Here is a 56,146-nt window from a genome sequence, read left to right as displayed (position 1 = left end):
CCAGCCGGGCAGGCGGCCCAGGGCGAAGAGCACGGTGAACATCTTCTCCGGGAAGCCCATGGCCTTGTAGATCACGCCGGTGTAGAAGTCCACGTTCGGGTACAGACGACGCTCCACGAAGTAGTCGTCCGCCAGGGCCTTCTCCTCCAGGCGGCGGGCGATGTCCAGCAGTTCGTCATTGCCGCCGAGCTTGTTGAGGATGTCCTCCGCGGTGGACTTGATGATCTTGGCCCGGGGATCGTAGTTCTTGTAGACGCGGTGGCCGAAGCCCATGAGCTTGACCCCGTCCTCCTTGTTCTTCACCTTCTCCATGAACTCCTCGGGCTTGATGCCCTCAGCCTGGATCTTGCGCAGCATGTTCAGCACGGCCTCGTTGGCACCGCCGTGCAGCGGGCCGTAGAGGGCGTTGATGCCCGCGGAGATGGAGGCGAACATGTTGGCCTGGGAGGAGCCGACCAGGCGCACGGTGGAGGTGGAGCAGTTCTGCTCGTGGTCCGCGTGCAGCATCAGCAGCAGATCCAGGGCCTTGACCACGTCCGGGTCCAGCTCGTACGGCTCGGCCGGGACGCCGAAGGACAGGCGCAGGAAGTTCTCCACCAGGTTCAGGGAGTTGTCCGGGTAGAGCATGGGCTGGCCCAGGGACTTCTTGAACGCGTAGGAGGCGATCACCGGCAGCTTGGCCAGCAGGCGGATGGTGGAGATGTGGACCTGCTCCTCATCGAAGGGGTCCAGGGAGTCGGCGTAGAAGGTGGACAGCGCCGAGACCGCCGAGGAGAGCACCGGCATGGGGTGCGCGTCCCGCGGGAAGCCGGAGAAGAAGCCCTTCAGGTCCTCATGCAGCATGGTGTGCATGCGGATGTTCTGGTCCCAGTCCTCCAGCTGATCGCCGGTGGGCAGCTCGCCGTAGATCAGCAGGTAGGCGACCTCGAGGAACGAGGAGTGCTCGGCCAGCTGCTCGATGGGGTAGCCGCGGTAGCGCAGGATGCCCTCATCACCGTCGATGTAGGTGATCGCCGACTTGGTGTTCGCGGTGTTCATGAACCCCGGGTCGTAGGTGACCAGACCGGTGTCCTTCAGCAGCGGGCCGATGTTCAGGCCGTCGTTGCCGACGACGGCGTTCTCCCGCCCCAGCTCGACGGTCTTGCCGTCCACCGACAGCTGGGCTGACGTGTTCTCGGTCATGGGTTCTCCCTCATGAGTAGCTCGTGATGGCACCGGGCGCCGATGGGCGCACAGCATGTGCAGTCACCCCCTACGCTACCAAGCAGTTCTCCACGGGGCGGAATCCGTGACGTCGCTCACGGCCCGCTTCAGGATTCCCGACGACGGCCCGCCAGCGCCGCGTGCAGGCGTTCCTCCGCGTCCTCTCCCGGCTCGATCCCCCGGGGGATGCGGAACAGGAACACGATGCCCAGCAGCCACCACAGCCCGCACAGCAGGTAGGAGACCGGGTGGATGGAGGCCGGCATGCCCGGGATGTACAGCGAGAGCAGGCCCAGGGTCAGCACCACGCCGGCGATCCCGATGACCTTGCCCAGGGTGGGGCCGCCGCTGCGGAACGGCCGGGCCATCTCCGGTTCGCGCCGGCGCAGGATCAGGAACACCACACACACCAGCATGTAGGTCAGCACGATGCTCGGGGAGCCGGAGTCCACCAGCCAGCCCAGGGCGTCCTCCCCCAGGAACGGGGCCAGCACGGAGAGCCCGCCGATGAACAGCACCGCGTTGGAGGGGGTGCGGTACTTCGGGTGCAGCTGGGCGAACCAGCGCGGCAGCATCCCGGACTGGGCCAGGGCGTACATCAGGCGGGAGGCGCCGATCAGCATGGCGATCCAGGAGGTGATGATGCCCGCGGCACCGCCGGCGATCAGCAGGTTGGCCATGAAGGTGCTGTTGTACAGGGCCCCCGTGGCATCGGCCGTGGCCAGGTTCGAGGCCAGCAGCTCGTTGAGCGGCATGGAGGAGGCGGTGGTCAGGGCGGTCATGATGTACCAGACGGTGGCCATGGCCACGGAGATCACGATCAGTCGGCCGATCCTGCGCGGCTCCATCCGCAGCTCCTCGGCGCTCTGCGGGATCACGTCGAACCCGACGAACAGGAACGGGACCACGATCAGCACCGTGAACAGGCCGGTGGCGTTGGTGAAGAAGGGCTCCATGTTCTCCACGGAGCCGTTGGTGAAGGAGCCGAAGACCAGCATCAGGCCCACGAGCACCAGGAAGATCACCACGAAGGTCTGCACGATCCCGGCGACCTTCACGCCCACGTAGTTGATGACGGTGACGATGACGGCGGCGGCGGCCCCGATCAGGGCCCACCACAGGGCCACGTCCGAACCGAAGATCGTGTACATCTTCTGTTCGCTGATCTGGGGGAACACGTACTCCACCGTGCGCGGCAGGGCCACGGCCTCGAACGCCACGATGGTGATGTATCCGCCGGTGATGCCCCAGGAGCCGATGAACGCCCAGCGGGCACCCATGCCGCGCATCAGGTACTGGTGCTCGCCGCCCACCTTGGGGATGGCCGAGGTCAGCTCGGCGTAGACGAAGCTGACCACCATCATGATCAGTCCACCGGTGGTCAGCGCGATCACGGCGCCCAGGGTTCCGGCGCCCTCGAGCCAGCCGCCGGTCAGCACCACCCAGCCGAAGCCGATCATGGCGCCGAAGCCGATGGCGTAGCCGTCCAGTTCGTTCAGTGTCTTCTTCAGCTCCGGCGCGTGACCGGTGCCCCCAGGTGCAGTGCTCATGCGAGGTAGGGTACGCCCTCGGGGCACCTCACCTGCGCAGGTGGTCGCTGTGCGTCAGCCCCGCAGCCGCTGGGCGGCCTGTTCCACGGCCTCGTCGGTGGCGGTGATCGCCACGCGCACGTATCCGTTGCCGTGCTCACCGTAGAACGTGCCCGGTCCCACCAGGATGCCCAGATCCGCGAACTCCCCCACCAGGTCCCAACTGGACTGGGGGCTGGGAGCGGACTGGACGTCGTCGGGAAGCCTGCCGTCCCGGGTCCACAGGTACAGCCCGGCCTCCGAATGCTCCACCACCAGACCACGGGCCTGCAGGGCGTCCTTGAGCAGCGTGCGGCGGCGGCGGTAGCGGTCCTTCTGCTCCTGGACGTGGGTGTCGTCCTGCAGGGCCACGGTCATGGCACTCTGCACCGGCGCGGGCACGATCATCCCGGCATGCTTGCGCGAGTTCACCAGGTTCAGCACCAGGTCCCGGTCCCCCGCGGCGAACGCGGCACGGTACCCGGCCAGATTGGACTGCTTGGACAGGGAGTAGACGCTGAGCAGACCGGTGTGGTCCCCGCCGGAGACCTCCGGGTCCAGGATGCACGGTGTGCTGGCGGTGCCGTCCCACCGGTCCCAGCCCAGCTCGGCATAGCATTCGTCCCCGGCCACCACGGCGCCCAGCTCACGGCCCTGCCCGACGACGGCCCGCAGCTCCTCCACGGAGGCCACCTTGCCGGTGGGGTTGCCGGGGGAATTGGTCCAGATCAGCTTCACCCGGGACCGGACGTCCGGGTCCAGCTCATCCAGGGAGTCAGCGGCCACGGGGGTGGCGCCGACCAGCTGGGCGCCGATGTCATAGGTGGGGTAGGCCACCGACGGGCGCACCACCACGTCTCCGGGACCGATCCCCAGCAGCAGCGGAAGCCAGGCGATGAACTCCTTGGAGCCCACCGTGGGGATGATCGCCTCCGGGTCCAGCCCCGGCACGCCGCGGCGCCGGGCGAACCAGCCGGTGATCACCTCGCGCAGGGCCGGCGTGCCGTGCGTGGTGGGGTACCCGTGGGCGTCGGCCCCCGCGGTCAGCGCGTCCTGGATCAGCTGCGGAGTGGGGTCCACGGGCGTGCCGATGGACAGATCGGAGATCCCACCCGGGTGTGCCTGCGCAGTGCGGCGGTACGGGGCCAGGGACTCCCAGGGGTATTCGGGCAGGGTCAGCATGCCGGAGCGGGGATCAGAGGTCGTGCTGCTGCGGGGGCAGCGCGGCGATGATCTCGTGGTCCTTGGGGATCAGACCCATCTTGGCGGCGCCGCCGGGCGAGCCGAGGTCGTCGAAGAACTCGACGTTGGCCTTGTAGTAGTCGGCCCACTCCTCCGGGACGTCGTCCTCGTAGTAGATGGCCTCCACGGGGCAGACTGGCTCGCAGGCGCCGCAGTCCACGCACTCATCCGGGTGGATGTAGAGGGAGCGCTCCCCCTCGTAGATGCAGTCCACCGGGCATTCCTCGATGCAGGCCTTGTCCTTCAGGTCCACACACGGCAGGGCGATGACGTAGGTCATGTGGGGTGAACCGCCTTTCTGCGGTCGTCACGGGAGCGGGTCTGCCCACCAGCTTAGACCGTGTGCGTCCCTGCGCCTCGGACCGGGTGGCCCACGCCACGCAGCAGCCGCTGGGACACCAGCATCAAGGCCACGCCGACCGCCGGGACGCCCCACTGCCACAGAGCGCCGGCCACCGCCGGACCGGGGAGCATCTGGAGGGTGTACTGGTCCAGTCCCACGGAGAAGGAGTCCGAGCCGGGCCAGTAGCGCATCAGCAGCACAGTGGTGAAGGCGGCCACAGCCACGATCCCCCCGACCCACAGCTCCCGCGTGGACAGGGCGGCCCACAGTTGGACGGCCGCCACCAGGATCAGGGCGAGCAGCGCACCCCAGGGCAGCAGGATCCCCCCGAGCCAGCTCAGCTGCAGGTGCAGGACAGTGCCGAACAGCCCGGCGAGGATCCCGAGGACGACCGCCAACGCGGCCGCTGACCAGCGGGACCGCGGATGGGTCCCGCTGGTCGGTGCAGCGGTCTCAGACAGCGTCTGCTCAGGCGCGGGCGCGGGCACGGGCTGCCTTGAGCCGCTCGTTGGCGTCCAGCACGACCTTGCGGATGCGGATGGACTCCGGGGTGATCTCCACGCATTCGTCCTCGCGGGCGAACTCCAGAGACTCCTCCAGGGTCAGCGTGCGCGGCGGAGTCAGGCCCTCGAACGAATCCGAGGAGGCCGCACGCATGTTGGTGAGCTTCTTCTCCTTGGTGATGTTCACATCCATGTCGTCCGCACGCGAGTTCTCGCCGACGATCATGCCCTCGTACACCTCGGAGCCGGGCTGGATGAAGAAGCTGCCGCGTTCCTGCAGGTTGATCATGGCGAACGGCGTGGCGGTGCCGGCACGGTCGGCCACCAGAGATCCGTTGTTGCGGTACTCGATGGGTCCGGCCCAGGGCTCGTAACCATTGGCGATCGAGGAGGCGATGCCGGCACCGCGGGTGTCGGTCAGGAACTGGGTGCGGAAGCCGATCAGGCCGCGTGCGGGGACGTTGAAGTCCATCCGGATCCACCCGGTGCCGTGGTTGGACATCTCCAGCATGCGGCCCTTGCGAGCGGCCATCAGCTGGGTGATCGCCCCCATGTACTCCTCGGGGGTGTCGATGGTCATGCGCTCCATGGGCTCATGGATCTTGCCGTCGATGGTCCGGGTGACCACCTGGGGCTTGCCCACGGTCAGCTCGAAGCCCTCGCGGCGCATCTGCTCCACCAGGATGGCCAGCGCCAGCTCGCCACGGCCCTGGACCTCCCAGGCGTCGGGACGTTCGGTGGGCAGCACCTTCAGGGACACGTTGCCGATCAGCTCGGCATCCAGACGGTCCTTGACCTGACGTGCGGTGACCTTGGCGCCCTTGACGCGGCCGGCCAGCGGGGAGGTGTTGATGCCGATGGTCATCGAGATCGCCGGGTCGTCCACGGTGATCAACGGCAGCGGCTTGGGGTTGTCCACATCGGTGAGGGTCTCACCGATCATGATGTCCTCGATGCCGGCCACGGCCACGATCTCGCCCGGACCGGCCTGCTCGATCGGCTCGCGGGTCAGGCCCTTGGTGCCCAACAGCTCGGTGATCTTCACGGTCTTCAGGGCGCCGTCCTGGCGGGCCCAGACTACCTGCTGCCCCTTCTTCAGGGTGCCGTTGAAGATGCGCAGCAGCGCCAGGCGGCCCAGGAACGGGGAGGCGTCCAGGTTGGTGACGTGTGCCTGCAGGACCTCGCCCTCGGTGTAGGACGGGGCCGGGATGTGCTCCATGATGGTGGCGAACAGCGGCTCCAGGTCCTCGTTGTCCGGCAGGGAGCCGTCGGCGGGCTGCTCCATGGAGGCACGGCCGGCCTTGCCGGAGGCGTACACCACGGGCAGGTTCAGCACGGAGTCCAGGTCCAGATCCTCGACCTCATCGGCCAGGTCCGAGGCCAGACCCAGCAGCAGGTCCATGGAGTCCGAGACCACGCCGTCGATCCGGGCGTCCGGACGGTCGGTCTTGTTGACCACCAGGATCACCGGCAGCTTGGCGGCCAGCGCCTTGCGCAGCACGAAGCGGGTCTGGGGCAGCGGGCCCTCGGAGGCGTCCACCAGCAGGACCACACCGTCCACCATGGACAGGCCGCGTTCGACCTCGCCGCCGAAGTCGGCGTGTCCGGGGGTGTCGATCACATTGAAGGTGACGGTCTCACCGTTCGCGGAGGGACCGGAGTAGAACACGGTGGTGTTCTTGGCCAGGATGGTGATGCCCTTCTCCCGTTCCAGGTCCCCGGAGTCCATCACGCGTTCGGCGACGTCGCCGTGGGTGTTGAAGGCACCGGTCTGGCGCAGCATGGCGTCGACCATGGTGGTCTTGCCATGGTCCACGTGGGCCACGATGGCCACGTTGCGCAGATCGGAGCGCTGGATACGGGAATCTGTCATGCGGGGAGAACCTTAATCTTAGGGAGGTTTCGGGCACGGTGGCCCCGAACGATTGTACGGGCACAGTCCACCTCGCCAATACCACCTCCCCCACGACGACGGAACGGCCGCCTTCCGCAGGTGGCGGAAGGCGGCCGTGTGGTCGCGCTGGAGACGAACTCCCTCAGCGTGCTCGGCGGTCTCAGTAGACCTTTTCGCCGAGGGACTCCAGCAGGGCCTTGCGCTCCATGCGGCGCTGATACTGCTCGTCCGGGTCCGGGATCGGCGCGGCGGCCAGCAGGCGCTTGGTGTAGTCCTGCTGGGGGTGGTGCAGGACCGTGTCCGTGCGCCCCTTCTCCACTTCACGGCCGTCCTTGAGCACCAGCACCTTGTGGGCCAGCATGTCCACCACGGCCAGGTCATGGGAGACGAACAGGCAGGCGAACTCGTAGCGGGACTGCAGTTCGGCGAACATGTCCAGCACTGCCGCCTGCACGGAGACGTCCAGGGCGGAGGTGGGCTCATCGGCGATCAGCACCGAGGGGTCCAGGGTCAGGGCGCGCGCGATCGAGATGCGCTGGCGCTGACCACCGGAGAGCTCGTGCGGGAAGCGGTTGACCACCGAGCGCGGCAGCTTGACCGCGTCCAGCAGCTCGTAGGCCCGCTCCAGCCGACTCTTGCGGTCTCCCACCTTGTGGATGACCATCGGCTCGGTGATGACATCGCCGATCGGGAATCTCGGATCCAGTGAAGCCGCCGGGTCCTGGAAGACCACGCCGATGTTCTTGCGCAGGCTGCGCTGCTCCGCCGACGCCATAGTGGCCAGGTCATGGCCCTGGATCTTCAGCGAGCCGGCCGCCACGGGCAGCAGTCCCAGCACAGCCTTGGCGATCGTGGACTTGCCGGATCCGGACTCACCGACCAGCCCCATGATCTCTCCGGGGGCCACGGTGAAGTCGACGTCGTGCACCACACGGTTCTTCTTGCCGCGGTGGTCGTACTCGATGCACAGGCCCTGGGCCTCCACGGCGTACTTCACCGTGGACTGAGTGGTGGTCACCGGCTCCGGCTCGGCAACCTCCAGGGTGGCGCCCAGGCGGGGCACCGAGGCCAGCAGGCGCTGGGTGTAGGGGTGCTGAGGGTTCTGCATCACCTGGTGGACCGGTCCGGACTCGACCATCTCACCGCGCAGCATCACGCAGACGCGGTCGGCCATGTCTGCCACCACGCCCATGTTGTGGGTGATCAGCAGGATGCCGGTGTTGAGCTTGTCCTTCAGCTCGCGCAGCAGCTCCAGGATCTCGGCCTGGACGGTCACGTCCAGCGCCGTGGTGGGCTCGTCGGCGATGATCACCTCGGGCGAGCAGCTGATGGCCATGGCGATCACGATGCGCTGACGCTGGCCGCCGGAGAACTGGTGCGGGTACTGCTTCAGCCGGTTCTTGGCGTCCGGGATGCCCACCATGGTGAGCAGCTCGATGGCGCGCTGGTCTGCCTCGGTGCCGTAGGCGATGCCGTGCAGGTTCAGCGCCTCCGTGAGCTGGTCTCCCACCGTGAGCACCGGGTTCAGCGCGGTCATCGGCTCCTGGAACACCATGGCCGCGTGCCGGCCACGGATCTTGCGCAGGCCGTTCGCGTCCAGGGCCGTCACGTTGCGGTCGCCCAGCATCACCGTTCCGGTGATGTTGGCGTTGCCCGGCAACAGGCCCATGGCGGTGGACGATGTGACGGACTTGCCCGAGCCGGACTCGCCGACCAGGGCCACCACCTCACCGGGCTTGATGTCGAAGGTGACGCCCTTGACGGCCTCCACATCACCGAACTCGGTGTCGAAGGTCACCGCCACGTTGTCGAAGGACAGGATCGGCGCCCCGCCACGGTCCGGGTGGCGCTTGACCACGCCGAAGGATCCGGTGGAGGGATTCGACGTCGTCTCTGCCGAGGCCGCGTCCTGAGATCCTGCGGCATGGGAGCCCGCCGAGGTCGCCGGGGTGGTGGCGTCATCGGCCTTGTTCTTGCGTCCGAAAAGGTTCATGGTTGTCTCTCCTCGCCGGTGCTCGTCAAGAACCGGGGTGTGCGATGGTGGTGCTGCCGTTGTTCGGCTGCCCAGTGCCAGCCCCGGTGGCGCCGCCCGCAGGAGCGCCAGCGTTCGAGGCCGACGCCTTCAGCGACCGGTCACGGCCAGAGAAGCCGAGGAAGGACCTGCGCTTGCGCCGCGACCCCTGACGCGGATCGAAGGCGTCGCGCAGCCCGTCACCGAGGAAGTTGATGGACAGGGCGATGCCCAGGATCATCAGGCCGGGCCACCAGAACAGCCAGGGCCGGGTGGAGCCGGCGTTCTGGTACTGGCTGATCAGCAGCCCCAGCGAGGAGTCCGGAGCCTTGACGCCGAAGCCCAGGTAGGACAGCGAGGTCTCGAGCAGGATGGCTGCGGCGATCGCGAAGGTCGCGTTCACCACGATCACGCCGATCGTGTTGGGCAGCAGGTGCTTGAGGATCACTCGTCCGGGCTTGGCACCCATGGCGATGGCTGCGGCCACGAACTCCTTCTCGCGCAGTGAGAGCACCTCACCACGGACCAGACGAGCCAGGGAGGTCCAGGTGACCAGCCCCAGCACCAGGGCCAGCGGCAGGATGCCGCCGCCCAGCCCGCTGGACATCTGTCCGAGCACAGCGGCCAGCACCAGCAGCGGGACCACGATGATCAGGTCCGTCATCCGCATCAGGATGGCATCCACCCAGCCGCGGAAGTAGCCGGAGACGGCGCCGATGAGCGCACCCAGGGCGGTGGAGACCATGCCCACCACCAGCGCGATGATCAGCGACTGCTGGGTTCCGCGCATCACCAGGGCGAAGTAGTCCTTGCCGGTGGAGTCCTGACCGAAGGGGTGCTCACCCCAGGTGATCCCGGATCCGCCGAGCCACTGCGGCACCACGGACAGGGTCGGATTGCCGCCGTTGATGACGGTGCCGGCACGCGTGTAGTCCTTGTCCCACCATCCGGGGATGCCCGCGAAGCCGATGGAGGTGAAGGCCAGCAGGAACACGAAGATCAGGAAGACCATCGCGATCATCGCGGCCTTGTGATTGCGGAAGCGGCGCCGCACCAGCTGGCCCTGGCTGTAGGACTTGCCGGTCTTCTGACGCAGCTTGGCGTCTTCGACCTCCGCCAGATCAGCCATGTCGACGGCCTGCTGGGAGCTGGATGGTCCGGTCCCGCCGAGGGGAGCCGGGGCATCGGGATTGCCGAGGCCGCCGATCGATTCGTCCAGCGGCGTGTGGTCCATGCCGCTGTGACGATCGGGGTCGCCACCCATCGGCTGGTCAGCCGGGTGACGTGAGGGAGTGTTGTTGTCGTCCATGTCGCTGTTCTCTGCGCCGGGTCGGTTGGTGTTCTCGTTGCTCATGGACATCACACTCGGATCCGGGGGTCGAGGACGGCGTACAGGATGTCGGCGAGCAGGTTGAACAGCACGGCTGCGGTGCCGGTCACCAGGAAGAACGCCATCACGGGCGCAGGGTCCACCTGGTCCAGGCCGGTGGCGAACAGCTCACCCATGCCCTTCCAGCCGAACACGCGCTCGGTGATGACCGCGCCGCCGATCAGCCCTGCGAAGTCGAAGGCCATGATCGTGGTGATCGGGATCAGGGAGTTGCGGAAGGCGTGCTTGAGGATGACCTGGCGCTCCCCCAGGCCCTTGGCCCGAGCGGTGCGGATGTAGTCCTGCTGATTGACCTCGAGCATGGAGGCGCGGGTGTACCGCGAGTAGCTGGCCAGCGAGATCAGCGTCAACAGGATGGTCGGCAGCAGCAGCTGTGCGCCCTTGTCCAGGAAGTCCTCCCAGAAGGTGCCCACGAAGTTCGGCGTCTGCGAACCGATGGTGGAGATCGGACGGTTCTTGAGCTCCAGGAATCCGGGCCAGCTGCGGAAGAGCTGCTCGACCACCATCAGCCCCCCCATGACCATTGCGGTGAAGACGCAGACCCAGGATGCCGCCGCCTTGGAGAAGCCACCGACTGCTTGGCCGATGCCGATGGCGACGATCAGGGAGAGAACGAACAGCCCTGCCAGGATCCACCAGTTGGGCTCCCAGAGGATGCCGTAGGTCACGTAGTAGGCGATCACGCCTACCACCACGGTGATCAGTCCGGCGTACAGCACCCGCCGATTACGCAATCCGGCGCCGAGCGCCGTGGCACCGACCGCGGTGGCGGCGCCGACCAGGGCAATGGCGATCGGTCCGAGCTGCGGATAGCGCGCGAAGTTGAGCCAGTCCAGGTACGGCATGACCACACAGACGAAAACGAAGCTGGCAGCGAACGTGAGCAGTCGCCGCTTCCAGGTGCCACCGAGCACGGCCTGAAGTGTGACGCCCAACACCAGAGCGACCGTGAGGATCGCCGGCCAGGAGAAGGAGGGATCGGCGATCCAGTTGTTGTAGCCGATCGCCATGTATTCCTTCAGGAGCACGGCGGCCCAGAACACCGGTAGGGAGAAGAACAGGAAAGTGAAGAAGGTGACCACGTAGTCCATGCCGGAGTATTGGCGGATAGCAGTCAGAATGCCGATGGCCACGCCCAGGACGATCGCGATCAAGGTGGCCAAGACCACCAGTCGAAGGGTCGATGAGGCCGCCAGCGCCAGCAGGTCGGTCACCTGCTGGCCAGACCGATTGGTGCCGAGATCGCAGTCTCCGACGAAGCAGCCGCCGACCCCCTTGAGCCAGGTCCAGTACCGCTCGAACCAGGGCATGTCCAGATTCATATTCTCAGACCGCTGCTGCATGAGGTATTCGCGATTGTCTGCGTTGGACTCACGCAGGTCCTTGAGAGGGTCGCCGGAGTTGATGACAAGGACATACAGCAGCACTGAGGCGCCGAAAAGCACCAGGAGGGAACTGCCGAGTCGTCGGAGGATGAATTTCAGCACAACGAGAAGTGCCTTCCGTACCGGGGGGTGAGGTCAGGGACTGGGGACAGGTGGGGGGGCCTGGTCGTCGCGGCCGCCCCTCTGAAGTAGTGAGATTACCGGAGAGTCACGTCGACGTCGGTCGGCCCGACGTCGTGATGTCTACAGAGAGTGAGGCCCGGCCACCAAGGCGACCGGGCCTCCCTCTGAGCGAGCTCAGACGTCAGCGACTCGAATGATCTTCAGATCACTCGGCGCGGACCCACTGCTCCACGTTCCACAGTGCGCCGTTCTGGGTGGCAGTGGCGCGGACGTTAGCCACGTCTTCAGAGTGCGCCAGCACACCCGGGTGGGCGTACAGCGGAATACCGAAGAGATCATCCCAGAGGATCTTCTCGATCTTCTTCACCTGTTCAGCGTGGACCTCGGGATCCACCGAGCCAGCCAGGGTGCTCCACTCCTGATCCAACTCCTCATTCGAGTACTCGCCGTAGTTCTGCTGGCCCACGGGCAGCGAGGAGTAGATGTTGCGACCGGAAGCGATCTGCCCGGATCCAGCCCAGGCGAACAGGGCGACGTCGTAGTCACCGTTCACCACCGTCTCCGTGAAGAAGGCCTCGTTGCCGGCGTCCTCGATGGTGAAGCCAGCCTCGTCACAGGAGGACTTGATCAAGGCCACAGTCTCAGCGCGCCGCGGGTTGGGCGAGTTGTACCCAATGCGGACGGTGGGGTTGTCCACACCGGACGCCTCGACCAGCTTCTTGGCCTCCTCGATGTTGACCTCGTCATACTGGCCCTCATAGGCAGCGTCCACGACCTCCTGGTAGTTGTCCTGGAAGGGGAAGACCTCCCGAGCGTTCAACACCTGGGCCTCAGGATCAAGCGGCTTGATCAGGTTGTCCACAATGGTCTGCCGCGGGACGCACAGGGCGAAGGCCTGACGCAGCTCCAGGGAGTCAGCGAATGGGGACGAATCGCGGAAGTTGAAGTCCAGGTGCTCCCAGGTCATCTCCGAGCCCTGCTGAATGACGATCTTGTCGCCCAGGTTCTTCAGCTGGTCCAGGGTATCCACCGTGGCCTGCGGCTCGATGACGTTCAGGTCCCCGTTGTCCAGGGCCTGGACGTGGGTGTCCGCCGCTGCGAAGCGGATGACGAGATCCTGAGTGGCGGGCGGGGTTCCCCAGTACTTGTCGTTGGCGGTCAGGGTGATCGACTGACCCGGCTCCCAGCTCTTGAACTTGTACGGCCCGGCGGACGGCGCGATGTCGTCGGACGGCACCTCACCCGGTGAGGTGTTCCAGCCCTCGTTGAAGAACTCGGCAACCGGAGCCAGAGCCTCGGCGTCCTCGGCCTTGACGGCCTCAATCAGTTCCTCCAGGGACATATCCGACTGCTCAGCCATGACGTGCGCCGGCAGGACGGCGTCCATCATGATCTCCCAGTCGGCGTAGGGCTCCTTGAAGGTGACCGTGAACTCCTTACCGGACGGATCACCCTCCGGTGCCTCCTCCACGTACTCACCGAAAGTGTGCGAGATGGCCTGGAAGATCGGTGCCTCGTCCTCGCCCGACCCGGAGGTGATGCGCGGGTTGGACCAGCCCCATTTGGCGATGTAGTCCGCCACGGTCACCGGGGTGCCGTCAGACCAGACGGCGTCCTCATGGATGGTGTACTTCACCTGGAGCGGCTCATCCGAGACCTTCTCGTAGCTGCCCATGTCCTCGTTCGGGTGGATGGTGCCATCGGTGCCGAAGTAGAAGAAGCTCGGCTGCATCCGATCCACCACGGCAGAGTTGTACGTGGAGTACGTGGCTGGTGTCATGCCGTTGTAGGAGGTGAACTCGTCCTCACCCACGGAGTAGGCGACAGATCCCTCCTTCGTCTCGACATCGCCGAGGTCAGCCAGCGCGGTCTCGTCTTCAGGCTGAACGGTCAGCTTGTTGCCGAACTCACCGGTGGCCAGTTCGCCGCCGTTGCCGCCGTCAGCGGACTGGGTGTTCCCGGATCCACCGTTGTTGTTGTCAGCCGGGCCCGCGGGGGCGCAGGCGGACAGGACCAGTGCCGAGCCGGCGACGAGCGCGGCAGCGGCAGAAAGCTTTGTGAACTTCATCAAAGCGCTCCATTCATACAGGGTGCGAGGGTTCGGAGTGCTCCAGACCCATCAAGGGGGCTGTGGGGCCTTCACAAGACGATCAACATGGGCTGACCACCTCATCAACGTGAGGAGCACCACAAGGTGACATGAGAATAGTCCGCTCACATGCGAAAGCAACATTGAATATGCACCGGGCGTGTCAATCGTTACCATCCCGTAACGTGCCGGATCCGCGACGTCACGGCCGTGTTTCCGCGAGATGTCGGGCCCCTGGGTCCCCGTGACGGCCGTCATCACGAGGCGGCCGTCGGCTCTGCCGTCGGAAAACTCTCATCGAACGACGACGCCGACCGGGCGTGTCCACCACACCCGATCGGCGTCTGCCTCCTCACCGGTCCGTGACCTCAGGACCGCTCCAGGCCGATCACCGCGGCAACTGCCCGCCCAGCGGGAAGTAGGGCAGGTAGGACAGGCCCGAGACGTTGTACTTGAAGCGGATCCCCATCACGATCCGAATGCCCACGTGCATCCCCCACGCTCCGACCGCGAAGAGCTGTCCCAGACGCCGGTGGAGCAGTGACAACGGGGCTCCCAGCTCCACGACCAGAGCGGTGACGGCCAACGCCGTGAACAGCTCCTTCTGCTGGTACAACACCGTCCCGGCCTCCGGTTTGGCCGAGCCGAACAGGTCCTTCCGCAGTCCGTCGATGGCGATCTGGCCACGCAGGACATCACCCTTCGCCCACCGCAGACCCAAGGGGCCCCGCACCTTGGCGACGCCGGAGATGACGTAGACGGCCGTCGTCGCGATGTTCATGGCGGTGGGGATGCCGCCGTAGGCGCGGTCGAAGCGCTCCGGCGCCAGCGTGCGATCGCGCAGGAGGGAGTCCACGCTCAGCGCGTCCGCCGAGCGCGTGGTGCCCAGGACCATCTGGTGCAGCACGAGCATGTTGTCGTTGTGCAGGAGCATGGTCCAGGAGTTGCGGTAGCTGATGGTCCACAGCTGCAGTGCGGCGTTCAGCGGCCCGGTGACGCGGTGCCCGATGCCCAGCGTGGCGGCGGCGTTGACCCCCTGGGCGGCATCGAACAGGCGGTCGGCCACCACCGGAGGCAGGGGCCGCTTCAGCACCTTGACCACACCGACCGGGGTGAACTGCGAGGCGTCCTGGCGGTGCAGCTTCTGGAACATGCCGCGGCGGCGGAGGTGGTGCACCGCGGAGAAGGCACCGGTGGCCAGGCGCAGCACGGCGGGCCGAAGGGGCTGGGCGGCCGGACGGAACAGGTCCAGGGCGCGGTGCATCCAGCGTCCCTCGGCGGCAGGCAGGTCCAGGGGGCGGTTCATGACAGCTCCTCGATCGGTGCGGTGCGTGCGGAGACGGGGCGAGTGGGCTGGACGGCTTCGGCGGTGCCCCCCACGGTGCACCGGGCATGCACGGTCTCGGTCTGCGGTTCAGTGGTGCCGGCGTAGTAGGTGTCGAAGTGGAATCGAGAGCGGACCACCTCCACACGGACGATCGCCGCCTCCTTGCGGCGACGCACGGCACCCGGGCCGCTCCCCCGGGCGGACCGGTCACGCTGGGCATGCAGGGCATCGGCGTAGCGCTGGGCGACCTCCACCGCTCGGCCCTTCCGCACCATTCGGGCGATCTGCTTGCGGACCTGGTTCAGTCCCCCGGCGCCGAAGTGCTGGTGGTGCGGGAGCACACGCTCACCCCCTGCGGTGTACCCGACGACATGCGGCACCCAGGCACGGTCCTTCCGGTCCTCGGAGAACATGGGATAGGTGGACAGGGGGAAGGAGTCCCGGGTGTTCTTGGCGTTGCGGTCCGCACTCCAGTAGTGGCGCAGCGGGGCCAGCAGGACGGCGGCGAAGGCCACACCTCCGGCCAGGGCGAGGGCATCCCGACCGGTGGGCGGTGGGCTCGGGGTCTGGTTCACGCTGGTCCTCTCATCAGGTGTGGGTGCGATGCGATGCGGTGCAGTGCACAGCGGGCGGTGCGACCGGTGATGGCCGCGCGAGGTGAGGTGCCCGAGTGTGGTCACCGGCCGTCGTCGTGCAGGTCCTGGATGGCCGCGCGGGCGGCCCAGTAGCCGGCCATGCCGTGCACTCCCCCGCCGGGCGGAGTGGAGGAGGAGCACAGGTACAGCCCGGGCGTGCCAGTGCGGTGCGGGGAGAAGGTCAGCCCAGGCCGCAGCACCTGCTGCAGCCCGCCCATCGAACCGCCGGCGACATCACCCCCGATCAGGTTCGGGTTCCATGCCTCCAGGATCGAGGGGGTGCTGGCCACCCGGCGCAGGATGCGGTCCCGGAATCCCGGCGCGAACCGTTCGATCTGGGCCTCGATCAGCCCGTCCACCGGGGTGTCACAGCCGGCCGGCACGTGGGCGTAGGTCCAGACCACGGTGGAGCCGGCTACCGGGCCCCGGGCACGAGTGGGATCGGCGGCCTGCTGTTGGCAGACCATCACGAACGGCCTGTCCGGCAGCCGTCCGGCGCGGGCCTCGGCCTCGGCGTGCTGGAGCTCGGCCACGGTGCCGGCCACATGCACGGTCCCCGCCCCGGCCACCCGCGGGTCCGTCCACGGGATGGGTCCGTCCAGCAGATAGTCCACTTTGGACGAACCGGTGCCGTACCGCCAGTTCCGCATCCGCCGGGCGAAACCCGGCGCCAGGTCCACGCCCTCCAGAGCCAGCACCTGGCGCGGTGTCAGGTCCAGCAGCACGGCGTCCGCCGGGGGCAGCTGGGCGAGGTCGGTGATCTCCTGGCCCAGGTGGATCCGCCCACCGTGGGAGGTGATGATCGAGGCCAGCGCGGCCGGAATGGACCCCGTGCCGCCGGCAGCCACCGGCCAGCCGTGCGTCATGCCGATGGCGCCGAACACGGTCCCGAACGCCGAGGTCAGCAGGCTGCCGGGCGGGACCACAGCGTGGACGGCGGATCCGGCGAACAGGGCCCGCGCCGGCTCGTCCCGGAACAGGACCCGGCCCAGAGCGCTGGCCGGCCAGGGGGCCCGTAGTCCGAACCGGACCATGTCCGTCAGGTGCGGCGGCACCCGCAGCAACGGCCCCAGGATGTTCTCCACATGCCGGTCCAGGTGTTCCACGATCGGGCGGTGCAGGGCGGTCCAGGCGTGTCCGTCCCCGTCCAGCTCCCGGGCGGTCTGCTCCAGGGACCGGTGCAGGACAGCTGCCGGGCGGCCCTCCAGCGGGTGGGCCATGGGCAGCTCCGGGTGCAGCCACTCCAGTCCGTGTTCGGTCAGCTCGAGTTCGCGGAAGGCCGGGCTCACCACGCCGAACGGATGTCCGGCGGCGCCCAGGTCCACGGTGGTGCCCGGGCCCAGCAGGTCGGAGGACGCCGCGGCCCCGCCGATCATGGCGTTGCGCTCGAAGACCTCCACGTCCCAGCCGCGCCGGGCCAGCAGGGCGGCGGCAGTGAGGCCGTTGGGGCCTGATCCCACGACGACGGCCCGGCCGGTCCGCCCCTGAGGGCTCGGCGAGAGAGGGGCTGACTGGGTGTGCGGCGTGCTCATGCCCTCATCCTCCACGACTCGGGTCAGGGATCCTGACCGGCTGCTGAGCACAGCCTCTCAGGTCCGGATGAGACCGGGATGAGACCCCGGTGAGGCGCAGATGAGGACCTGATGCGGCGGACCGCTCAGGCCAGGTCCTGGGGTTCCGTCCGTGGGTCCACGGCGGCGCCGGACTGGTAGATGGCGCGGGCCAGCGTGTTGGAGGCCAACGAGGAGACGATCACCAGTGCCGCGACGGACACCCCGGTGATCAGCAGGGTCCACCAGGAGAAGCCACGGGAACCGGTCAGATGGACGAACACCGCCACCGCGATCAGCGGCAGTCCCATGCCCGTGGCCGGGGAGAACACGTTCATCATCTGCAGCCCGTCCCGGGCCCGCAGCATCGCCACCGAGGAGAGCAGCACGAGCAGGGCTCCGCCGGTGGCCAGCACCACGGCCAGCACGTCAAACCAGGGCATGGAGATCACCGTTCCCCTCGGGTCAGGATGCGGCCCAGGGCCACCGTGGCCAGGATGCCCAGGAACGCGGCGAGCATGGCGGCGTCCTGCACCACGGCGGATCCGCTCTGGATGCCCACCATCATCAGGATGCCGATCGCGGCGAAGTACACCAGATCACCCACCACGGCCCGCTGGGCGGGGGTGGTGGCCGTGTAGATCCGCACCAGGCCCAACAGGATGGACGCGGCCAGGATGCCGATGGGGATCCACAGCAGGGCGGCGGTCAACGGGTCCACGCTCATGCTCCACCTCCCGGCCAGCGCTCGCTGCGCAGCATGGAGAGCAGACGGTCCTCCATGGCGCGCAGGCCCTCTTCGATCTCGGCCCGGTCCTGATCGAACACACAGTGCACGAACACGGTCACCGGCTCGGTGTCCGTCCCGTGGGCGGTGCCCAGGACCAGGGTGCCCGGGGTGATGGTGATGGAGGAGGCCATCCAGGTCACCTCCAGGTCGGTCACGCACCGCAGCGGGAACGCCACGATGGCCGGCTGGGCGAACTCCCCCGGACGCACGGCGTTGCGGGCCATGGTGAAGGAGCCGGAGATGATCTGCCCGGAGAGCCAGAGCAGATAGCGGATCATCCCCACCACGCTGAAGCGGGATCGACGCGGGGCAGCCGACTCCACACGTCCGGTCTGGGGGGTCGAGCTCATCGCAGCACCGCCTCCACGTAGTCAGTGGTGTCCAGCAGTCCGTGGGCGGCGTCCTGCACCACGGGCATCAGTGCGCCGGCCCCGAGGAACAGTGCCACGCTCACGGTCATCATCACCACGCCGGGGGCCAGCAGCCGCCCGGGGATCCGCACGGACTCGGTCATCTCCTTCAGCTCCCCGCGCCCGCCGGCGGGAGCCAGGTCACGGTAGGTGGTCATCGGCGCGCCGGCCATGCTCCGGCCCCACAGTCGCTGCAGGGCGATCAGGGTCACCACCGACGAGGCCAGCACGCCCACGATCAGCAGCACGCCCCAGGAGCCGGACTCCGCGCTCCCGGCGGCCTCCGCACTGGCGGTCATCAGGCCCAGCTTGCCCCACAGCCCGGAGGTGGGCGGCAGACCCGCCAGGGACAGCAGGCCCAGTGCGATCAGCACGGCAGCGAGGCGTTCGCGGTGCATCAGCCCTGTCAGCCGGCCCAGAGTCCCGGTGCCGTAGGTGTGCTCAACGGCGCCGGCCGTGGTCAGCAGGGAGGCCATGGTGATCACGTGGTGCACCAGGTAGAACAGGCCCGCGGCCACCGCAGCAGGAGATCCCAGCACGGCACCGATCAGGATGTGCCCCACGCCGGCGGTCATCTGGAAGGCCAGCACGCCGCGCAGCCGCTTCTCCCCCAGGGAGCCGAAGGCGCCCACCAGCATGGTGACCAGCACGACGACGCCCATCACCACCGCGACCACCGCGGCGGGTGAGTCCGGGGCAGGGAACGCGCCGGCCGTCGTCGGGCCCTCCGCTGTGCCGGAGTCAGCGGGGGCGAAGAGGGTGAACCAGACGCGGAACAGGGCGTAGACGGCGACCTTGGTGTGCAGCGCTGAGAACAGGGCCATGATGCCGGCGGAGGTGGCCGGGTAGGCACGCGGGAGCCAGCCGTGCACCGGGACCACGCCGGCCTTGATGGCCAGGGCGACCAGGACCACGGTGGCGGCCACGGCGACCTGCGGGTCCTCCGCGGCGGCACCGGCCAGCACGGCCAGGTTCACGCTGCCCGCGGCGCCGTAGACCAGGCCGACGCCCATCAGCAGGGTGATGGAGGTGACCAGGTTGATGATCACGAACATGCGTCCGATGCCCAGGCGTCGCCAGGAGCCGGTGACCGCGATCAGCGCGTAGGAGGGCAGCAGCATGACCTCCACGAAGACGAAGAGGTTGAACAGGTCGCCGGTCAGCAGTGCGCCGTTCACGCCGGACATCAGCATCAGGGCCAGTGCCGGGACGAAGCGGTAGCGGTCCTCCCCGGTCAAGGACAGGAACCAGGTGGCCGCGGCGGTGGCCAGACCGGTCACCGCCAGCATCAGCGCCGAGAGGCTGTCCGAGACGAAGGGGATGGCGATCCCGGCCTCGTAGGAGCCGACGGCCGTGGCGATGACCGGTGTGCTCTGGTGCAGCGTCAGCAGCCAGATCGCCCCGGCCAAGGAGGCCACCGGGACGCCGATGGACAGGATGCGGTCCAGTGCCGTGGTGCGGGTCACGGCGGAGACGCCGGCCAGCAGCAGGGGGACGGCGACGAACAGGGGCAGCAGGGAGGCTGCGGTGCTCGCGAGGTCGGCGGTCATGCGTGCTCCTCCCCGGTGTCCGGTGCGCGGTCCTGATCGTCATTGCGTCCGATGGCGGCCATGCTCAGCATCAGGATGGTCGAGGCCATGGAGATGACGATCGCGGTGAGCACGAAGGCCATGGGCAGCGGGTCCGCGGCGTTCTCCGAGGTGGCCGTGTTCATCAGCGGCTCCGTGCGCCAGGCCGCCACACCGGTGGCCAGCAGCAGCAGGTTGGCCGCATGGGAGATCAGGGTCAGACCGAAGATGGAGCGGACCATGCTGCGCTGCAGCAGCAGCCACACGCCTCCAGCGGTCAGGATGCCCACGGTGATCGGCAGGACGAACATCAGGACCTCCCCCACTCAGAGGGCTGGCGCCCGGACTCGATGTGCCGGGTGCCGGCACGGACGGGACGAGGCTCCTCGCCTCTGACCGTGTCCAACGGGCCGTCGACCTCACCGTGCACCGACTCGTCCACGCGCTCGCGCATGCCCTCATAGGCGGTGGGGCGGGGATGCTCCGGGTGGGCCGTGGGGTCGGCGTCCTGATCGTGCTCGCGGGGCAGCGAGGTGCCCAGCACGTTGAAGGTCAGCAGCAGCAGCCCGATCACCGCCAGGTAGACGCCGAGGTCGAACACCAGGGAGCTGCTGAGATGCACGCCCAGGATGTAGCCGTGCTGGGGCTCCATGTACGTCCCGGTGAAGACCATGTTCACCAGTCCGGTGGCCACGGCGACGATCACGCCGCCGCCGATCAGGTAGATCGGGGCGCGCGGCGGGCCGATCTGACGGTCCTGCGAGGTGGACAGGTACAGCAGGCCGACGATCGCCGAACCGACCAGGGCGGCGATGAACCCGCCACCCGGCTCATTGTGACCACGCCAGAACAGCAGGGCGGAGATGACGGCCAGGATCGGCATGAGCACCTTGAGCATCAGCTGCAGCTGCGCGGCGTTGCCCCACGAGCTCAGAATGGCTCGACGGGCAGTGGCCGAACCCAGCTGCGGCACGGACTCCGTGTCCGTGCGGGTCTGGGCGGTGCTTCGGGCGTTGGCCACCCGGGTGGGCTCGAGCTGGCTGGAGCGGACGGTGGAGAGCACCGCGGCGATCGCCACGCCGGTCATGCCGAGCACGGCCAGCTCGCCCAGGGTGTCCAGGGCACGGAACTCCACCAGGATCACGTTGACGATGTTGTCTCCCCCGGTGATGTCCTGTCCGTTGTCCACCAGGTACTGCCCCACCTCGGACTTGCCGCGGCGGGAGGTCAGTGCCCAGGTGGCCAGCCCCATGGCCAGACCGGCGGCCAGGGAGATGGCGATGGCGGGTGCGGCCTTGCGCACCTTCACGCGCTCGAAGGTCCGGGGCAGGCGCTGCAGCACCAGCATGATCACGATCACCGTGAGCGACTCGACCAGCAGCTGGGTCAGCGCCACATCCGGTGCGCCCAGGGAGAGGATCTGCACGGTCATCAGGATGCCCACGGCGGACAGGGCCACGGTGGCGCCCAGCCGGGAACGGGCCACGCAGACACCGATCACCGAGGCGGCGATCAGCACCAGCAGCACCACGTCGATCGGCTGGGTCAGACCCGGGGTCTGGGGCGCCAGGGCGTCGTTGGCCACCAGGGTGGCGACACCGGCCAGCACGACGACGGCCAGGGACCCGACCATCATCCCCGCGTGGGGTCCGGCCGCGTCAGAGGCGGTCAGGCGGGCCACGCCGCGGCCGGCACGCTCGGCGCCGGTGGTGATGGACTCCAGGATCGAGGCACCGCTGAACGGCAGGGTGCGCTGCTCCAGGGCCGGCCACAGGCGACGGCGGGTCGCGATGGTGGCCGCGCCGAGGGCGAACACCGCCAGGGTGGTCAGCAGCTCAGGGGTGATCCCGTGCCAGAGCACGAAGTGCGGGTGTGGATCCGTGGCGGGCAGCGCCGCACCGGTGGCCGTGCCGACCACGGTGTCGAACAGCGGCAGCACGAAGACGGCGGCGACCGAGACCAGGATCGGCAGACCTGCCATGCCCACCAGGACCGGGCCGGGGGCGTGCAGGTGCGTGGCGTCGTCGGGAAGGCTGGTCTCCTGGTCCTCCGGCGTGCGGCGGGCCGGGTCCAGGAAGCCGCCCACCACGATCTTGGCGCAGTAGGCGAAGGTCAGCACCGAACCCAGGGCCGCACCGAGCAGCGGCAGGGCACCGCCCCACTGGTTCAGCGCGGTGAAGATCGACTCCTTGGAGACGAAGCCCAACAGCGGCGGGATCCCGGCCATGGCTCCGGCACCCAGCACGGTCACGGCAAAGGTGAACGGCAGGGCGCGGGCCAGGGCGGGCATGCGGCGCAGATCGCGCGTGCCGGTGGCGTGGTCCACCACACCCACCATCATGAACAGCCCGGACTTGAACATCGCGTGGGCGATGGTGTGGATCAGGGCGGCGGCGATGCCAGCCTCCGTCCCGGTGCCGATCGCCGCGACGATCAGGCCCAGCTGGCTGACCGTGGAGTAGGCCATCAGCTTCTTCAGATCGGTCTGCTGCAGAGCGCGCCAGCCGCCGACGGCCGAGGTGACCAGGCCCGCGGTGACCAGCAGGACCTGCCAGACGGTGTCCCCGTGGAAGGCCGGGGAGAAGCGCAGCAGCAGGAAGATGCCGGCCTTCACCACGGCGGCGGCGTGCAGATAGGCCGAGACCGGGGTGGCGGCGGCCATGGCATCCGGCAGCCAGGAGTGGAACGGGAACTGGGCGGACTTGGTCATGGCGGCCACGGCCACCAGCACGCCCACCAGGGTCAGCAGGCCCGGGTCCTGGGTCCAGACCTCGGATGCCAGAGCCTCCCGGATGGAGGTGGTGCCGGTGCGCACGGCGATCAGCGCCACCGCGGCCAACAGGGCCAGCCCGCCCACGAAGGTGATCAGCAGCGTGCGCATGGACGGGGCGAACGCGCCCTGACCGGACCGGGCGATCAGCAGGAAGCTGGCCAGCGAGGTCAGCTCCCAGCACAGGAACAGCACGATCAGGTCATCCGCGGTGACCAGTCCCACCATGGCCAGGGTGAACAGGGCCATGCCCAGATAGAAGCTCAGGTTCGGCCCCGGCTCCAGGTAGCGCGTGGAGTAGATCAGCACCACGGCCCCGATCAGCAGCGCGATCAGGGTGAAGACACTGGCGATCGGGTCCGCCGAGAAGGAGGCATGGACGGTCAGCTCGCCCAAGGTGACCCAGGGGACGGAGACGTCGGCGGCATCGGTGCCGGGGCCGGCGGACAGGGCCGGCCAGTAGAGCGCGGCGGCTCCGAGGTAGACCACGGCCAGCGGCCAGCCGGCGTTGCGTCCGAGCAGCCGGCAGAGCACCGGAGTCAGGACGAGGCCCACCGCAAGCAGGGTCAGGGTGAGAGCGGTGGACATGCGCTCCACCCTAGCAATCGGTCGGCCCCGAATCCGGTCTCGCCGTGGGTCCATGACGGGCTGATCTGGAGGGTCCAGACCGCCGGCCCGCCACATGCCTTAAGAGAGCAGTCAGGATCCCCCGACGACGTCACCCACCCGACGCTGCCGTCTCACCGGGGATGTTCGCCGCCAGCGAACGGATCAGGTCGGAGAGCTTGACCAGCAGTCGTTTGTCCTGCGCGCTCCCACTGGCCCGGTCCGTGATCAGCCCGACGGCCAGGTCCAGGTCCGGATCCGCCCAGCCCAGGCACACATCCGAACCGTTGTGGCCGAACGTACGAGCGGTGCTGGTGACTCCGAAGGGACACCACTGGCCGGTCCCCCCGAGCTGGACCCCGGTCCCCCACCGGGTCTCCAACCGGGTCCACGCATCCCGTTCACCCTGTGAGCTGGGCTCACTGAGCGCCTCCAGCTCCGGGGCGTGCAGCAGCTGGGCGTAGAACCGGGCCAGCTCGGATGCCGTGGTGGAGATGCCCGCCGCCGGGATCACGGCTTGACGGACCGAGCGGCGGTTCACGATCCGCGCCACCACCGGACCCCCGGGCAGGGCACACAGCGAGCCGTCCACCGGCAGGCACCGGTGCAGATGCTTGTCCGGGACCCCAGGGTGGACATCCGTCAGGCCCATGGGCTCCAGCACCAGCTCACGCAGGGCCTGCTCCCACGGGCGTCCGGTGACCGACCGGACGACCTGAGCCAGGATGATCCCGAAGTCCAGGGGCTGGTAGGCGGCCACCGCGGAGAAGGAGGGGGCGTCGTCGGGAAGGTGGTTCACAGCGTGCCTGTAGCGGCGGGTGCGGCGCCGCGCCGAGGCGACCCGCCGTGCCGAGGCCGCAGGGTCCTGCATGCTCAGCACGGCACGAACGTACGGACCGGCCGTGGGGACGCCGGTGCGGTGGCAGAGCACATCACGCACCGTGGTCGCCGCCTTGGTGCCGGCTCCACCCGTGCCGAACTCAGGCCAGTGCCGCGCGATCGGCTCGTCCAGGTCCAGCGCACCGGTGGCCGCCAGGCGGTGGATCAGCAGCGACGTGAAGGGCTTGCCCGCCGAGAACAGCCAGCCCAGGGCGTCCGGAGTGCAGCGCACGGAGTCGTGCAGGACCGTGTGGCCTCGATGGATGACGGTCAGCTGCACGGCGGCACCGCGGCTGGCGGCCAGGTCGAGGGCAGCGGACCAGTCCGAGCGGGAGGAGCTCATGGCTCGACCCTAGACTGGTGCGCGGATCCGCGCAGGTGCTGCGCACACAGGCACCGGCAGGCAGGGGCGCAGAGCGATGATGGAGAACTTCTGGTTCGCCTTCGGCCTGACCGTCTTCGCCGGACTGGCCACCGGGATCGGCGGACTGGCCTCCGTGGTCTCCCGACGCACCAGCGCCACCTTCCTCTCCGTCTCACTGGGCTTCTCCGCGGGCGTGATGCTCTACGTCTCCCTGGTGGAGATCCTGCCCAAGGCCGTCGAGTCGATCGGCGAGGAGGTCGGGGCCGGACCGGCGGGCTGGTGGGCCGTCGCGGCGTTCTTCGGCGGGATGCTGGTGATCGGGGTGATCGACCGGCTGGTGCCCAGCGCCATCAACCCGCACGAGCCCCATTCCGTGCTGGACCCCGAGGCCTCACTGGACCGGCGCCGGCTGATGCGCGCCGGGACCATGACCGCCGTGGCGATCGCCATCCACAACTTCCCGGAGGGCTTCGCCACGTTCATCGCCGGCCTGAAGGACCCCTCGGTGGCCATCCCGGTGGCCCTGGCCATCGCCATCCACAACATCCCCGAGGGCGTGGCCGTGGCGGTTCCCATCCGGCAGGCCACCGGATCCCGCCGCAAGGCCGTGCGCTGGTCCTTCCTCTCCGGTCTGGCCGAGCCGATCGGCGCTCTGGTCGGCTTCCTGCTGCTGATGCCCTTCCTGAACGGCATGACCCTGGGGGTGACGTTCGGGATGGTCGCCGGGATCATGGTGTTCATCTCGCTGGATGAGCTGCTGCCCACCGCCCACGAGTACGGCAAGCACCATCTGGCGATCTATGGGCTGGTGGCGGGCATGGCGGTCATGGCGGTCTCCCTGCTGCTGTTCGCCTCCGTCTGATCCGGGTGTCCCTGCAGGGCGTCGCCTCCGTGTAGAACTGTGGGGTGCTCGCTTCGACCCCGTCCCCGTCTCCCTCGCGCCGTCCTGGTCTTGCCGTCCCGCTGGGGCTGGCCATGGCAGCGGTCCTGCTGATCTCCGTCAATCTCCGCCCCGGGGCCACGTCCCTGGGTCCGGTCCTGCAGGAGGTCTCCGCTGCCCTGGGACTGGACGGCAGCGGCGCCGGCATGCTGACCGCGCTGCCCGGACTGTGCTTCGGCGTGGTCGGGTTCGTCTCGGTCAGGCTGGGCCAGCGCGCCGGCCTGTCGGTGGCGATCGCCCTCGGCATGGGGCTGACGGTGCTGGGCCTGCTCACCCGGGTGTGGATGCCGAACCCCTGGCTGTTCCTGGGCCTGACGGCGGTGGCGCTGGCAGGCATGGGGATCGGCAACGTTCTGGTCCCGGCCTGGATCAAGCGTCATGGCGGCCCCCGCACCGTGCTGCTGATGACCCTCTACAGCGCATTCCTCACCGTGGGCGGATCTGCGGGTGCTTTGCTGTCTGCCCCGCTGGCCTCCGGTGTCGCCGATGCCTTGGGCCAGCCGGACGGGTGGCGCTGGTCCTTGGCCCTGTGGGGACTGGCCGCGGTGATTCCGCTGGGACTGTGGCTGGTGGTGGCCCGCCGCACCGGCCACGACTTCCCACCGACCCCTCCGGGCGACGGGCCCGCCATTCCTCTGACTCGATCGCCGGCCGCGGTGGCACTGACCGTGCTGTTCGGGGTGCAGTCCATGAACGCCTACGTCCAGTTCGGCTGGATCCCGCAGATCTACCGGGACGCCGGGCTCTCTGCAGGTCATGCAGGGACGCTGTTGGCCGTGATCGCCGGGCTGGGCATCATCGGTGGGCTGATCATGCCCACGGTGATCGACCGCTCCCGCACCCTGGCCCCGTGGATGGTGGGCTTCGGAACCCTGACACTGATCGGCTACGTGGGACTGCTGCTGGCGCCGGTCTCCCTGGCGCTGCTCTGGGCGATCATCCTGGGGCTGGGCAGCTTCGCCTTCCCCACCGCGATCGCTCTGATCCCGGCCCGCAGTCGGGACCCGCACGTCACTGCTCGGCTCTCCGGGTTCGTCCAGCCGGTGGGTTACATCCTGGCGGCGATCGGCCCGTTCGTGGTGGGTCTGATCCACGCGGCCACCGGGACCTGGACCGCTGTGCTGATCATGATGGCCTGCTCCGGCGTGGTGATGACTGCCGCCGGGCTGCGCGTGGCCGGTCGAGTGGTGGTGGACGACGAGCTGACCGTCAGTTGACCACGGCCTCCTGCAGCACGGCCTGGCCCTGACGAGGCTCCCCGTCTGAGGTCCGCCACTCCACGGTGACGGTGTCCCCGGCGTTGCGGTCATTGACCAGGTCGGCCAGCTCCTTGGAGCTGACCACCTCTTCACCGTCCACGCGCAGCACGGTGTCCCCAGCGCGCAGGCCCAGCTTCTCGGCCGCTGAGCCCTCAGTGACCTCTTCGATCCGGGCGGCGCCGTCCACGGTGGAGACCATGATCCCCAGGGCGCCATCCACCCCGATGCTCACGGTCTCGGTCTCCTCCCCGGAGAGCACCTGGTCCACCACCCCGAGCGCCACGGTGATCGGAATGGCGTAGCCGTCCACCTCGCGCGCGGTCTCCCCACGCGAAGCGGCCGTGGTCACCCCCACCACCTGGCCGTCGTCGTTCACCAGGGGTCCTCCGGAGTATCCGGGGACCACATCCGCCTCCGTCTCGATCAGTCCGGTCAGCCGGGAGTAGTCGTCCGGGATCTCCGAACCGGCCATGATGGACCGGTCCAGTCCGGTCACCTCGCCGGTCACCGCCGTCAGGTATCCCTGTCCACCGCCGTTGCCGACGGCTGCCGTCAGGTCCCCACGGCGGGGCATCTGCTCATCGATGCTGACCGTGGTCAGCCCGTCGGCCTCCTCCAGCTGCAGCACGGCCACATCATGGCGGGAGTCGCGGCCCAGCACCACGGCCGTGTACCGCCGGCCCGTGTCCGCCACCGTGACGGTGACCTCTGAGGAGTCCTCGACCACGTGGTAGTTGGTCACCGCCAGACCGTCCTGGCTGAGCACCATCCCGGTCCCCACGCCCATGCCGCGCAGAGTCAGCGTGTCCACCATGAGCACTCCGGGCGCCCGCGTGACCCGGTGTCCCGCGTCCAGGCCTCCGTCAGCGATCTGCGGATCGGCCTCCCAGTCCACGCGGATGCCGTCGTGGGCGAACTGGAGGTCCTGGGCGATCTGCTCGCCGTCGAGCACCGGCGCGGCAGCCCGCGGCTGGGAGGCCTCGATCGCCTCCTGGATCTCCTGGACGGCGAAGGTGCCCACCCCGCCGGCGAGGATCGCCCCGGCCAGGAACCCAGCCACCACGATCAGCCGATAGGCCAGTCCTCGTCGTCTCCTCGGCGGCGGTGGGGGCGGACCCCAGGTCTGCTGAGGCGGCGCGTACGGCCCTGGACCCGAGCCCGACGACGGCCACGCACCGGTCCAGTCCGGCGCGGCCTGATGAGGCGGAGACCAGGGTTCTGCACTGCCCGTCCTGGGAGGCCGCTGTGGATACGGCGGAACCCCGGCCGCTGGGCGGCCGGGGTTCTCGTCGTCGTGGGACGGATGCATGGATGCTCACACAGCGATCAGACCGACGGTCAGCGCTGGGCTGCCTCCAGAGCGGCGTCGTAGTCGGGCTCGTCGGTGATCTCGGGGACCAGCTGGGTGTAGACGACCTTGCCCTCAGCATCCACGACCACGACCGAGCGGGCCAGCAGACCCTCGAGCGGGCCATCGGTCATGGTGACGCCGTAGTCCTGGCCGAAGCTGGAACGGAAGGCAGAGGCGGCGGTGACATTCTCGATCCCCTCGGCACCGCAGAAGCGGGCCTGGGCGAAGGGCAGGTCGGCGGAGGCACACACCACGGAGGTGTTCTCCAAGCCGGCGGCGAGCTCGTTGAACTTGCGCACGGATGCGGCGCACACACCGGTGTCCAGGGACGGGAAGATGTTCAGGATGACGGTGCGGCCGGCCAGGTCCTTGCTGGTCACGGGAGCCAGGTCGGTGCCGACCAGCTCGAAGGCGGGAGCGGAGGAGCCCTCAGCGGGCAGCTCTCCGACGGTGTTCACGGTCTCGGACTTGAATGCGGTGGTAGCCATGGCCTCAGCCTACGGGTCCGCGCGGACGAGGTACCAGCATGTCGCCGCCGGAGCCGTCTAGGCTGACCATCGTGGACCTGAGCTGCAACATCACCGACACCGCCCTGCTGTTCGAGGGCGGCGGCATGCGCGCGTCCTACACGGCCCCCATGGTCGCCACCCTGTTGGAGGCGGGCATCCACACGGACTTCGTGGCCGGCATCTCCGCTGGGTCCTCCAACACGGCCAACTACATGGCGCGCGATGGCGTCCGCGCGCGCACCTCGTTCGTGGAGTTCGCCGCAGACCCACAGTTCGGCGGCTGGAAGACCTTCCTGCGCGGGCAGGGAATGTTCAACGCCCAGTACATCTATGAGAAGACCGGCCTGCCGGGCCAGGCTCTGCCCTATGACTTCGCCACCTATCAGGCCAATCCGGCCACGGTCCGGTTCGGGGCCTTCGATGCCGCCGACGGCAGGATGGTCTGGTGGGGCAAGGAGGACACCCCCCGCCTGCAGGACCTGATGATCCGGGTCCGGGCCTCCTCCACCATGCCGGTGCTGATGCCGCCGGTGAAGCTGGACGGGCGCACCTACGTGGACGGCGCGCTGGGACCGGACGGCGGAATCCCGCTTTCCGCCGCACAGGACGCCGGATACGACCGCTTCCTGGTGATCATGACCCGGGAGCGTCGTTACGTGAAGCGGCCCGAGCGTTTCCCGGCGTTCTACCAACGCTATTTCCGCACCCATCCGGCCATCGCCGAGGCGCTGATCAACCGGTGGCGCTCCTACAACGAGACCCGTGAGCGCCTGTTCGAGCTGGAGCGGGAGGGGCGGGCGTACCTGTACTTCCCGGATCGGATGCCGGTGGCCAACGGAGAGCGCAGCGTGGCCAAGCTTGCCGCCTCCTACGAGGCCGGGATGGATCAGGCCCAGCGTGAGCTGCCGGCCATCCAGGAGTTCCTCAACCTGCGCTGAGCGGGGTCTGCCACCCGGTCAAGCCTGGGGCTGAGCCGAGTCGGGCATGCCGAACACCCGGTCGAAGCACCAGGCGTAGATGCCGGTGTAGATCAGGAAGAAGATGATCAGGGCCAGCTCGTAGAGGAATGCCTCCCACAGGCTGATCTGGAGGATCAGGGCCACGGCCGGCACCAGGAACAGCACCAGTCCGCTCTCGAAGAGGGTCATGTGCAGGATGCGCACCCACAGGGGGCGCCCGGTGTGGCCGGACCAGGCTTCCCACTTCTCGAACAGCGTGTTGAAGACCATGTTCCAGATCAGGGCCACCGCAGAGGACACCACCCCCACGAGGAAGCTCGGCCCGGCGGAGTTGCCCAGGGCGGCCAGGATCAGGGTGGTGAACACGATCGCCAGGGCCTCGAAGATCACCGCGTAGACCACCCGGCGCTGAGTGGGGGTGCGGAAGACACGGCGTCCCACCAGGGCGGGCTTCCCACCTGGGCCCAGGGGGACGGCAGTGGGGCTGACGCCATCCTTCCCGACGACGGCCGGCCGGCTGGGCAGGTCGGCGGCACCTGCGGTGGGGGTCACCGGGGTCTCGGTGGGGTCGGCGGGCTGAGCGGCCTGGTTCGAGGCGTGCTGAGGCATGGGAAAGGACCTCCCTGGTCGGTTCTGTCCATGGGAAGTCCTCTGCGGGTTTCGCGTCCATGGAAGTCGGTGCTCGGCGACGGGCACATGTCGCGCCACTCGCTCTGACCGGAGGTGAACAGGGGTCGGCGGGCCACCGGCGACCCAGTCTACCGACTCTGCCTGTGCAGAGTCTGGGCAGGACAGGGAGATTATCGTCACCGGGGGTGTCCCTGGCGCAACGCCGGAGGTGACCGGGCGTCGTCGTATGCTTTCTGCATGTCCAACACCCGCTCGGTCACCGCCACAGGCCTGTCTGCCTGTGCCCTCCGCACGTCCACTGCCACCGTCTCCCTCACTCTGACCGGAGCCCAGCGGTGAGCGGCGGCCTGGTCGCGCTGCTGGATGACGTCGCCGCCCTGGCGCGCATCGCAGCGGCCTCCGTGGATGATGTGGCCGCCGGTGCGGCCAAGGCCGGCGCCAAGGCTGCCGGCGTGGTGATCGACGACGCCGCCGTCACCCCTCAGTACGTGACCGGAGCGGATCCCTCCCGCGAGCTTCCGATGATCTGGAAGATCGCCAAGGGCTCGCTGATCAACAAGCTGCTGGTCATCCTTCCCGTCCTGCTGCTGCTGTCCTGGCTGGCACCGTGGAGCCTCACGCCCATCCTCATGCTCGGCGGCACCTACCTCTGCTACGAGGGCGCCGAGAAGGTCTGGGGCAAGATCCGCGGTCACCATCCGGAGAAGTCCAAGCCCGCCATCGAGAAGGGTCCGGAGGCTGAGAACAAGGTCGTCAAGGGTGCCATCACCACCGACTTCATCCTCTCCTGCGAGATCATGGTGATCTCCATGAACGAGGTGGCCGACCAGGAGTTCATCGTCCGCGCCATGATCCTGGTGGTCGTGGCCATCGCCATCACCGTGCTGGTCTACGGGGCGGTCGCCCTGATCGTGAAGATGGACGACATCGGCCTGCACCTGACCCGCAAGGACTCCGCCGGCACTCAGAAGGTCGGCGAGATGCTGGTCAAGGCGATGCCCAAGGTCCTGGGCTTCATCACCCTCATCGGCACCGTGGCCATGCTGTGGGTCGGCGGCCACATCATCCTCGTGGGTCTGAAGGACCTGGGCTGGCCGGTCCTGTATGACTTCGTCCACACCCTCGAAGCCCCCTTCGCGGGCATCGCCGGGGTGGGCCCGGCGCTGGCCTGGCTGGTGAACACCCTGTGCTCGGCCATCCTGGGCCTGGTGTGGGGTCTGATCGTGATATTCGTGCTGCACTCCCTGCCGTTCATGAAGCACGGCAAGGGCCACGGGGACGACGCTGGCCACGATCACGAGGTCGACGACGCTGCCGAGGGCTCGGCAGGCCACCAATCCGGTGATCTGCGTGCGCGTGTGGGCGGTCTGACGCCCGGTGCCGCCGTGGCCACGGACCGCCAGGGAACCGCCGACCAGAGCAGGCCCTATCCCCCAGCGGATCAGAACCGGCACGGTTCCCACGCAGCCGAGTAGTCGCGCCCGGTCGCGGTCAGGCCCGGTCATGTGGGAACCATCCTGACCCACTCCACGTTGACCCGTGGAACCCAGCCCTGCGGGAACTCGATCGGTGGCAGTCTGCCTGCGGCCCGTTCGGCGGCGCTGCATCGTGCGGGTGAACCTGCACCTGCATTCATCTTCTGGATCAGGGACTCTGTATCAGTGCGGTACCGATGCCCGGTGGGCGTGGTGACCTCCAGTCTGTCCGGAGAGGCCTGGTGGCTCCACCCGGGGTTCTCCTTGGTGTAGTTGCACCGGGCGCACAGTCCGGAGCCGTTCGCCCAGGAGGTCTCTCCCCCGGACTGCACCGACACGGCGTGGTCCAGGTGCTTGATCTGCGCATCGCAGTACGGGGTCCGGCAGACGTCATCACGCAGGATGACCATCCTGCGAAGCGACTCCGGGAACTCTCGGCGGCGGGACTCCATGCCCACCAGCTGTCCGCTCTGCGGATCCGTGTAGAGCCGGCGCAGGTAGACCTCGAGTGCCTCATCGCGGATCCAGGATCGAGCGCTCGAAGCCGGCAGCGGACCGTGCCCGGGGATCCAGGCAGGAATGTCCTCGCCGCCCAGCAGTGTCCGGTCTGTCATGATCAGCTGCACCTCCGCGGGGACGGCGGGAGCGGCGCTCTGACCTGTGGACCGTTCCACCAGCAGGTCGGCCATCACTTGAGATCGGGACCGCCCCTCCGGGTCTCCAACCCCCACGAGAGTGGCGGCATCCCGTGTCAGCGTGGCGTAGACGCTGATCGCCTGCTGGAGCGGGACCAGTGCCGTCAGATAGGCCATGTCACCCGGCGCAGGGCGGACCGAGACGTGTCGCTGCGCCTTCTCCCGTTCACGCTGGGCCACCACGGCGGCCTGGTCCACCTCCTGGACCAGCGCTCGCACCCGGCCGCGGAGCCGGCCGAGACTGACCTCGCCGAGCAGGTCCTTGATCAGCTCGTCCACCCGTCGCCGGTTCTCGGCAGAGAGATAGATGACCTCGCGGCAGACACAGGTGGCCACCCACTCGGAGATCCACCCCTCGGCCAATGCCGCCAGCGTGTGGGGCATATCCGTCACCAGTGTCCGCCCCAGCCCGAGGTGCTGCGATCCTCGAGCCGGTGAGTCCCGACGCGCCAGAGCCACCTCTGCGGCAACCCCTCGGCCGCGTTCGTTCTCCGGAATGCCCTCGGCCTCCTGGGCTGCGCATCGCATCTGGAACAGTGCAGCCGACTCGCGGGCCTGCGCGGCGGCACAGGCGCCCTTGAGTTCTTCGAGCAGCCGGATCCGATCGATGGCCTCCGCTTCATCCGCCGCCACAGGCATCTGCGCCAACTGGGCGATCAGCTCCGTCAGCGCGGGAGGCCGGAGCACCGGGTTCCGGGGCTCCTCCATGCGGTCTACTGACGATGTATCGAACATGCCTTCGACTCTAGAGTGGCGGATGGACACGATAAGCCCAGCACCCCAGAACGTGGACTCTCCTGGCCAGCTGGCCCCCTGTGCAGGAGCCGACCTCGGGTCGCCCTCCCCCTCAATCACCCTCGATACACTGCCCGCATGGGAACCAGGATGTTCGCTGCCGTCTACCCTCCCGAGGACGTCCGCGAGGAGCTGGCCGAGTTCCTCGAGGCCCGACCCGGGATGAGATGGACCCCACCGGAGCAGATGCATCTGACGTTGGCCTTCATGGAAGCCGTTCCGGACCGCTCGGTGGAACCCCTCGCTGACCTGCTGGCGGAGGCCTGTGCTGGCACCGAGTCCTTCCTGTGCGGACTGCACGGGGCCGGGGCCTTCCCGCACCCAGACCGACCAGCCGTGCTCTGGCTCGGCGTCGAGGATGGCGCCGAACAGCTCCGTGGCCTGGCCCGCCGCGTCCGCAACGCCGCCAACCGTGCTGGCGCCACTCCGGACGGCAAGGCCTTCACACCCCATCTGACGCTGGCCCGCCCCGGCCGGGGCACCAACGCCACCCGATGGATCCGCGTGCTGGAGACGTTCAGTTCACGTCTCTGGGAGGTCCCCGAGGTGCACCTGGTCGAATCGGTGCTGCAGGGACACGGCCATCGGCCCCGGCATCAGAGCGTGGCTGTGCTGCCGTTGGGCACGGCCCACTCCTAGCGCCCGGTCCACGCGGCCCGTCAGTCCGCCAGCAAGAAGGTCCGCAGCGCAACGGTAAACGATTCGGGTTGGTCCGAATGCACCCAGTGGGTGGCACCCTTGATGGTTACGCGCAGCGTGCGGGGGAACCATCCCTCCATGGTCGGCTGGTCCTCGTCCTTGACGTAGTCCGAGCGCTCTCCGGCCATCCACAGCACCGGCCCGTCGAAGCTCTTCCCCTCCAGCGACTCGGCAGGGAAGCCCATCACCCGGTCCAGCTGGCCGTGCAGCAGCTCCAGGTTCGGCTCCCAGGCAAACCCGCCGTCAGTGCGCACCAGGTTCTGCAGCAGGAAGCCCCGCACTCCACGCTGGCCGATCGGCTCCTGCAGCTGAGCGTCGGCGTCCGACCGGCTCGAGACCGAGTCCAGGTCCAGAGCGATCAGTGATCCCAGCAGGTGGTCGAACTCGCTGCGGCCGGCTCCGGTGTCCACGGGGGCCACGTCCTCGACCACGAGCTTGCGCACCAGTTCAGGGTGACGCAGCGCCAGGATCATCGCCACCTTGCCGCCCATGGAGTGCCCCAGCACATCCACCGGACCGTCCTGGGCGAAGCCGGCTGCCAGGTGGTCCGACACGGCATCGGCCATCTGCACGTAGTCGAACTCCTCGGTCCACGTCGACTTGCCGTGGTTGGGCAGATCCACCAGCAGGCACTGGAACTCGGGCTGCAGGGCCTTGGCGATCGAGGCGAAGTTCTTGCCCCGGCCGAACAGACCGTGCAGGAACACCAGCTTGCGGGCGGCACCGTCCTCCCCGGTCTGGACGGAGTGGATGGACGGGGTGCGGTTCGTACTCTCGACAGTCACCCCTCCACTGTAGGACTGTGGAGGACATGACGTCCTCCGCATTCCTCCCCCCGCTCCCCGAGGCACTGGACCGTTCCCTGGAGCGGGTGCTGTGCATCGTGGCCCACCCGGACGACATGGAGTACGGGACTTCGGCCGCCGTGGCCGCGTGGACCGCCAGCGGCCTGGAGGTCACCTACCTGCTGCTCACCGCTGGCGAGGCCGGGATGTCCGAGCCTCCGGAACAGGTGGCCCTCGTCCGTGCCGAGGAGCAGCGTCAGGCGTGCGCACAGGTAGGAGTGAGCGATCTGCGCATCCTGGATCACCCGGACGGGATGCTGGAGTACGGCTTGGATCTGCGTCGGGACATCGCCCGCACGGTCCGGCAGGTCCGACCGCAGATCGTGGTCACGGCCTCCTTCGCGTTCGAGGCATACGGCGGTCTGAACCAGGCCGACCACCGTGCTGCAGGTCTGGCCGTGGTGGACGGTGTGCGGGACGCGGACAACCGGTGGGTGTTCCGCGAGCTCGCTGAGCAGGAGGCCCTGGAGCCCTGGCATGTCTCTGCGCTGCTGGTGGCCGGTGATGACCGACCCACCCACGCCGTCCCCGTGGACGAGCACGCCGTGCAGGCCGCGGTGCGCTCGCTGAGCAGCCACGCTGCGTACGTGGAGCACGTGGAGGACCACCCGGATCCGGCCACCTTCATCCCGCAGACACTTCACGACGGCGGCTCAGTCGCCGGATGCGAGCACGCCGTCACCTTTCGCGTGTACGACCTGGGCGGGATCGGCTCGACGGAGAGCTGACCTGGGCCAGCCGGGTCAGCCCTCCACCAGGGGCATGAAGCGGTACCACCCGTGCCGGGTGACCCGGTTGCCCTCACCCTCACGCTGGACCCGCAGCATCTCACCTCCCACGGGAATCACCATCACCCCGTCCACCGCCAGCTGCTCCACCAGTGCGTGCGGCAGGTGGTCGGCCATCGCGGAGACGAGGATCCGGTCGAACGGGGCCCGGCTCGGCATCCCGAGTTCACCGGGAACGGCGTCGAGCACCTGCACCCAGTGCCGGCCTTGGGCCCGGACCGCCTCCCGGGCGCTGGCTGCCAGTTCGGGCACCCGCTCGACCCCGATCACCGATCCGCTCTCCCCCACCAGCTCACCCATCAGTGCGGTGGTCCAGCCGGACCCGGCGCCCACGTCCAGGACCTTTTGCCCCGGGTGGACTTCCAACAGGGTGAGCATGGCAGCCACCGTGGAGGGCTGGGAGTTCGTCTGTCCGTGACCGATCCGCAGCGGGGCGTCACGGTCCGCTGAGTCCTGCAGATGCTCGGGGAGGAAGCACTCGCGAGGTACGTGCTCGAGGGCCTTCCGCACGGAACTGTCTGCAGCATTCACGTCAGGCTGCGTCCTGCTGTGGCCCGCCGAGGCCGTGATGGCACGTCTGCCGATCAGCCGATTCAGCCGGCCCCATCGATCCCGCCAGCTCATCCCGACCTCCTGTCAGTCTCCGGAGCTCTCCACACCACGAGCCATCCGCCACTGCTGCAGCCCGGCCACACCGGCCGCTGCCCCGGACGCCAGGGCACAGCCCAGACCGTCCACCAGGAGGACGGCCCGGGCTCGTCAGCTGTCCATCGGCATCTCTCACCCGGCCTGCTGTCCGCGGTCGGCCTCCACCGAGAAGGACCACATCACGCCGAAGCGGTCGAAGACCGTTCCGTAGTGGTCGCCCCAAGGCGCCTGCTCGAAGGGCATGCCCACGGACCCGCCGGCGTCCACCAGCTTCTGGATCAGCCCCTGCGCCTCGTCCACACTGTCCGCGGTGTACAGCAGCGAGTAGGCGGTGTCCCGGATGACGTAGTCGTTGCCGTCCTCCATGGCGTCTCCCCCAGCCAGGATGCTGCCGCCCGGAAGCGTGAGGGTCACGTGGGCCACGGCCTGGGGATCGGGTTCGAACGGCATGCTCTCCATGGGCATGTCGCCGTATCTGACCATGTTCAGCTCCCCGCCGAACACCTCATGCCAGTGGGTGAAGGCCTCCGCGGTGGTCCCGGGGAAGGCGATGTATGTGGCGACGGTGGCAGTCATGATCTCTCCTTGAGGACGTGCACCAGGGGCCGGCTCCATGTCCGACCCAGGCACAGACTACGACTCCACCCGGACACGCAACAGGTCCGCTCTGCTCCTCACAGCCGCCCGATCACCTCGTCCAGCATCGCCTCGGTGAGCCGGCCGGTGAAGGTGTTCTGCTGGCTGACGTGGTAGCAGCCGATCACGCGAAGGTGCGTGCCGTCGTCGCGCAGGAATGTGGTCTCCGCGCCGTGGCCGAACGTCACGCGTGGGCGGGGCACCTGCCAGCCCAGGCGTGCTGCCGCCGCGTGCACTGCCTGCCAGCCGATCCCGCCCAGCACCAGCGCCGACTCCGCACTGCCTGCCAGGAGGAGCTCCCGGTCCATCCAGCCGCCGCACGCGGCACGCTCGTCCGGGGTCGGCTTGTTGCCCGGAGGCGCGCAGTGCACGGGCGCGATGATCCGCACGCCGTGCAGCTCCAGCCCGTCCCCCGCAGACCAGGATTCGGCCTGGGTGGCATACCCCGCGCGGTGCAGCGCGGCCATGATCCAGTCCCCCGAGCGGTCGCCCGTGAACATCCGCCCGGTGCGGTTCCCGCCCTGCGCCGCCGGGGCCAGCCCGATCACCAGCACGCGCGGGCGCTGCTCCCCCAGGCTCGGCACCGGCCGGCCCCAGTACGGCTCCCCCTGGAATCTGCGCTGCTTGGTGGCGGCCACCTCCTCCCGCCAGGCCACCAGTCGCGGGCAGGCGCGGCACACGCTGACCATGGCATCCAGGTCAGGTCCCGACGACGCCCGGCCTGCGAGCGCTGCCACCTCACCGGCGCTGTGGGCCACGGGAGTGGACGGGGTGGCCGGATCCCCCGGCCACCCCGTCCCCGGGGGCACCGGTGAGGGGAAGGGCTGCGCAGTGATGGGGTGCGGGAGCGGTGAGGTAACCATGCGCCCACCGTACGCCGATGCTCCGACCCCCTTCCCGGGACAACCCAGGCCCAGAACCGACCCTCGGGTGTCCCGGGAAGGGGGTGGGAGCGGCATCTGACACACGGGGCATGATCTGCGAGCATGACCACATGAGTCCTGAGCGCAGCGCACCACCCGCCACCGTCAGCTCCGTCCGATCTGCCCCTTTCTCAGAGCTGGATCCGCGCACCGCCTACCTGCTGTGGCGCCTGCGCTCGGAGGTGTTCGTGGTGGAGCAGGACTGCCCGTACCTGGACCTGGACGGACGGGACCTGGAACCGCAGACCGTGCACCTGTGGGTCGAGACGGCAGAGGACCCCGGAACGCCCCTGGGCACCCTGCGCATCCTGCAGGAGCCGGACGGGAGCACCCTGCGGATCGGGCGCGTGGTGGTGGCAGAGCAGCACCGGGGAGCCGGGTTGGCCGCACAGCTGATGCAGGCCGCACTGGATCAGGTGGGCGAGCGCCGGTGCGTGCTGGACGCCCAGGCTCATCTGGCCCACTGGTACGCCCGGTTCGGGTTCGCGCCGTCCGGCCCGGAGTTCCTGGAGGACGGGATCCCCCACGTCCCGATGACCCGACCGGCGACCACCGACTGAGCCGAGCCCGGCCTCCTCAGGTGCGGGGCCGTCGTCGGGAATCCTGGCCCTTGTGTGAGCCGAGCCACAGTGACAGGGTGGAGACTCACCCGAGGCGTCCGAGCCGAGCGTGACCCGGCTGGGCGCCGCACCGACTGCACTCAGGAGGCCCCTGTGAAGTTGCCCTGGCTCAAAGCCGCGCTCGACCTGGACGGACCCTATGTCTCGGTCTATCTGGACACCAGCAGGAACCACCCGCAGGCCGCCGCCGAGCTATCCACCCGGTGGGAGCAGATGCGGCATCAGCTCGCCGCGGACGGCGCGCCGGAGGAGCTGCTCGAGCGGATCGAGGAGACCGTGCTCGAACCGCCGAAGATCGGGGGTCGGCACGGGCGGGCGCTGTTGGCCGCGGGCGGTGAGATCGTGCTCAACCGGGTGCTGCCCGTCCCGCCGCTGACCCAGCGTGCCCACTACGGAGAGGTCCCCAAGCTGCTCCCCCTGGTCCAGCTGACACCGCAGGCGGTCAGCCAGCTGCTGGTGGAGGTGGACCGGGCCGGGGCGGACCTGCACCTGCGCTCGGCGGAGAACCCCTCGATCCCGCAGGCCGCGAACGGTCTGGGCGAGGACGTCACCGTGGAGGGCGGACATGACGAGCTGACCAAGTCGAAGTCCGGCGGCGGCTCCTCCCCGCACGGTTGGCGCACGTCCAACTTCGAGGCCCGCGTGGAGGACTCCTGGGAGCGCAATGCCGAGGCCGTGGCCGCCATGGTGAACCGGATCGTCACCGAGCATCTCCCGGACATGGTCCTGGTCACCGGAGACGTGCGCGCACTGGCGCTGCTGGAGGCCGAACTGGGCCAGGAGGTGCGCGCCCGGCTGCATCAGGTGCCCGGCGGCACGCGCGGGGTGAGCATGGACCGGGAGTCCTTCCGCGAGGAGCTGGCGCGTGTCACCCAGGAGTTCATCGACGCCCGGCTGCGCGAGCTCTCCGACCGGTTCCACGAGAGCCAGCAGCGCGGGGCCGAGTCCGTCTCCGGCGCCGAGGAGACCGCCCAGGTGCTGGAGCGGGGGCAGGTGGATGAGCTGCTGTTCGTGATCGGGCGCGAGCCGAAGAACATCGAATCGCTGATCCGCCAGGCGATCGCCACCGACGCCGGGGTCTCCGCGCTGCCCGCCGAGGCCGCCACCATCACCGAGGGTGTGGGAGCACTGCTGCGCTGGCGGGACGACGCCACCCCGTCCACCTCGCTGTCCAGCATGAGCGGGGACGCGCGCCGCGAGGACGCCGTGAACCCGGACCGCAACGAGGTCTCCCCGCACGCCGCCGAGGAGGCCAAGCTGCGGTCCTGACGGACCCGCACTGCAGAGCACGACGACGGCGCGAGACCTGAGTGGTCTCGCGCCGTCGCGTGTGGGGTCGCCGAGTCAGTCCTGGACGGTGATCACGATCTTGCCGTTGGCCTCGCCCTCACGGCTGATCCGGAACGCCTCCGGCAGCTCCTCCAGCGGCAGGGTGCGGTCGATGTCCAGCTGGATCTCGCCGGCGTCCAGCATCCGCAGCAGCTCGGCCAGCCCGGCACCGTCCGGCCGGACCCACAGCCATTGGCCCCCGTGCTCCAGCACGGCCGGGTCCGCGATGGAGACGTGCCGGCCACCCTCCGTGAGCACGGCCAACGTGGTCTCCAGGACCTCACCGACGAAGTCCGCCACGGCGTCCACACCGTCCGGGGCGATCTGCTGGACCCGCTCGGTCAGTCCCTCGCCGTACTCCACGGGAGTGACCCCGATCCTCCGCAGCTTCTCGAAGCTCTCCGGCGAACAGGTGCCGATCACGGTGGCCCCGCGGCGGGCAGCCAGCTGGGCGGCGAGGAATCCGACCCCGCCGGAGGCCGCATGCAGCAGCACGGTGTCCTCAGGGCCCACGTCCAGGGCGTTGACCGCGCGCCGTGCGGTCAGTCCGGTCAGCGGCAGGGCGCCGGCGTGGTCATCGGAGACGCCGTCTGGGATCATCGCGGCGAACTCCACCGGGATGGTCACGTACTCGGCGCAAGTCCCACCGGAGACCACGATCTTCCGTGCGTAGGCGGCCACGCGGTCCCCCACGGCGAACTCGGGGGTGTCAGGGCCCACCTCGTCCACCACGCCAGCCACGTCCCAGCCGGGTATGGCCGGGAAGCTGGCGTCCATCATCTGGTCCAGCGCACCGGACATCACCTTCCAGTCCACGGGGTTCACCGAGGACCGGGTCACCCGCACCCGCAGCTGGCTCGGTCCCACCTTCGGCAAGGGCTGCTCGGTCAGTTCCAGGACGGACTCGTCTCCGTACTGTGCATAGGTCATAGCTCGCATACCGTGTGCAACCGAGCAGGGCGTGGGCTCTATTCCAGGTGGCGCCGGCACCGAGCCTGGTAGGACTCGGTCCCGCCGATGTGCTCGGCTCGAGCCACCGTGGGGTCCGTGGCGCCCGGCTGCGAGGCCGACGCCGCCTGGATCCGCTGGTGGTACACCGCGTCCGCCCCGCACACCGCGCACACCGCGGTCAGCTTGGTGACCTGCTCGGCCAGTGCCATCAGCTCCGGCAGCGGCGGGTAGGGCTGGGCGTCGAAGGTCACGCACAGGCCGGAGACCACGACGACGGCTCCCTCACCTGCCAGCGTCAGCACAGTGGAGATCAGGTCAGGGCCGAAGAACTGTGCCTCGTCGATCGCCAGCAGGTCCAGGTCCTGGCCCGAGGCCAGGGCGAGGATCTGCTGGGAGTCCGTGGCCGTCGTCGCGGGGATGCTCCGTCCGGTGTGGGTGGAGACCTGTTCCACGCCGCGGCGGTCATCCAGGGCATGGGTGATGACCAGGACGCGCCGTCCAGCCAGCTGGGAGCGGTGGACGCGGCGCATCAGCTCCTCGGACTTGCCGGAAAACATGGGTCCGGTGATCACCTGCAGGCTGCCGGCGCGTTCGCTGCTCATGGCTGGGAGCGTAGTGCAAGCTCGGTGCAGCGGCGAGGTTCATGCCCGTCACCCAGGGGACGGGCGAGCCCAGGGCGTGGCCCCCGCTCAGCGTGGAGACGCGGATGAGTTCGGCTCCGGAAACACCGAGCACCTCGCAGGACGACGCCTGGGCTGAGATCATCACGGCCACCTCGGACTTCCTGTCCGAAGTCGTCAGTTCTTGACGCGCTCCACCTGGAAGGTGAAGCCGTGCCTGCGAAGCCGCTCGACCAGGACCTCACCCAGGGCTGTGGCCGGTGTCAGTACACCGGCCCGTTGCGGCAGCCGGGCCTCGTCTTCGGCCAGAGCCAGCGCCGATTGGCCCAGCATGATCGCGGTGCCGCTGTACCCCGGGTCGTAGTCAGCCGCCACGCGCGTGCGGTACCGGGCGCCCGTCGTCGTGGTGGTCTCGATGTCCATCACGAAGCGTCCGTTGTCCATCGAGTCCTGCCCCGGACCGGATCCGGGCTTCGGCAGCACGCGGTCCAGCAGAGTCCGCGTGGGCGTGAACCACATGCCTGCGGCCAGTCCGCCCAGGGCCGTGGCCGTGGCCGCGGCCCGCACCGCCCCGGTGGCCCCCTGCCCGGTGTCGGAGACCTCGTGGTAGCGGAACTGCCGACCGTAAGACCAATCGGTGAGGGCATTGCTGCGCCGCACCACGCGCGTGTTGTAGCCGGCCATCACGAACGGCGCGGTCCATCGACCGGTCTGCGCGTCCTGGCGGAACGGCAGCTTCCGCAGGAGGCCGTCGAGCCTGGTCCGTGGCTGCTTGCCCGTCGGCGTCGCGGACCCGGCGGGCTCAGCGTTCCGTTCCGGCGAGAGTCCGTAGGGATCGCCCACCGTCCGGCGGCTCTGTGCGTCCTGGGACATCTGGCGGATCTGCTCGCGCATGGAGTCGATGGTGCCGCCGCTCAGTCCCCCGCGCAGCGAGCGCACGTGCAGGGTGGTCTCCCCCAGCGTGCCTTCCCCGTCCTCGGCGACGCGCTGGGCCGTCACCAGCACACCGAGGTCGGAGGGCACCGAGTCGAAACCGCAGGAGTTCACCAGCCGGGCTCCGGATGCCACTGCGGTCTCATGATGGCGATCGATCGCCTCGCGCACGAACAGGACCTCGCCGGTCAGGTCGCAGTAGTGGGTGCCGGCCTCGGCGCAGGCGCCCACCAACGGCATCCCGTACCGGGCGTAGGGTCCCACGGTGGAGACCACCACGCGCGTGCTCCGCGCCATGGCACGCAGGGCCTCCTCATCTGAGGCATCCACGACGATGGCCGGCCAGTTCGCCGCGGAGGGTGGCAGTTCCGCTCGGGCGGCCTCCAGCCGGTCCTGGCTCCGGCCAGCGATGGCGATACGGAGGTGGTCGGGAGCATGATGCGCCAGATGCGCGGCAGTCAGCCTGCCGACGAACCCGGTGGCACCGAACAGGATCAGGTCGAACTCACGTTCACTCATCCCCCGACTGTAGGTGCTGTTCAGCGGTCCCGCACCACAGCGAGCGTACGGATCCCGGCGAAAACGGACACCGGTGGGATGGTGCCGCAGTCGACGCTTAGGCGACTGCGAGGGGTGTGATCGCAGAGATCTTCTCCCGTAGCGCCCGCCGTTGCAGTCGGAGCTCGTAGTTCGTCTGCAGGTTCATCCAGAACTCCTCGGATGTCCCGAAGTAGCGCGCCAGACGGATAGCAGTATCAGCAGTGATCCCCCGCTTGCCGTGCACGATCTCGTTGATCCGACGCGGCGGCACACCGAGGGACACGGCGAGCTTGTTCTGCGTGATCCCAAAACCCTCGATGAAATCCACCATCAGAATCTCCCCCGGGTGGATCGGCTCGATCAGGTCGTTCTCAGTGGTAGTAGACGAGTTCGACATCTTCTGCACCTCCCTCTCGCCAGACGAAGCAGATCCGCCACTGCGCGTTCACACGGATGCTGTGCTGCCCGCGACGGTCTCCGACCAGTCTCTGGAGTCGGTTCCCAGGCGGGATCCGTAGGTCCTCGACGTCCTTCGCCGCATGAATCAGCTCGAGCTTTCGCAAGGTCGCCCTCTGCACCGTCCGGTCGACGCGCTTGACATACTGCTCATGCCAGATGCGTTCGGTGTCCTTGGTGCCGAACGATCTGATCACGTTCTCAGTCTATGACGTGGTCCGTCATTAACGGAAGGCGTTAAACCAGATTCACGACCTTGTGGTCGGTCCCAGCAACGTCGATGCGCCCGCCCCCATCGACGCTCAGACGGATTTCTTCACCACGCTGGACTTGAGCTGCATACGGCCGTATCCCGGCACGGTGGCGTCGATGTCATGCCCATCCACACCATCGGTGATCAGACGGATGCCCTTCACCTTGGTGCCCGCCTTGATGGCGCCGACTCCCCCGCCTTTGACCTTGAGGGTCTTGACCACACTCACCGTGTCACCGTCGGAGAGCACGTTGCCCACAGCATCCTTGACCGACGATTCCTCCGGTGCCACCTCGTCGGACGGACCTTGCGCCGCCCACTCGTGGCCGCACATCGGGCAGACCAGAAGGTCACCCTGCTCGTAGGTGTAGTCCTCCGAGCACGACGGGCACGGCGGCAGAGACTCAGACATTGAAGCGGAACTCGACGACGTCGCCGTCCTGCATGATGTAGTCCTTGCCCTCCATGCGGACCTTGCCCTTGGCCTTGGCCTCGGCCATGGAGCCGGCGTCCACGAGGTCCTCGAAGGAGACGATCTCGGCCTTGATGAAGCCGCGCTGGAAGTCGGTGTGGATCACGCCGGCGGCCTGCGGGGCGGTGTCGCCCTGGTTGATGGTCCAGGCGCGGGCCTCCTTGGGACCGGCCGTCAGGTAGGTCTGCAGTCCCAGGGTGGAGAAGCCGACGCGGGCCAGCTGGTCCAGCCCGGACTCGTCCTGGCCGTTCATCTCCAGCATCTCCCGGGCCTCCTCCTCGGAGAGCTCCACGAGGTCGGACTCCAGCTTGGCGTCCAGGAACACGGCCTCAGCCGGGGCCACCAGGTCGCGCAGCTCCTGTTGCTTGGCCTCGTCGCCCAGCACGGAGTCGTCCGCATTGAACACGTAGATGAAGGGCTTGGCGGTCAGCAGGCCCAGCTCGCGCAGCGGCTCCATCTCCAGCTTCTCGGTCTCGATCGCCGAGTAGATGGTGTCACCGCGCTCGAGCACAGTCTGTACGGCCTGCAGGGCGGCCACATCGCTGGCCTCGCGCTTCTTGCCGGTGACTTCCTTCTGCCACCGCGGCAGGGCCTTCTCCACGGTCTGCATGTCCGCCAGCACCAGCTCGGTGTTGATGGTCTCCATGTCCGAGGCCGGAGAGACGCGCCCGTCCACGTGGACGACGTCGGAGTCCTCGAAGGCGCGCACCACCTGGGCGATCGCATGGGCCTCACGGATGTTGGCCAGGAACTGGTTGCCCAGGCCTTCCCCCTCGGAGGCGCCCTTGACGATGCCGGCGATGTCCACGAAGGACACCGTGGCCGGCAGGATCCGCTGGGACCCGAAGATCTCCGCGAGCTTGTCCAGCCGCTCGTCCGGCAGGTTGACCACGCCCACATTGGGTTCGATGGTCGCGAACGGATAGTTCGCAGCCAGAACGGTCTGACGGGTCAGTGCATTGAAGAGGGTGGACTTGCCAACATTGGGCAGGCCGACGATTCCGATTGTAAGAGCCACGGTTGTCCATGCTACCGGGCACTGTTAGCGTCCAAGACGTGAGCGATCAGCCGAACAACCCATCCCCCACCCACGACCCCGATGCCATCCCGGCCGGGACCAAGATGCCAGAGGGCCAGCCTCAGCCGCCCAGCGAGCGCGTCTCCCCCCTGGTCTTCCTGGGCATCCAGCACGCCATGGAGTCAGTGGGTGACGGCTCCGGCATGGACCCGTTCCTGCTGGCCGTGACCGCCGACGACCAGAAGGGCCTGTGGCGTTTCCCCGGGTCCAATGAGCAGCACGTCACCGAGCAGCTGGCTCAGCTGGACCCCAAGCCGGCCATCGCCGTATCCGTGTTCGACGGCCAGATGCCGGTCGAGGATGAGCTGCACGATGCCCTCATCATCACCGCCTGGGACGACGCCGAAGAGAAGTCCGCCCAGGTGGTCCAGCTCTACAAGCCCGGCGCCACCGCCGAAGACGACGGCACGCCCGTGGGCAACCCCATGGTCTACGGCAACGGGGAGAACGTCCTGCGCTGAGCGGCGCACCTCCCCTGCACCACGCGAAGCCGCTTTCCGATCAGCCCTCCAGGGCGGTCCGGAAGGCGGCTTCGGCCGTCTCACCGCGAGGCACGAAGATGACCTCCCGCACCACGTCGCCCACCTCGCCGGCGGTCTCACGGCAGGTCTGCACGGCGATCCGAGCGGCGTCATCCATCGGCCAGCCGTAGATCCCCGCGGAGATCGCCGGGAACGCCACCGTGCGCGCGCCGAGCTCCTTGGCCACCCGCAGCGACTCCCGGTAGCAGGACGCCAGCGTCTCCGACTTGTCGATCGTCTTCGCCCACACCGGACCCACTGTGTGGATGACCCATCGCGCCGGAAGGTTCCCGGCCGTCGTCGGGATGGCCTGTCCTGCAGGGAGGCCGTCCGGCAGCTGCGTCTCCCGCAGGCGCCGGCACTCGGCCAGGATCTCCTTCCCACCGCGGCGGTGGATGGCGCCGTCCACTCCCCCGCCGCCCAGCAGGGTGGAGTTGGCCGCGTTCACGACGGCGTCGGCCTCGGTCTGGGTGATGTCCCCGGGACGGATGCTCAGTTCCATGGCTCCACGGTAGACCCGGGCGTCCCGGTGATCGAGCCCGCAGATCTCTGATGCAGTGCTTGTCGAGATCCGTAACTCGGTTGCACGGTTCGACCAGTTCTTTGCCCCGGGGCGACAAGGCGTGCAACAGGGACACCAATCTGGACGAACAGTGCAACAGGGTCTGGCAGATCGACGAGGTGTGCGACCGGGATCGTCGGAGGACGCAGCGCGCGGACGGGCCCACCCGGGCACCCACCCATGACATCTGTCATGCCGAGGTCGTGACACCTGACAGATCCGCTCCAGCCCCAGACCGAACAGGCTGGAGCCATGATCACCAGAGCAGAGACCACCCAGACTGCACCGACCGCACCCCAAGACGCCGGAACATCCCCCAGCGGCACCGCCCTGCACGCCACTGACGTGCACCGTCACTTCGGCTCTGTGCGGGCCGTGAACGGGGTGGACCTGTCCGTGGACCGCGGGGAGATCGTCGCCCTGCTCGGTCCCAACGGGGCCGGCAAGACCACGTTCCTGGACATGGTGCTGGGATTCACCGAGCCGACGTCGGGACGCCTGTCCGTGCTGGGCACCTCACCCCAGCGGGCCGTGCACGCCGGCCGGGTGGGGGCCGTGCTGCAGACCGAGGGGCTGCTGGCGGACCTGACCGTGAAGGAGACCGTGTCCATGGTGGCCGCCTGCCACCCGCGCCACATCCCGGTGGATGAGGCACTGGAGCGGGCCGGTGCCGCCCGGATCGCCACGCGCAAAGTCAAGAAGTGCTCCGGCGGCGAGCGCCAACGGCTGCGCTTCGCCCTGGCTCTGCTCACCGAGCCGGACCTGCTGCTGCTGGATGAGCCCACGGCTGGGATGGACGTGCGTGCCCGGCAGGAGTTCTGGGCGGCCATGCACGCCGAGGCCGAGCGGGGACGCACCGTCATCTTCGCCACGCACTACCTGCAGGAGGCCTCGGACTTTGCGGATCGGATCGTGCTGATGCGCCAGGGCCGCGTGGTGGTGGACGGCTCCGTGCAGGAGGTCACCGGCACCGGCCAGCGCACGCTGAGCTGCCGGTGGACCGGGCCGGGCACCCCGGAGTCCTTCGCCGCACAGCAGGGACTTCCCGACGACGTCACGCACCAGGGCGATCGCGTCCGGTTCTCCGCGCAGGACACGGATGCGCTGGCGCGCGCTCTGCTCAACGAGGGCCTGGGTCATGAGCTGGAGATCGCCGCGGCGAGCCTGGACCAGGTGTTCCTGGACCTGACCGCCGACACCGCCACCGAGACCACCACAGACACTGCCGACACCACCGAACAGAAGGGACGCTGAGATGAGCACCGCAGCCACTGACGCTCTGCAGACCCCGCAGACCCCGAACACCCCTGACCAGACTGCCGCCCAGACCCGCTTGACCGGACGGCCACGGTCCCGCGCGGGCATCATCGCCCGGTTCGCCGGCTGGGACTTCCTGCGCAACGTGCGGATGTTTGAGGCCACGTTCTTCATCGTGGTCCTGCCCGCTGCGCTGTACTTGATGTTCGGGGCCCTGGCCGAGTACGGCGACCAGCCGGCCGGACACGGCAACGTGGCCGCCTACCAGATGGTCTCCATGGGGGTGTACGGCGCCGTGATGGCCACCAGCTCCATGGCCGGCTCCGCCGCGGTGGAACGCCAGCAGGGCTGGGGGCGGCAGCTGGGCCTGACCGGGCTGACCGGACCGGGCTACGTGCTCGGCAAGGTGCTGGTGGCCCTGGCCATGTCGGTGCTGCCGATCGTGGTGGTCTACACGGTCGGGTTCTTCACCGGGGCGGAGATGGACAGCGCCGCCACCTGGTTCAGCTCCGCTGGCCTGACCCTGATCGGCGCCCTGCCGTTCGCGTTCTACGGGCTGGCCGCCGCACTGCTCTTCCGCTCCGAGGCCGCCGTCTCCGCCGCATCAGGGCTGCTGGTGGTGCTGGCCTTCTTCGGCAACCTGTTCATGCCGCTGACCGGCACCCTGCTGGAGATCGCCAAATTCACTCCGCTCTACGGTGTGGCCACCCTGGCCCGCTGGCCGCAGCTGGAGGGGACCATCGTGGCCGTCCAGGGCGAACCGCAGTCTGATCCGCTGGGCCTGATCGTGTTGAATGTGGTGGCATGGACGCTGGTCTTCGCGCTGATCTGCTGGGTGGCCGCCCGCCGCACCACCCGCCGCGGGTGAGCCCATGAGCCCCACCGCACAGACTCCGCCGGGAACCCCCGGCCCGCCGGGCCCCGGCATCCGTCAGGTGATGATGGACGCCGGGGTCTGGCTGGTGTTCCTGGCCTTCCCGGTGTTCTCGATCCTCCGCACCGATGCCAGCATCCCGCTGAAGGTCCTGGGCTTCGCCGGGCTCGCCGGGTTCGCCGCGCTCTACCTCATCGCCTTCATCCGCCCACAGCCTCTGCTCCGTCGCCCGCTCTGGGTCAACACCGTGCTGTACTGCGTGGGCCTGCTCGCGCTGGTCGGTCTGGCCGTTCCCTCCGCGTCCTACGGCGTGCTGGCCACGGCTCCGTACTTCGCCGCCGTGTGGCTGTTCAACCACCCGGTCCGGGTGGGGATGACCGGTGCGGCCGTCGTGGTGGTCCTCTTCGCAGCCGTGGGCCTGTGGTGGGCTGGCCCGGCGAACCTCTTCTGGTCTGCCGTCTCCCTGGGTGCGTCACTGCTGATCATCGTCACCGTCCGGCTCTCCATGGCCCAGGAGGACCGCGCGCGGGTGCTGCGGGAGGAGCTGATCGTGGCCCAGCAGCGCGAGTCTCTGGCCCGGGACGTGCACGATGTCCTGGGCCATTCACTCACCGTGGTCACCGTCAAGACCGAGCTGGCCCAGCGTCTGGTGGACGCCGACCCCGAACGCGCCAAGGGGGAGCTGGCGGAGGTGCTGGAGCTGACCCGTCAGTCCCTGGCTGAGGTCCGCTCCACGGTGGGCGGGCTGCGCACCCCGGAGCTCGGCGCCCAGCTGGCCTCGACCCGCACCGCCCTGGACGCCGCCGGGATCAGCGCACACCTGCCCACCCCGGATACGGCCGAGCAGATCCCCTCCGCCCAGCGCGCGCTGTTCGCCTGGTGCCTGCGGGAGGCCGTCACCAACGTCATCCGGCACGCCGGCGCCTCCCGCTGCACGGTCACCCTGGAGCCAGGACGCCTGGTGGTGCACGACGACGGCCGCGGCCTTCCCGGGCCAACGGGCACCTCCCAGCCGGGTCAGGACCGCGAGGGCAACGGGTTACGCGGGATGCACGAACGAGTGGAGCAGGCCGGTGGGACACTGACCATCGGGCCGGGCGGACCGGCGGGCCCGAGCAGACGGAACCGCAGCCGACCCGGCACCCAGGTGGAGGTGACGCTGTGAGTGGAGGGGCCGTCGTCGGGAAGGAGGGGGCAGAAGTGGCTGAAGGAGCGGAGACGATGATCCGGGTGCTGCTGGCCGATGACCAGGCCCTGGTGCGTGGCGCCCTGGCGGCCCTGCTGGACCTGGAGCCGGATCTGACCGTGGTGGCCCAGCTCGAGGACGGGACCGGGGTGGCCCAGGCGGTCCTGGAGCACCGGGTGGACGTGGCGCTGCTGGACATCGAGATGCCGGGGATGGACGGGATCGAGACGGTGCGCGCGGTGCAGCAGGCGGTGGCGGACGCCGGCGTGCAGTGCCGGTGTCTGATGGTGACCACGTTCGGGCGGCCGGGCTACCTGCGGAGGGCTCTGGAGGCCGGTGCGGCGGGGTTCGTGGTGAAGGACACTCCCGCTGAGCAGCTGGCCGAGGCGGTGCGGACCGTGCATGCCGGCGGGCGGGTGGTGGACCCGAGCCTGGCGCAGGAGTCGCTGATGAGCGGTGCGAACCCCCTGACAGACCGGGAGAAGGACGTGCTGCGGGCGGCCCTGGACGGCTCGAGCGTGCGGGAGATCGCCGCCGCGCTGGTGCTCTCGGCCGGGACCGTGCGCAATCACCTCTCCTCGGGGATCGCCAAGACGCACACGGCCAACCGGACCGAGGCGGCGCTGACCGCCCGGGACCGCGGCTGGCTCTAAGCCGCGGACCCGGGCGCGATCAAGACGTTAGAACACCAGCCCGAACACCCACACGCCCAGGGTCATGGTGACCAGGCTGATCAGCACGATCCCCACCAGGTTCAGATACAGACCGCCCTTGACCATCTGACCGATCGTCACGTAGCCGGAGCCGTAGGCGATCGCGTTCGGCGGAGTGGCCACCGGCAGCATGAACGCGCAGGTGGCGGCCAGGGCCACCGGAATGGCCAGCAGCATGGGGTCCACGCCCACGCCCAGCGCCACACCGCCGGCCACCGGCAGGAAGGTCGCCGCGGTGGCAGTGTTGGAGGTCAGTTCGGTCAGGAACAGGATGGCGGTGGCGAAGATGGCCACCAGCAGCCAGACCGGGATGCCGGCCAGCCCTGCCACCTGGTCCCCGATCCACTCCGCCAGGCCGGAGGAGCCGAACTGCGAGGACAGGGCCAGGCCGCCGCCGAAGAGCAGCAGCACGCCCCAGGGCAGCCTCACGGCAGATTCCCAGTCCAGCAGGCGCACCCCTCGGGCTGCACCGGCCGGCAGGACGAACAGCAGCAGCGCCACCACCATGGCGATCCCGGCATCCGAGATCAGTCCCTTGAAGAACAGTGGGATGAAGATCCAGGACAGTGCGGCCAGGACGAAGATGATCAGCACGCGGATCTCGCCGGAGGAGATCGGGCCCAGCTTGGCCTTCTCGGAGCGGATCAGCTCACGGCCGCCGGGGATCTCGTCGATCTCGGCCTTGAACAGCACCCGGGTGAGCAGGAACCAGACGATCACCAGCATCACCAGGGACAGCGGGACGCCCACCAGCATCCACTGGCCGAAGCCGATGGTCACCCCGTGGGTCTCGGACATGTACCCGGCCAGCAGGGTGTTCGGAGGTGTGCCGATCAGGGTGCCCAGCGAGCCGACGGAGGCCGCGTAGGCGATGCCCAGTATCAGGGCCGTGCCGAAGTTGGACTTGATGACCTCGTCCTTGACCTCGGTGGAGGTCGGATCCGCGTCCTCGGAGATCCGGCCCGAGGTCTGGGCGACCACCAGGGTCAGCACGGACACGCCGATCGGGATCATCATCACCGCGGTGGCCGTGTTGGAGACCCACATGGACAGGAACCCCGTGGCGATCATGAATCCGGCCACCACGCCGCCGGGCTTGGTGCCCATGGCGCTGACGGTGACCAGGGCGATACGCCGGTGCAGGTTCCACCGCTGCATGGCCAGGGCCAGGATGAAACCTCCCATGAACAGGAAGATGATGTTGTTGCCGTAGGAGGCGCCGATCGCATCGATCGTGATCTCCTCGCCCAACAGAGGGAAGGCGATCAGCGGCACCAGGGCGGTGGCCGGGATGGGCAGCGCCTCGGTCATCCACCAGATGGCCATCAGCACCGCGACGGCGGCCGTCAGCCTGGCATTGTGGGCCACGTCCGCGGGCATCACCGCGAAGACCACCAGAGCGATGACCAGTCCTGCGGCCAGTCCGATCCACCGCCTCAGATTCAGACTCGGCTTTTCCGGTGCGGCGCGCTCCCCGGGTGACTTCTGTTCGATCTCGTCCCAGGTGGAGGCCGGCGCTCCAAACCGGGCGACCTGGTCATTGCTGTCCGTGCTCTGTGTCAAGGTGCCACATCCTTTGCATCTCACTGTCTGCCCGTCGCCGGATCAGTCGTCCCCTCTGGACCACAAGACGTGATGCTGATCACTCTACCGAAGCGCGCCGCGTCACTACCGCGTCCGCGGGTTCTGTCAAGGTGGTCGGCATGGAGAACTCAATGGATCCGGCCTTGACGGTCTGGATATCGATCGCGTTCCTGGTGGCCGGACTGGTGCTGGGGGCGGCAGTGGGCGCGTGGCTGGTGTGGCGGCGGGTGCGGGGCACCGGTGGAGGACCCTGGGCCGAGGCGGATCAAGCCCGGCAGGAGCTGGCCCAGGTCCGAGCGGAGCTGGCCGCGGCGCAGTCGGAGAGCCGCGTGTTGACGGCCGAACGGGCGGCGGACCGGGACCGAGCCGAGCAGCGCGAGCAGGAGGAGTCGGCGGTGCTGCGCGCGCTGAGTCCTGTGGCCCAGCGGCTGGAGCTGCTGCAGCGGCAGGTGGGGTTGCTGGAACGGGACCGGGTGGAGCAGTACGGACAGCTCTCCGAGCAGCTCAAGACCGCTGCGGAGACGGACACCGCCCTGTTGGTGAACACCCAGTCCCTCGTGGCCACCCTGAGGTCCACCACCGCGCGCGGCCACTGGGGGGAGGTCCAGCTGCGCCGCGTGGTGGAGGCGTCCGGCATGCTCCCCCATACGGACTTCTCCGAGCAGCACTCCTACCGAGGCGCCGAGGACCAGATACTCCGCCCGGACCTGGTGGTCCGACTCCCCGGCGGCAAGTCGTTGGCCGTGGACGCCAAGGCACCGCTGGCCGCCGTGCTGGAGGCCCACGAGCTGGCCGGGGATCCCTCCGCTGAGGCAGCCGCCCGCCGCGAGCAGCTGCACAGCGCGCATGCTCGAGCCCTGCGGGCCCATGTGGACGCCCTGGGCTCCAAGTCATATTGGGAGGCTCTGGAGCATTCCCCCGAGCTGGTGGTCTGCTTCCTGCCGGCCGAGTCCATCCTCGCCGCGGCCCTGGACACCGACCCCACCCTGCTGGACCACGCCTTCAGCCGCAGCGTCGCCCTGGTCTCTCCGGTCTCCCTGCTGGCCACCCTGAAGTCGGTCGCCTACGCCTGGCGGCAGGACACCCTGGCCGAACATGCCCAGAGCCTGTTCGAGACCGCGCACCAGCTCTACCAGCGGCTGGGGACACTCGGCGGACACCTGACCAAGCTGGGGTCCTCCCTGAAGTCCTCCGTGGAGCGCTACAACTCCCTGCTGGGCACCCTGGAGAGCCGGATCCTGCCCTCGGCACGCCGGATCGGCGAACTGGACCCTGCCGTCCAGGAGCGCCTGGAGTTCCCATCCCCGGTGGAGTCCACACCAAGGGTGCTCTCCGCCGCGGAGCTGCTGGAGCAGGACCTGCCAGCGGAGCAGTGACGGACATCATCACACCGAGGAGGCCTCCTGCGGAATGGCTGCCACTCACCGCTGAGGGCATCCAGGACGAGTCGCTGCGCGAGCTCCTCGAGCAGTACGTAGACGCCGTGGTCTCCCACGTCCAGAAGCACGCCCGCGTCAACGCCTGACCGCGTCCTGCGAGCGGCACCCGTCCGGCTTCACCTCACGGCGAACCCCCGCTCCCACCCCTGGGACTGCGAGGGTTCGGTGTCCGTCCAGGCTCAGCCACGGCGCCCGCGCGGGCACCCCTGCACGGCGGGACCGCTGACATGCCGTACTGTGGACAGAGCCCACCGCGCGGGAACTGCCCGCCCGGTGCCGGCCAGCACCGCGATGATCGGCCCTTGTGACGCCGCTGCCGCCTGTGCCAGGGCCGGGACTTCTTCTCCCCGGACGGATTTACCTCTCAGTGACCACCTCTTCTTCTGCTGTCCTCACCGACGGCTTCCTTGACCTCGGCGTGCCCTCGAACCTCGTGGACGCCCTCGCCCCTCAGGGCATCACCTCCCCCACCCCCATCCAGGCCGCCACACTGGCCGATTCGCTCGCCGGGCGCGACGTGCTCGGCCGTGGGCGCACCGGATCGGGCAAGACCTACGCCTTCCTGCTGCCCACCGTGGCCCGCCTGAGTGATGCACAGAACCGACGTCGGCCCCAGCCGAACCGGCCGCGCGCGCTGATCCTGGCTCCCACCCGTGAACTGGCCATCCAGATCGAGGCTTCCATGGCCCCGCTCGCCCAGGCCACCGGCCTCTCCACGCTGACGATCTTCGGCGGTGTGGGACAGAACCCGCAGGTCAAGGCCATGCAGCGCGGCGTCGACGTGCTGGTGGCCTGCCCCGGCCGCCTGCTGGACCTGATGGGACAGGGACACATCGACCTCTCCTCCGTGGATCACCTGGTGATCGACGAGGCCGATCACATGGCCGACATGGGCTTCCTGCCGATGGTCCGGCGCATCATGGACAAGGTCCCCGCGGCCGCCCAGAAGATGCTCTTCTCCGCCACCCTGGACGAGGGCGTGGGCGTGCTGGTCAAGAAGTACCTGCGCAACCCCGTGGTCCACGAGGCCGATTCGGCGGTCTCCCCCGTCTCCACCATGGACCACCATGTGCTCTCCGTGGACGGCGAGGCCAAGATGACCACGCTGGCCGATCTGTGCGCCGCACCGGGACGGACCATCGTGTTCACCCGCACCAAGTACGGGGCCAAGAAGGCCGCGCGGAAGCTGCGCCAGAACGGTGTGGCCGCCCTGGAGCTGCACGGCAACCTGAGCCAGAACGCCCGTACCCGCAACCTGGACGCCTTCCACAGCGGCACCGTGGAGACCCTGGTCGCCACGGACATCGCCGCCCGCGGCATCCACGTGGACAACATCTCCCTGGTGGTCCACGCCGATCCTCCCGCCGAGCACAAGGCCTACCTGCACCGCTCCGGGCGCACCGCCCGCGCCGGTCAGGCCGGCACCGTGATCACGCTGGCCGGCTCCGACCAGCGTGAGGAGGTGCGCCAGCTGATGCGCGCGGCCAAGATCAAGCCGACCGTGCACGGCGACGGCACCGACCGTCAGGTCCTGGAGCAGCTGGCACCCGGTCAGCGCACGTTCCTGAACCCCACCGATGTGGAGAAGACCGTCGCCGGTCTGGGCTCCCAGGGCAGCGGATCAGGCTCGGCCGCCTCCGGCCAGTCCGGGCAGGGCGGCTCCGCCCGATCCGGCGGCTCCGGTGGCCGGTCTCGCGGCGGACGCGGCCGCGGCCGGGGTGGCCAGGGCGGTTCCGCCGCCAGCGCCTCCCCGCGCCTGGGCGGTCAGCGCTCCGAGCGTCCTGCACGGGGCGAAGGATCCTCGCCGTCCCGCCGAGACGGGCATGCCCAGCGACCCGCCTCGGCCTCCGCCGCACCGACCGCCTCGGGCTCAGCCCGCCGCGGCAACCGCCGTGCAGGCTCCTCCGCCGGCGCCCCGGCCTACACCTCGGAGACCGGCCGTGGCAGCACCGACCACCGTGGCGAGCGCAGCGGCCGCGACGGTGGGGAGCGTGGCTCCGCCAGCGGAACCAGCGGCCGGGCACGCACCGGACGGAGCCGTCGTCGGGCCCCTCAGCGCTGACCTGAGACCGCACACCGGCCTCTGCTCCTGAACAGACAGAACCCCTGCACCGGATCACCGGGCAGGGGTTCTGTGTGTCAGCTGCGTGAGGCGATCAGGCCTTCACGTTCTTCCCGCGTCCGCCCAGGGAACGGGAGTCGTCCCCCACGCGCTTGAGCTCAGCGCGCAGCTCCTTGGGCAGGGAGAAGATGATGTCCTCCTCGGCGGTGACCACCTCGTCCACGGTCTCGTAGCCGTACTGGGCCAGCAGGTCCAGCACCTCGCGGACCAGGACCTCGGGCACGGAGGCACCGGAGGACAGGCCCACGGTGGCCACGCCCTCGAACCAGGACTCGTCCACCTGGTTGGCGAAGTCCACGCGCTCGGCCCGGGCCGCCCCGTACTCCAGGGCGACCTCCTTGAGCCGGACGGAGTTGGAGGAGTTGGCCGAACCGACCACGATCACCAGATCGCACTGCGGGGAGATCATCTTGATCGCCGCCTGGCGGTTGGAGGTGGCGTAGCAGATGTCATCCGAGGGCGGGTCCTGCAGGTTCGGGAACCGCTCGCGCAGGATCGAGACGATCTCCAGGGTCTCGTCCACGCTCAGGGTGGTCTGGGAGAGCCAGATCAGGTTGTCCGGATCCTCCACCTGAACCGTGCGGGCCTCATCCGGGTTGTTGATGATGGTGGTGTGCTCGGGCGCCTCACCGTAGGTGCCCTCCACCTCCTCGTGGCCCTCGTGCCCGATCAGCAGGATCTGCTTCTCCTGCTTGGCGAAGCGCACGGCCTCGCGGTGCACTTTGGTGACCAGCGGGCAGGTGGCGTCGATGGTCTGCAGATTGCGTTCGGCGGCTTCGTTGACCACGGCCGGGGAGACACCGTGCGCGGAGAAGACGGTCAGGGCGCCCTCGG

Annotated in this window: 54 protein-coding genes (2 of these 54 running past the window's edge); 16 read left to right on the top strand and 38 right to left on the bottom strand. The window is 68.8% G+C overall.

The window, feature by feature from the left end; translation table 11 throughout:
- The 20 genes from ACEXHE_RS06455 to ACEXHE_RS06360 all read right to left on the bottom strand — a co-directional run.
- Nucleotides 1-1,182, bottom strand: the 5' portion of a protein-coding gene (locus ACEXHE_RS06455; RefSeq protein WP_260062676.1) for a citrate synthase. 105 nt of this gene lie to the left of the window's left edge; only the first 1,182 of its 1,287 coding nucleotides appear in the window; the start codon lies at nt 1,180-1,182; its stop codon lies off the left edge, out of view.
- Nucleotides 1,183-1,310: 128 nt separating this feature from the next.
- The gene (locus ACEXHE_RS06450; protein WP_374785138.1) at nt 1,311-2,753 is read right to left on the bottom strand and encodes an APC family permease; all 1,443 of its coding nucleotides are present in this window, start codon (nt 2,751-2,753) and stop codon (nt 1,311-1,313) included.
- A 54-nt stretch (nt 2,754-2,807) separates the two neighbouring features.
- Nucleotides 2,808-3,953, bottom strand: a complete 1,146-nt coding sequence (gene dapC / locus ACEXHE_RS06445) for a succinyldiaminopimelate transaminase (RefSeq protein WP_374785137.1) — start codon at nt 3,951-3,953, stop codon at nt 2,808-2,810.
- Nucleotides 3,954-3,966: 13 nt separating this feature from the next.
- On the bottom strand, nt 3,967-4,293 hold the full coding sequence (gene fdxA / locus ACEXHE_RS06440; protein WP_091693298.1) for a ferredoxin: 327 nt from the start codon (nt 4,291-4,293) through the stop codon (nt 3,967-3,969).
- A 53-nt stretch (nt 4,294-4,346) separates the two neighbouring features.
- Nucleotides 4,347-4,844 (bottom strand): hypothetical protein, encoded by a 498-nt coding sequence (locus ACEXHE_RS06435; RefSeq protein ID WP_091693296.1) that lies wholly within the window; start codon nt 4,842-4,844, stop codon nt 4,347-4,349.
- The gene (gene typA / locus ACEXHE_RS06430; RefSeq protein ID WP_374785136.1) at nt 4,825-6,732 is read right to left on the bottom strand and encodes a translational GTPase TypA; all 1,908 of its coding nucleotides are present in this window, start codon (nt 6,730-6,732) and stop codon (nt 4,825-4,827) included. The genes ACEXHE_RS06435 and typA overlap by 20 nt, the downstream gene beginning before the upstream one ends.
- Before the next feature lie 181 nt (nt 6,733-6,913).
- On the bottom strand, nt 6,914-8,746 hold the full coding sequence (locus ACEXHE_RS06425) for an ABC transporter ATP-binding protein (RefSeq protein ID WP_374785135.1): 1,833 nt from the start codon (nt 8,744-8,746) through the stop codon (nt 6,914-6,916).
- 25 nt (nt 8,747-8,771) lie between these two features.
- A complete protein-coding gene (locus ACEXHE_RS06420) occupies nt 8,772-9,893 on the bottom strand; it encodes an ABC transporter permease (protein WP_336705422.1) in 1,122 nt (373 codons plus the stop codon).
- 230 nt (nt 9,894-10,123) lie between these two features.
- Nucleotides 10,124-11,641: an ABC transporter permease gene (locus ACEXHE_RS06415; protein WP_374785134.1), complete on the bottom strand. Its 1,518-nt coding sequence runs from the start codon at nt 11,639-11,641 to the stop codon at nt 10,124-10,126.
- A 226-nt stretch (nt 11,642-11,867) separates the two neighbouring features.
- Nucleotides 11,868-13,730 carry an ABC transporter family substrate-binding protein gene (locus tag ACEXHE_RS06410; RefSeq protein ID WP_374785133.1) on the bottom strand — a complete coding sequence of 621 codons (1,863 nt, stop codon included), beginning with the start codon at nt 13,728-13,730 and terminating at the stop codon, nt 11,868-11,870.
- Between the two features lie 409 nt (nt 13,731-14,139).
- Entirely contained in the window at nt 14,140-15,057 is a 918-nt protein-coding gene (locus tag ACEXHE_RS06405) for a hypothetical protein (RefSeq protein ID WP_374785132.1), read from the bottom strand.
- Nucleotides 15,054-15,653, bottom strand: a complete 600-nt coding sequence (locus ACEXHE_RS06400) for a hypothetical protein (RefSeq protein WP_277245643.1) — start codon at nt 15,651-15,653, stop codon at nt 15,054-15,056. The genes ACEXHE_RS06405 and ACEXHE_RS06400 overlap by 4 nt, the downstream gene beginning before the upstream one ends.
- 101 nt (nt 15,654-15,754) lie before the next feature.
- Complete coding sequence (locus ACEXHE_RS06395; RefSeq protein WP_374785131.1) at nt 15,755-17,245, bottom strand: phytoene desaturase family protein; 1,491 nt, start codon at nt 17,243-17,245, stop codon at nt 15,755-15,757.
- 125 nt (nt 17,246-17,370) lie between these two features.
- A complete protein-coding gene (locus ACEXHE_RS06390; protein WP_374785130.1) occupies nt 17,371-17,706 on the bottom strand; it encodes a cation:proton antiporter in 336 nt (111 codons plus the stop codon).
- Between the two features lie 5 nt (nt 17,707-17,711).
- On the bottom strand, nt 17,712-17,990 hold the full coding sequence (locus ACEXHE_RS06385) for a monovalent cation/H+ antiporter complex subunit F (protein ID WP_374785129.1): 279 nt from the start codon (nt 17,988-17,990) through the stop codon (nt 17,712-17,714).
- Entirely contained in the window at nt 17,987-18,403 is a 417-nt protein-coding gene (locus tag ACEXHE_RS06380) for a Na+/H+ antiporter subunit E (RefSeq protein ID WP_374785128.1), read from the bottom strand. Before ACEXHE_RS06380 ends, ACEXHE_RS06385 begins: the two co-directional genes overlap by 4 nt.
- A complete protein-coding gene (locus ACEXHE_RS06375; RefSeq protein WP_374785127.1) occupies nt 18,400-20,013 on the bottom strand; it encodes a proton-conducting transporter membrane subunit in 1,614 nt (537 codons plus the stop codon). The genes ACEXHE_RS06380 and ACEXHE_RS06375 overlap by 4 nt, the downstream gene beginning before the upstream one ends.
- Nucleotides 20,010-20,342, bottom strand: a complete 333-nt coding sequence (locus tag ACEXHE_RS06370; protein WP_091693912.1) for a sodium:proton antiporter — start codon at nt 20,340-20,342, stop codon at nt 20,010-20,012. The genes ACEXHE_RS06375 and ACEXHE_RS06370 overlap by 4 nt, the downstream gene beginning before the upstream one ends.
- A complete protein-coding gene (locus ACEXHE_RS06365; RefSeq protein WP_374785126.1) occupies nt 20,342-23,389 on the bottom strand; it encodes a DUF4040 family protein in 3,048 nt (1,015 codons plus the stop codon). The genes ACEXHE_RS06370 and ACEXHE_RS06365 overlap by 1 nt, the downstream gene beginning before the upstream one ends.
- 130 nt (nt 23,390-23,519) lie before the next feature.
- Nucleotides 23,520-24,629 (bottom strand): serine hydrolase domain-containing protein, encoded by a 1,110-nt coding sequence (locus ACEXHE_RS06360; RefSeq protein ID WP_374785125.1) that lies wholly within the window; start codon nt 24,627-24,629, stop codon nt 23,520-23,522.
- Between the two features lie 79 nt (nt 24,630-24,708).
- On the opposite strand from ACEXHE_RS06360, the gene zupT reads away from it, so the two are divergent.
- A complete protein-coding gene (gene zupT, locus ACEXHE_RS06355; protein WP_374785257.1) occupies nt 24,709-25,512 on the top strand; it encodes a zinc transporter ZupT in 804 nt (267 codons plus the stop codon).
- 44 nt (nt 25,513-25,556) lie between these two features.
- Nucleotides 25,557-26,807, top strand: a complete 1,251-nt coding sequence (locus tag ACEXHE_RS06350; RefSeq protein WP_374785124.1) for a CynX/NimT family MFS transporter — start codon at nt 25,557-25,559, stop codon at nt 26,805-26,807.
- Here the strand turns inward: ACEXHE_RS06350 and ACEXHE_RS06345 are convergent.
- On the bottom strand, nt 26,800-27,909 hold the full coding sequence (locus ACEXHE_RS06345; protein WP_374785123.1) for a S1C family serine protease: 1,110 nt from the start codon (nt 27,907-27,909) through the stop codon (nt 26,800-26,802). The genes ACEXHE_RS06350 and ACEXHE_RS06345 overlap by 8 nt on opposite strands.
- 278 nt (nt 27,910-28,187) lie before the next feature.
- Nucleotides 28,188-28,688, bottom strand: coding sequence for a thiol peroxidase (tpx, locus tag ACEXHE_RS06340; RefSeq protein WP_091693261.1), 501 nt, complete (start codon nt 28,686-28,688; stop codon nt 28,188-28,190).
- 38 nt (nt 28,689-28,726) lie between these two features.
- On the opposite strand from tpx, the gene ACEXHE_RS06335 reads away from it, so the two are divergent.
- Nucleotides 28,727-29,647: a patatin family protein gene (locus tag ACEXHE_RS06335; RefSeq protein ID WP_374785122.1), complete on the top strand. Its 921-nt coding sequence runs from the start codon at nt 28,727-28,729 to the stop codon at nt 29,645-29,647.
- Between the two features lie 18 nt (nt 29,648-29,665).
- Here the strand turns inward: ACEXHE_RS06335 and ACEXHE_RS06330 are convergent, their stop codons facing one another.
- Nucleotides 29,666-30,277, bottom strand: coding sequence for a PACE efflux transporter (locus ACEXHE_RS06330; protein ID WP_374785121.1), 612 nt, complete (start codon nt 30,275-30,277; stop codon nt 29,666-29,668).
- Nucleotides 30,278-30,633: 356 nt separating this feature from the next.
- Here ACEXHE_RS06330 and ACEXHE_RS06325 point away from each other — a divergent pair, with 356 nt between their 5' ends.
- Nucleotides 30,634-31,773 carry a DUF808 domain-containing protein gene (locus ACEXHE_RS06325; RefSeq protein ID WP_374785120.1) on the top strand — a complete coding sequence of 380 codons (1,140 nt, stop codon included), beginning with the start codon at nt 30,634-30,636 and terminating at the stop codon, nt 31,771-31,773.
- A gap of 26 nt (nt 31,774-31,799) precedes the next feature.
- On the opposite strand, the gene ACEXHE_RS06320 is transcribed toward ACEXHE_RS06325, so the two are convergent.
- On the bottom strand, nt 31,800-33,203 hold the full coding sequence (locus tag ACEXHE_RS06320; RefSeq protein WP_374785119.1) for a DUF222 domain-containing protein: 1,404 nt from the start codon (nt 33,201-33,203) through the stop codon (nt 31,800-31,802).
- Between the two features lie 138 nt (nt 33,204-33,341).
- On the opposite strand from ACEXHE_RS06320, the gene thpR reads away from it, so the two are divergent.
- Nucleotides 33,342-33,902: an RNA 2',3'-cyclic phosphodiesterase gene (gene thpR, locus ACEXHE_RS06315; RefSeq protein ID WP_260060853.1), complete on the top strand. Its 561-nt coding sequence runs from the start codon at nt 33,342-33,344 to the stop codon at nt 33,900-33,902.
- A gap of 20 nt (nt 33,903-33,922) precedes the next feature.
- On the opposite strand, the gene ACEXHE_RS06310 is transcribed toward thpR, so the two are convergent.
- Entirely contained in the window at nt 33,923-34,747 is an 825-nt protein-coding gene (locus ACEXHE_RS06310) for an alpha/beta fold hydrolase (protein ID WP_374785118.1), read from the bottom strand.
- A gap of 26 nt (nt 34,748-34,773) precedes the next feature.
- On the opposite strand from ACEXHE_RS06310, the gene ACEXHE_RS06305 reads away from it, so the two are divergent.
- Nucleotides 34,774-35,535, top strand: coding sequence for a PIG-L deacetylase family protein (locus tag ACEXHE_RS06305; protein WP_374785117.1), 762 nt, complete (start codon nt 34,774-34,776; stop codon nt 35,533-35,535).
- 15 nt (nt 35,536-35,550) lie between these two features.
- On the opposite strand, the gene pcm is transcribed toward ACEXHE_RS06305, so the two are convergent.
- The 3 genes from pcm to ACEXHE_RS06290 all read right to left on the bottom strand — a co-directional run bounded on the left by pcm (nt 35,551) and on the right by ACEXHE_RS06290 (nt 37,742).
- Complete coding sequence (gene pcm / locus ACEXHE_RS06300; protein WP_374785116.1) at nt 35,551-36,126, bottom strand: protein-L-isoaspartate O-methyltransferase; 576 nt, start codon at nt 36,124-36,126, stop codon at nt 35,551-35,553.
- A gap of 249 nt (nt 36,127-36,375) precedes the next feature.
- Entirely contained in the window at nt 36,376-36,819 is a 444-nt protein-coding gene (locus tag ACEXHE_RS06295; protein ID WP_374785115.1) for a VOC family protein, read from the bottom strand.
- 98 nt (nt 36,820-36,917) lie between these two features.
- Nucleotides 36,918-37,742 carry a uracil-DNA glycosylase gene (locus ACEXHE_RS06290; protein ID WP_374785114.1) on the bottom strand — a complete coding sequence of 275 codons (825 nt, stop codon included), beginning with the start codon at nt 37,740-37,742 and terminating at the stop codon, nt 36,918-36,920.
- Nucleotides 37,743-37,873: 131 nt separating this feature from the next.
- Between ACEXHE_RS06290 and ACEXHE_RS06285 the strand changes: the two genes are divergently transcribed.
- Complete coding sequence (locus tag ACEXHE_RS06285; protein WP_356967872.1) at nt 37,874-38,362, top strand: GNAT family N-acetyltransferase; 489 nt, start codon at nt 37,874-37,876, stop codon at nt 38,360-38,362.
- A gap of 153 nt (nt 38,363-38,515) precedes the next feature.
- Nucleotides 38,516-39,691 carry a Vms1/Ankzf1 family peptidyl-tRNA hydrolase gene (locus tag ACEXHE_RS06280; RefSeq protein ID WP_374785113.1) on the top strand — a complete coding sequence of 392 codons (1,176 nt, stop codon included), beginning with the start codon at nt 38,516-38,518 and terminating at the stop codon, nt 39,689-39,691.
- A gap of 75 nt (nt 39,692-39,766) precedes the next feature.
- On the opposite strand, the gene ACEXHE_RS06275 is transcribed toward ACEXHE_RS06280, so the two are convergent.
- The 7 genes from ACEXHE_RS06275 to ychF form a co-directional block, all read right to left on the bottom strand.
- The gene (locus ACEXHE_RS06275) at nt 39,767-40,690 is read right to left on the bottom strand and encodes an NADP-dependent oxidoreductase (protein WP_374785112.1); all 924 of its coding nucleotides are present in this window, start codon (nt 40,688-40,690) and stop codon (nt 39,767-39,769) included.
- Nucleotides 40,691-40,719: 29 nt separating this feature from the next.
- Nucleotides 40,720-41,304, bottom strand: a complete 585-nt coding sequence (locus ACEXHE_RS06270) for a thymidine kinase (protein WP_374785111.1) — start codon at nt 41,302-41,304, stop codon at nt 40,720-40,722.
- Nucleotides 41,305-41,499: 195 nt separating this feature from the next.
- Nucleotides 41,500-42,774 carry a saccharopine dehydrogenase family protein gene (locus ACEXHE_RS06265; RefSeq protein WP_374785110.1) on the bottom strand — a complete coding sequence of 425 codons (1,275 nt, stop codon included), beginning with the start codon at nt 42,772-42,774 and terminating at the stop codon, nt 41,500-41,502.
- Nucleotides 42,775-42,871: 97 nt separating this feature from the next.
- Entirely contained in the window at nt 42,872-43,192 is a 321-nt protein-coding gene (locus ACEXHE_RS06260) for a HigA family addiction module antitoxin (protein WP_091693220.1), read from the bottom strand.
- A complete protein-coding gene (locus ACEXHE_RS06255) occupies nt 43,167-43,448 on the bottom strand; it encodes a type II toxin-antitoxin system RelE/ParE family toxin (protein WP_374785109.1) in 282 nt (93 codons plus the stop codon). Before ACEXHE_RS06255 ends, ACEXHE_RS06260 begins: the two co-directional genes overlap by 26 nt.
- A gap of 105 nt (nt 43,449-43,553) precedes the next feature.
- Nucleotides 43,554-43,916, bottom strand: a complete 363-nt coding sequence (locus ACEXHE_RS06250) for a zinc ribbon domain-containing protein YjdM (protein ID WP_374785108.1) — start codon at nt 43,914-43,916, stop codon at nt 43,554-43,556.
- A complete protein-coding gene (gene ychF, locus ACEXHE_RS06245; protein WP_277245666.1) occupies nt 43,909-44,994 on the bottom strand; it encodes a redox-regulated ATPase YchF in 1,086 nt (361 codons plus the stop codon). Before ychF ends, ACEXHE_RS06250 begins: the two co-directional genes overlap by 8 nt.
- A gap of 38 nt (nt 44,995-45,032) precedes the next feature.
- Here ychF and ACEXHE_RS06240 point away from each other — a divergent pair, with 38 nt between their 5' ends.
- Complete coding sequence (locus ACEXHE_RS06240) at nt 45,033-45,515, top strand: hypothetical protein (RefSeq protein WP_374785107.1); 483 nt, start codon at nt 45,033-45,035, stop codon at nt 45,513-45,515.
- A gap of 40 nt (nt 45,516-45,555) precedes the next feature.
- Here ACEXHE_RS06240 and ACEXHE_RS06235 read toward each other — a convergent pair whose 3' ends face one another.
- Nucleotides 45,556-46,077, bottom strand: coding sequence for an O-acetyl-ADP-ribose deacetylase (locus ACEXHE_RS06235; protein WP_374785106.1), 522 nt, complete (start codon nt 46,075-46,077; stop codon nt 45,556-45,558).
- A gap of 312 nt (nt 46,078-46,389) precedes the next feature.
- Here ACEXHE_RS06235 and ACEXHE_RS06230 point away from each other — a divergent pair, with 312 nt between their 5' ends.
- The 4 genes from ACEXHE_RS06230 to ACEXHE_RS06215 are packed head-to-tail and all read left to right on the top strand — an operon-like array spanning nt 46,390 to nt 50,107.
- Nucleotides 46,390-47,391, top strand: coding sequence for an ABC transporter ATP-binding protein (locus ACEXHE_RS06230; protein ID WP_374785105.1), 1,002 nt, complete (start codon nt 46,390-46,392; stop codon nt 47,389-47,391).
- A gap of 1 nt (nt 47,392) precedes the next feature.
- The gene (locus ACEXHE_RS06225) at nt 47,393-48,262 is read left to right on the top strand and encodes an ABC transporter permease (RefSeq protein WP_374785104.1); all 870 of its coding nucleotides are present in this window, start codon (nt 47,393-47,395) and stop codon (nt 48,260-48,262) included.
- Between the two features lie 4 nt (nt 48,263-48,266).
- A complete protein-coding gene (locus ACEXHE_RS06220) occupies nt 48,267-49,433 on the top strand; it encodes a sensor histidine kinase (protein WP_374785103.1) in 1,167 nt (388 codons plus the stop codon).
- A gap of 56 nt (nt 49,434-49,489) precedes the next feature.
- Complete coding sequence (locus ACEXHE_RS06215; RefSeq protein ID WP_260060877.1) at nt 49,490-50,107, top strand: response regulator transcription factor; 618 nt, start codon at nt 49,490-49,492, stop codon at nt 50,105-50,107.
- Nucleotides 50,108-50,134: 27 nt separating this feature from the next.
- Here ACEXHE_RS06215 and ACEXHE_RS06210 read toward each other — a convergent pair whose 3' ends face one another.
- Nucleotides 50,135-51,730 carry a DASS family sodium-coupled anion symporter gene (locus ACEXHE_RS06210; RefSeq protein ID WP_374785102.1) on the bottom strand — a complete coding sequence of 532 codons (1,596 nt, stop codon included), beginning with the start codon at nt 51,728-51,730 and terminating at the stop codon, nt 50,135-50,137.
- Between the two features lie 140 nt (nt 51,731-51,870).
- Between ACEXHE_RS06210 and rmuC the strand changes: the two genes are divergently transcribed.
- The 3 genes from rmuC to ACEXHE_RS06195 all read left to right on the top strand — a co-directional run bounded on the left by rmuC (nt 51,871) and on the right by ACEXHE_RS06195 (nt 55,252).
- The gene (gene rmuC, locus ACEXHE_RS06205; protein WP_260060835.1) at nt 51,871-53,127 is read left to right on the top strand and encodes a DNA recombination protein RmuC; all 1,257 of its coding nucleotides are present in this window, start codon (nt 51,871-51,873) and stop codon (nt 53,125-53,127) included.
- Nucleotides 53,124-53,276 (top strand): hypothetical protein, encoded by a 153-nt coding sequence (locus ACEXHE_RS06200; protein ID WP_177227791.1) that lies wholly within the window; start codon nt 53,124-53,126, stop codon nt 53,274-53,276. Before rmuC ends, ACEXHE_RS06200 begins: the two co-directional genes overlap by 4 nt.
- 281 nt (nt 53,277-53,557) lie before the next feature.
- Nucleotides 53,558-55,252, top strand: coding sequence for a DEAD/DEAH box helicase (locus ACEXHE_RS06195; RefSeq protein WP_374785101.1), 1,695 nt, complete (start codon nt 53,558-53,560; stop codon nt 55,250-55,252).
- A gap of 94 nt (nt 55,253-55,346) precedes the next feature.
- On the opposite strand, the gene ACEXHE_RS06190 is transcribed toward ACEXHE_RS06195, so the two are convergent.
- Nucleotides 55,347-56,146, bottom strand: the 3' portion of a protein-coding gene (locus ACEXHE_RS06190; protein WP_374785256.1) for a 4-hydroxy-3-methylbut-2-enyl diphosphate reductase. The gene runs 259 nt beyond the window's last position; 800 of the gene's 1,059 nt are visible here — the last part of the coding sequence; the start codon falls outside the window, past its right edge; it ends in the stop codon at nt 55,347-55,349.

The organism is Micrococcus sp. IITD107, assembly GCF_041927415.1.
Taxonomy (GTDB): Bacteria; Actinomycetota; Actinomycetes; order Actinomycetales; family Micrococcaceae; genus Citricoccus; species Citricoccus terreus.
This window is presented reverse-complemented; position numbering and strand designations above follow the sequence as displayed.

What these genes read in the sequence shown, in the direction of transcription:
- ACEXHE_RS06450 (WP_374785138.1), bottom strand. Translation starts at nt 2,753, where the DNA reads ATGAGCACTGCACCTGGGGGCACCGGTCACGCGCCGGAGCTGAAGAAG.
- dapC (WP_374785137.1), bottom strand. Translation starts at nt 3,953, where the DNA reads ATGCTGACCCTGCCCGAATACCCCTGGGAGTCCCTGGCCCCGTACCGC.
- fdxA (WP_091693298.1), bottom strand. Translation starts at nt 4,293, where the DNA reads ATGACCTACGTCATCGCCCTGCCGTGTGTGGACCTGAAGGACAAGGCC.
- typA (WP_374785136.1), bottom strand. Translation starts at nt 6,732, where the DNA reads ATGACAGATTCCCGTATCCAGCGCTCCGATCTGCGCAACGTGGCCATC.
- ACEXHE_RS06425 (WP_374785135.1), bottom strand. Translation starts at nt 8,746, where the DNA reads ATGAACCTTTTCGGACGCAAGAACAAGGCCGATGACGCCACCACCCCG.
- ACEXHE_RS06420 (WP_336705422.1), bottom strand. Translation starts at nt 9,893, where the DNA reads ATGGCTGATCTGGCGGAGGTCGAAGACGCCAAGCTGCGTCAGAAGACC.
- ACEXHE_RS06410 (WP_374785133.1), bottom strand. Translation starts at nt 13,730, where the DNA reads ATGAAGTTCACAAAGCTTTCTGCCGCTGCCGCGCTCGTCGCCGGCTCG.
- ACEXHE_RS06405 (WP_374785132.1), bottom strand. Translation starts at nt 15,057, where the DNA reads ATGAACCGCCCCCTGGACCTGCCTGCCGCCGAGGGACGCTGGATGCAC.
- ACEXHE_RS06395 (WP_374785131.1), bottom strand. Translation starts at nt 17,245, where the DNA reads ATGAGCACGCCGCACACCCAGTCAGCCCCTCTCTCGCCGAGCCCTCAG.
- ACEXHE_RS06390 (WP_374785130.1), bottom strand. Translation starts at nt 17,706, where the DNA reads ATGCCCTGGTTTGACGTGCTGGCCGTGGTGCTGGCCACCGGCGGAGCC.
- ACEXHE_RS06385 (WP_374785129.1), bottom strand. Translation starts at nt 17,990, where the DNA reads ATGAGCGTGGACCCGTTGACCGCCGCCCTGCTGTGGATCCCCATCGGC.
- ACEXHE_RS06380 (WP_374785128.1), bottom strand. Translation starts at nt 18,403, where the DNA reads ATGAGCTCGACCCCCCAGACCGGACGTGTGGAGTCGGCTGCCCCGCGT.
- ACEXHE_RS06375 (WP_374785127.1), bottom strand. Translation starts at nt 20,013, where the DNA reads ATGACCGCCGACCTCGCGAGCACCGCAGCCTCCCTGCTGCCCCTGTTC.
- ACEXHE_RS06370 (WP_091693912.1), bottom strand. Translation starts at nt 20,342, where the DNA reads ATGTTCGTCCTGCCGATCACCGTGGGCATCCTGACCGCTGGAGGCGTG.
- ACEXHE_RS06365 (WP_374785126.1), bottom strand. Translation starts at nt 23,389, where the DNA reads ATGTCCACCGCTCTCACCCTGACCCTGCTTGCGGTGGGCCTCGTCCTG.
- ACEXHE_RS06360 (WP_374785125.1), bottom strand. Translation starts at nt 24,629, where the DNA reads ATGAGCTCCTCCCGCTCGGACTGGTCCGCTGCCCTCGACCTGGCCGCC.
- zupT (WP_374785257.1), top strand. Translation starts at nt 24,709, where the DNA reads ATGGAGAACTTCTGGTTCGCCTTCGGCCTGACCGTCTTCGCCGGACTG.
- tpx (WP_091693261.1), bottom strand. Translation starts at nt 28,688, where the DNA reads ATGGCTACCACCGCATTCAAGTCCGAGACCGTGAACACCGTCGGAGAG.
- ACEXHE_RS06335 (WP_374785122.1), top strand. Translation starts at nt 28,727, where the DNA reads ATGTCGCCGCCGGAGCCGTCTAGGCTGACCATCGTGGACCTGAGCTGC.
- ACEXHE_RS06330 (WP_374785121.1), bottom strand. Translation starts at nt 30,277, where the DNA reads ATGCCTCAGCACGCCTCGAACCAGGCCGCTCAGCCCGCCGACCCCACC.
- ACEXHE_RS06320 (WP_374785119.1), bottom strand. Translation starts at nt 33,203, where the DNA reads ATGTTCGATACATCGTCAGTAGACCGCATGGAGGAGCCCCGGAACCCG.
- thpR (WP_260060853.1), top strand. Translation starts at nt 33,342, where the DNA reads ATGGGAACCAGGATGTTCGCTGCCGTCTACCCTCCCGAGGACGTCCGC.
- ACEXHE_RS06305 (WP_374785117.1), top strand. Translation starts at nt 34,774, where the DNA reads ATGACGTCCTCCGCATTCCTCCCCCCGCTCCCCGAGGCACTGGACCGT.
- ACEXHE_RS06295 (WP_374785115.1), bottom strand. Translation starts at nt 36,819, where the DNA reads ATGACTGCCACCGTCGCCACATACATCGCCTTCCCCGGGACCACCGCG.
- ACEXHE_RS06290 (WP_374785114.1), bottom strand. Translation starts at nt 37,742, where the DNA reads ATGGTTACCTCACCGCTCCCGCACCCCATCACTGCGCAGCCCTTCCCC.
- ACEXHE_RS06285 (WP_356967872.1), top strand. Translation starts at nt 37,874, where the DNA reads ATGAGTCCTGAGCGCAGCGCACCACCCGCCACCGTCAGCTCCGTCCGA.
- ACEXHE_RS06275 (WP_374785112.1), bottom strand. Translation starts at nt 40,690, where the DNA reads ATGCGAGCTATGACCTATGCACAGTACGGAGACGAGTCCGTCCTGGAA.
- ACEXHE_RS06270 (WP_374785111.1), bottom strand. Translation starts at nt 41,304, where the DNA reads ATGAGCAGCGAACGCGCCGGCAGCCTGCAGGTGATCACCGGACCCATG.
- ACEXHE_RS06265 (WP_374785110.1), bottom strand. Translation starts at nt 42,774, where the DNA reads ATGAGTGAACGTGAGTTCGACCTGATCCTGTTCGGTGCCACCGGGTTC.
- ACEXHE_RS06260 (WP_091693220.1), bottom strand. Translation starts at nt 43,192, where the DNA reads ATGTCGAACTCGTCTACTACCACTGAGAACGACCTGATCGAGCCGATC.
- ACEXHE_RS06250 (WP_374785108.1), bottom strand. Translation starts at nt 43,916, where the DNA reads ATGTCTGAGTCTCTGCCGCCGTGCCCGTCGTGCTCGGAGGACTACACC.
- ACEXHE_RS06235 (WP_374785106.1), bottom strand. Translation starts at nt 46,077, where the DNA reads ATGGAACTGAGCATCCGTCCCGGGGACATCACCCAGACCGAGGCCGAC.
- ACEXHE_RS06230 (WP_374785105.1), top strand. Translation starts at nt 46,390, where the DNA reads ATGATCACCAGAGCAGAGACCACCCAGACTGCACCGACCGCACCCCAA.
- ACEXHE_RS06225 (WP_374785104.1), top strand. Translation starts at nt 47,393, where the DNA reads ATGAGCACCGCAGCCACTGACGCTCTGCAGACCCCGCAGACCCCGAAC.
- ACEXHE_RS06220 (WP_374785103.1), top strand. Translation starts at nt 48,267, where the DNA reads ATGAGCCCCACCGCACAGACTCCGCCGGGAACCCCCGGCCCGCCGGGC.
- ACEXHE_RS06215 (WP_260060877.1), top strand. Translation starts at nt 49,490, where the DNA reads ATGATCCGGGTGCTGCTGGCCGATGACCAGGCCCTGGTGCGTGGCGCC.
- rmuC (WP_260060835.1), top strand. Translation starts at nt 51,871, where the DNA reads ATGGAGAACTCAATGGATCCGGCCTTGACGGTCTGGATATCGATCGCG.